Origin of the sequence: Actinopolymorpha sp. B9G3, from assembly GCF_040120725.1 — a bacterium.
In the GTDB taxonomy this organism is placed as follows: Bacteria; Actinomycetota; Actinomycetes; order Propionibacteriales; family Actinopolymorphaceae; genus Thermasporomyces.
This window is the reverse complement of record NZ_JBEEAB010000002.1, coordinates 402,643-459,001: the sequence shown is the minus strand read 5'-3', so window position 1 is coordinate 459,001 and position 56,359 is coordinate 402,643. Positions and strand designations below refer to the sequence as shown.

Here is a 56,359-nt window from a genome sequence, read left to right as displayed (position 1 = left end):
GGACCGGCCGGATCGCCTGCGGTGCAGATCGAGTAGTTGCGCCGGAGGTCGTCGCCGGCTTCGGGCGTCCGTACCGTCACGTGCTGACCGGGTAGGAAGCGGTAGGCGTCCGCGAGTTCGGCGGGCACCTCGAGGGTCACCACCACCGCGTCATCGGTCTCGCGCCGCACGTCCGCGACCCGCAGCGCATGGAAGACGGCGTGCCGGTGGCCGGTCAGCTCTGGCCCGCTCATGGTTCTGGCCCGCTCATGGTTCTGGCCCGCTCGTAGTTCTGGCCCGCTCACAGCGCCTTCACGTGTTCGAAGGGCTCGCGACAGGACCGGCACGACCGCAAGGCCATGCACGGCGTCGGCCCGAACCGCGACACCTCGCCAGTGTCCGGCGATCCGCAGCGCGGGCAGCGCACCGAAAGCTCCACCAGGACTGGGCTCCCGTCCGGCGTGTCTCTTCGCGGATGGGGAGGCGCGATGCCGTGGTCGGCGAGCTTGCGCCGACCTGCCGGCGTGATCAGGTCGGTGGTCCACGCCGGGCTGAGGACGGTACGCACGTGCACCTCGCGCGCTCCGGCCGCACGCAAGGCCGCCTTGACATCGGCCTGGATCGCTTCCAGGGCTGGGCATCCGGAGTAGGTGGGCGTGATGTCCACCTCAACGGCGCCAGCCTCGACACGTACGCCGCGCAGGATGCCGAGCTCGGCGATCGTCAGCACCGGCAGCTCGGGGTCGACCACCGACGCCGCGACGTCGTAGGCCTCTTCCGGCGTACGGATCCCACCCATGTCGCTCACCAGAGCGCTTCCGGATGCGTACGGACGAGATACTGCATCTCCGCCAGCAGGTAGCCCATCGCCTCGGTGTGGACGCCCCGCCGCCCGCCGCTCACCGGAGTGCCGCGCACGTCCGGCATCCGTAGAGTCGCCTCGGTCACGACCCCGGTGACATAGGCGTCAAAGCTCGGACGCATGGCCGCCCGGTCGACCGCCTGCCCGTCGGCCACGAGGCCGCGCTCGACAGCGTCGGACTCGAACAGCTCGTCCACGCAGGGCCACACCGTGTCGAGGCCGGCTTGCATACGCGTGTGGCTCTCCTGCGTACCGTCGCCAAGGCGGAGCACCCACTGGGTGGCATGGTCGCGGTGGTAGGCGACCTCCTTGACGGCCTTGGCGGCGATCGCGGCGAGTGTGTCATCGGTGGAGGTCGCGGCCAGTCGCTGGTAGAGCTCGTACTGGTAGGCCGAGAAGACCAGCAACCGCGCCATCGTCACCGCGAAGTCACCACGTGGTTGCTCGACGAGGACGACGTTGGTGAAGGCGCGCTCATCCCGCAGGTAGGCGAGCGCGTCCTCGTCACGCCCCTCCCCTTCGCGCGCCCCGGCGTAGGTCAGCAGCATCCGCGCCTGGCCGAGCAGGTCGAGGCCGATGTTGGCGAGTGCGACGTCCTCCTCGAGCTGCGGCGCTCTGGTGATCCACTCGCCGAGGCGTTGCGCGAGGATCAGTGCGTCATCGCCAAGCCGGCAGGCGTACACGGCGACGTCCGGCGACGTGACGGCTCCACTCGCCTCCGCCGTCGACGTGGACATCTCCGTGCGTGCGTTCACAGGTGCGGAGCCTCCTCGGGCACCTCGTAGAACGTCGGGTGCCGGTAGACCTTGTCCGCCGCCGGATCGAAGAACGCGTCCTTCTCCTCGGGGCTCGACGCCGTGATCGCCGTGGCCGGCACGACCCAGATCGACACGCCCTCGCTCCGGCGGGTGTAGATGTCGCGGGCATTGCGCAATGCCATCGTGGCGTCAGGTGCGTGCAGGCTGCCTGCGTGCACGTGGGACAGTCCCCGCCTGGCACGTACGAAGACTTCCCACAGCGGCCAGTCGTTGCGTACGTCGCTCATGCCACGGACCCTTCCCGCGGCCCCGCTCGCCGGGGCACCGGCTGGTCCGGCTGCTCCGGCCGCTCACGACGGGCGGCCCGCTTGGCGGAATAGGCGAGAGCCGCTTCGCGCACCCAGGCGCCCTCCTCGTGCGCGCGGATCCGGTGCTCCATGCGTTGGGTGTTGCAGGGACCGTCGCCCTTGATCACGCGGAACAGTTCGTCGTAGTCGGGCTCGGTGAAGTCGTAGTGAGCCCGCTCGGGGTTCCACGCCAGGGCGTCGTCGGGGATCCGCAGCCCGAGTACGTCCGCCTGCGGCACGGTCATGTCGACGAAGCGTTGCCGGAGTTCGTCGTTGGAGAACCGCTTGATCCCCCAGACCGCCGACTGGGTGCCGTGCGTCGACTCGGCGTCCGGCGGCCCGAACATCGCGAGGCTCGGATACCACCACCGGTCGAGCGCGTCCTGCGCCATCGCCTGTTGCCGCTGGGTTCCTCGCGACAGTGCGAGCAGGATCTCGAACCCCTGCCGCTGGTGGAAGGACTCCTCCTTGCAGATGCGGACCATCGCCCGTGCGTACGGGCCGTAGGAGCATCGGCACAACGGCACCTGGTTGGTGATGGCCGCGCCGTCGACGAGCCAGCCGATCGCGCCGATGTCCGCCCAGGTGAGGGTCGGGTAGTTGAAGATCGAGGAATACTTCTGCGTCCCCGCATGCAGCTTGTCGAGCAGCTCGTCACGGCCGACGCCGAGGGTCTCAGCCGCGCCGTAGAGGTAGAGCCCGTGGCCGGCCTCGTCCTGGACCTTCGCCATCAGGATCGCCTTACGGCGCAGGCTGGGCGCCCTGCTGATCCAGTTGCCCTCCGGCTGCATGCCGATGATCTCCGAGTGCGCATGCTGCGCGATCTGCCGGATCAGCGTCCTGCGGTAGCCGTCCGGCATCTCGTCGCGCGGCTCGATCCGCTCGTCGGCGGCGAGCAGTTCCTCGAACCCGCTCGTGGAGCCGGCTGGTTCGGCGGACTGATCCGCCCGTGCTGCGCGCGCACTCACGTAGTCAGGGTAGCAGCGCTTGTGACAGTCATGTGCAAAATGTGCAGCTTACTGTCATACCTCGGCCCGACACGCGGGTGACACCGCTTCGACCTTGCCACGCACCTTCCGGTGCCCGGCCGACCGAGGGTCCAGTCGATCCGCAGCCCACGCGAGTCCCACAGACGCGCCTCGGAGCACCAGAGCCGCCAGTCGCTGCACGACCTCGCCCAGTCGGGCCGCCGCCTCCACGCGGACCGCCGCATCCGCCCACACCGCCTGCTCCAGCAGGGGCGTCCGCCTGGCGCGACGCCACGCCTCAGCCTCGGCGATGCGGTCCTGCGTCCACTGCCTGGCGATCGATTCCATGATCCAGCCGTTCATCTCTACCTCCTCATCGACACCAGTAAACATACTACGGTGGTGTCGAACCACTGGCAACCGCCTTTCGAGGTATGGTGGTGTCGAGAGGTGATCTGTTGACGACGACCGCAGCTGCTGACCGTGACCGGGGGGTCCCACCGGTCGCTGAGCTGCTGTGTGCGTTCGCCAACACGCTCGACGTCGACGCCGGAACCGACGACCTCGGCGACCCGGCCGCTCTGACCGGCTGGCTCACCGCTCGCGGACTGGTGGACGGCGACGTCCGGGCGTCGGCGTCCGACCTCGCACTCGCCACCGCCATCCGGTCCGGCCTGCGGCAGGCGATGGTCCAGCACCACGACCGATCCGACGCTGCCCTTGCCGGACTCGACGAAGTCGCCGCACGACTTCCGCTGCGGCTCGGGTTCGTGGGCACCCGCCCGCGACTCGTTCCCGCCGTCGAAGGCGGTTCCGCCGGCGTCGCTCGGCTCCTCGTAGCCGTCGCGAACGCGGAGGCCGACGGCATCTGGGCGCGGCTGAAGGTCTGCGCGGCATCCGACTGTGCATGGGCCTTCTACGACACTTCGAAGAACAGGTCCCGGCACTGGTGCTCGATGGGCGTCTGCGGCAACCGGCAGAAGACGCGTGCCTACCGCGCCCGGCAGCGGGCGAAGGACTGACCGGCTGTCAGGATGGGCCAGTGAGCGAACCGACCGCCGACCGCAGCGTCCGCATCGCCTGGGCGGCTGACGCCCCCGATGTCGCCCGCGTCCAGGTACGCGCCTGGCAGTCCGGATACGCGCGCATCTTCCCGGCGGGGGTACTGGACGCCCTCGACGAGGGTGCGATCGCCGAACAGTGGCAGCGGTCCCTCACCAGCCCGCCCGACGCGCGTCACCGGCTCCTCGTCGCGCTGGAGGCGGGCGTTCTCGTCGGCTTCGCCGCCACCGGGCCCGCAGACGATCCCGACTCCGATCTGCTCACCGAGGGCGCGATCACCACGTTCCACGTCGACCCCGACCACACCCGCGCCGGCCACGGGTCACGGCTGCTCCAGGCGTGTGCCGACACGCTGGTCGCGGACGGGTTCACCCGCGCGGTCAGCTGGGTGTTCACCGCCGACGACATCCTTCGCCAGTTCCTCGCAGCTGCCGGCTGGGCGCCCGATGGTGCGCACCGGGAGCTGGACCTCACCGGCGACGGGACCGTACGCATGAAGCAGGTACGCCTGCACTGCGCTCTCGCCTGAGCTCACCACGACCCTCTCCAGGGGTTGGCCCTCGCCCTGACCTACAGTCCTGGCATGCGAGAGCGCGGGACGACGAGACGGGAGGTCATTCGCGACGCGGCGGCGATCGGAATCGCGACCGGTGCGTACGGGATCTCCTTCGGCGCGATCGGTGTGGCCAGCGGACTCTCGGTCGTCCAGACCAGCGCCCTGTCGTTGTTCACGTTCACGGGGGCCTCCCAGTTCGCGTTCGTGGGAATCGTCGGAGGCGGCGGGACCCTCGTGTCGGCGACGCTGACGGCCCTCCTGCTGGGCACCCGCAACGCGTTCTACGGCCTGCGCCTGGCAGACCTGCTCCGGTTCCGCGGCGTCCGCCGCCTGGTCGGCGCCCACTTCGTCATCGACGAGACGACGGCGATGTCGGTGACCCGGTCCAGTCCGAAGCTCGCTCGGGTGGGCTTCTGGTCCACGGCGATCATCCTGTTCACGCTGTGGAACGCCGGCACCCTGATCGGTGCACTCGCCGGGGTCGCGCTGGGTGACCCGCGGACGTTCGGCCTGGACGCGGCGGCGCCGGCCGCGTTCATCGCCCTGCTCTGGCCGCAGCTCACCGACCGGCGCACCCGGGCGGTCGCCGCAGGTGCCGCACTCGTGGCGGTCGCGCTGGTGCCCGTCGTACCCGTCGGGGTGCCCGTTCTCATCTCCGGTGCGGTCGCGATCGCTGTGGGCCTCCGGCGTACGGCCCGGCCCGACGGCACCCGCGAGCCCGACGACACCCGCGAGCCAGACGACACCCGCGAGCCCGGCGACACCCACGAGCCGGGCCTCGATGACGCCGAGCACACCCTCGAAGGGCGGGACAACTCGCGATGATGTGGCTCGCAGTCCTTCTGACCTCCGCCGGCAGCTATCTCACGAAGCTGGTCGGCCTGTCCGTGCCACGTCGGGTTCTCGACCGCCCTGCCGTTCACCGCATCACCGCGCTGCTTCCGGTCGCGCTCCTCGCCGCGCTCGTCGGCGTCCAGACCCTCAGCACCGGTGAACGCCTCGTGGTCGACGCGCGCCTGGCCGGGGTGGCCGTGGCAGTGGTCGCCCTGATCCTGCGGGCACCGTTCATCGTGGTCGTCGCCCTGGCGGCCCTCACTGCCGCCCTCGTTCGCCTGCTCGGCTGAGTCACCAGCCGCTCACGAGGTGCCGGCTAGCCTCGGCGGAGGGACCTGAGCCGGCTACGCAGCCACGGCGCCAGCCGACTGCGGCGGAGCCAACTCCCGAGCGGGACTCTTCCGAGCACCCGGACGAGCCGTTGCTCCAGTGGCACCGGTCGCCCGGCTCCGGACACGGTGGCTGCCTCCGCTTCCGCGGCCGGTGCCTGGTCTCCTGGCGGCGCAGACGCGTCCGACTCGAGTGCCTGGCGAGGCACCGTGGCTACGACCGTCGCCGCCACCGCCTCAGCCGCGGCGCTGACCGGCAACACTGCGTCGGCCGCGGTGAGGTGGTCGTCGACAGGTGCCTTCGGTGCGGCGCCCAGCAGGGAGATGTCGCCGACGACGCGTACGCCGAGCGCGGAGATCTTCTCCCCAGCCGCTGCACCGATGTGAGCGGCGCGCTCCAGTGCCCAGGCGGGAGTGATGATGCGCAACTCGTCCGGTCCAGGCGTCCGCTCCATCTGCATGTGCTGGATGACACCGGTGCGAACGACGTTCTTGTAGAGCGTGTCCGGCCAGCCTCGACTTTTGAACTCGATGTTCAGATGGCGGATCAGCTCGGCCTCGCCCCACGTGAGCGACCGGTTCGTCCACCCTTCCTCCGGCTCCAGCAGGCCGGTCGGAAGCCCGACCAGTTCCTCGACCCGACGCATCAGGCCGAGCCGGTCCGCATCGTCCACGACGACGACGGTGACGTTGTCCGGACCGACGATCGATGCCCAGCGCTCGACGAGAACCTCGTGGTGGTGACGTTTCCAGAACGATGGAGTCGGCCGCTTGTACGGCGGCTTGTTGAGCATGCCGTCCAGCCACTCGTCGTACGACGCCCGCTGGCCGTTGCGTACGTACTGCTGCCATGACGACGGCAGGAGCTTCGTGAGCGGGCGCAACGTCACCAGGATGTGTACCCGCTCACCACCCAGGGCATCGACGACCTTCCTGGCGAGCTCTGGACTGGACTCGCAGAAGAACTCGCTGCTGACGATGACGCGCTTGTCGCTGGCGGCCTTCACCTGCCTGACGAGACGGTTCCAGTGCGAGATCGGCGGCGGCGGATCGCCGGGCAGTCCTTTCGATCCCCTCACGGATAGCGCCGCCCCCATGTGCTGACGCTCCCGCCCGGCATAGACCACTCCATGCTCTGCCATGGCCGCCCGCGCCTGCTTCAACGCTCCCTGCAGGGCTGTGGTTCCTGTCTTGTACGGACCGATGTGCAGCAGAACAGTCCGTTCCGCAAGCAGCAGGTCACTCACCGTTTGCCCTCCCGGCCTCGAAGATGGACAACGAGTAAATACGGCTTGAACCGCTCGTTGGCGGGCATCCGGTGGCCGATACCGGCCGCGGCAGCGTGGAAGGACTGCCGGTCGCGTCCACTCCCGGGCTGACCAGCGGTGGACACCCGTCTCGAAGACAGAGACCTCATACGGAAAACATGCGGCGTCGGGCGGATCGTGCGCATAGCGTCGAGGCACGACCCCCGTGAGCCGTCGGCGCTTTCGGAGAAAGGTGAGCCACGTGGCTTCCGGATACCAGGTCCTCACCGAGGAACAGGCCGAACACTTCCTGGCCAAGGGGTTCGTCGTCATCCCCGAGTGCTTCTCGGTCCAGGCCGCCGCGGAGCTGACCGAAACGGTCTGGACGAGGCTGGGCTACGACCCCGACGACGGGACGACCTGGGCGGAGCCGTCGGTGCACATGCCCACCCATCGGCACCTGGACGTGAAGGAGTTCGCACCCAAGGCGTGGCTCGCCGCGTGCGACCTGCTCGGAGGGGAGGAGCGGATCAGGCCGCCGTTCGCCTGGGGCGACGGGTTCATCGTGAACCTCTGGCAGGGCGCGGACCGACCGTGGGAGCCGGCGTCTCCCACCTCGCCGGGCTGGCACAAGGACGGTGACTTCTTCCGGCACTTCCTCGACTCACCCGAACAGGGCCTCCTGACCCTGGTGCTCTGGTCGGACGTACGCCATCAGGGCGGAGCGACGTTCGCGGCAGCGGACTCGGTGGGGCCGGTCGCGCGTTACCTCGCCCAGCGGCCGGCTGGAGTGCTCCCGCTGGACTTCGACATCGCGCATCTGATCGGGCAGTGCTCGGAGTTCGTGGAGGCGACGGGCTCGGTCGGTGACGTCTACCTGCTCCATCCGTTCATCCTGCACGCGAAGGCGCAGAACATCCTTCGCGTACCACGACTGATCACCAACCCTCCGGTGCATCTGGCCGAGCCGATGCGCTTCGACCGGGAACGGTACGACGACCATTCCCTGGTGGAGAAGGCGATCCTGCGAGGGCTCGGCGTGGAGCGCTACGAGTTCACCCCGACCGCACCACGGGAGAAGGTCGTTCCGGAACGCGTCCGCCGGCAGGAACGCATGAAGGCCGACGAAGCGCGCCGGCTGGCCACGCGTTCCTGACCGGCACTCAGCCGAGACCGACGAGCTCGGCGCTCACGTCCCAGAGTCGGGCCGCGACGACGGGATCCTGGGCGAGCGGTGCGGGTGGCACAGCCGTGCGCCTCTCGAAGTAGCAGCCGGTCACGCCCTCGAGGTCAGGGCTCTCGGCGAGCTGGACGACCGTACCGGAACCTTCCTCGATGCTGATGAACTCGCGTCGCATGAAGAGCCTGATCACCGGTCGCAGCAACGCTGGCGCCGCCGACCAGATGTTGGTGTCGATGGCGCCCGGATGGACGCTGTTGACGGTGACGCCCGTCCCGGCGAGGCGGCGCGCCAGCTCCGTCGCGAAGAGCACGTTGGCGAGCTTCGACCGGCCGTACGCCTTCATCGCGCTGTAGCCCCGCGCGAAACCCAGATCGTCGAAGTCGAGCGTTCCCGAGCGGTGGTTGATGGAGGCGACCACGACCACCCGCGCCGGCGTACTGGCCACGATGAGGTCGAGCAGCAGGTTGGTGAGCAGGAAATAGCCGAGGTGGTTCACCGCGAACGTCGTCTCGATCCCGTCCTCGGTCAGCCGACGCCGCAGGTTCACGGCGCCGGCGTTGTCGACCAGGACGTCGAGCCGGTCGAAGCGATCGGCGTACGCCTTGGCCAGCGCCCGGATCGACGCCTGCCGGGAGAAGTCACACAGCAGGTGCACCGGCTCGACCCCCGCCCGGGCACGGACGGTCTCGACGGCTGCCTGCGTACGCTCCGGGTCGCGGCCGACGAGCACCACCCGCGCGCCATGGCGCGCCAGCTCGACGCTCGTCTCCAGACCGATGCCACTCGTCGCCCCGGTCACCAGCACCGTCTTGTCCCGCACAGTCCAGGTCATGGAAGATCACCGTACCGACCGGAGCTGTCCGACCACGACCACGTGCACGGAACAGTGCGTTCGCTCGGAGTTCACCGGCGGTTCGGCGGTGTCGGCGGCGCTCCGGCGGCTGACTTGTTAGCGTTTCCGGCTGTGTCTGTCGAATCGCCGAGTGCAACCATCGAGCGTCCCCAGACCCAGCCGTCGCGGTGGTCCCTGACAAACCGGTCCCTGACAAACTGGGCCCTGACAAACTGGGCCCTGACAAACCGGGCGAATGTCCTGGGTTGGATCGGAGTCGCCGGGATCACCGCGGTCGTCGCGGCGACGTGGGCGACGACCCTCACGGCCGCCTACGGCGACAATCATGAGGGCAGGGTCTTCTCCCGCTTCGCCCTCCAGGTGCGCAACCTCGCCGAACACGGTCTGGTCGGCTCGCAGTTCGCCACGGACATGGCGCCCTACGGCCGGTCGTACGCCCACCACCCGCCGCTGGCCACGATCCTCGACGCGCTCTTCTCAGCATTGCCGGGCGAGGGTGAGTACCAGATGCGGCTGGCGCCCTACCTGCTCGGTCTGCTGGCCATCCCGGCAGCGGCGGCCCTGCTTCGTGCGTTCGATCTGCGGTGGCCACCGGTGCTGGCGGCGCTCGGCCTGATGGTCGTGACCGGCTTCTTCTGGGTGTACGCCCGGATCGTCTTCGACCTCGGACTGCTGATGGCGATGGCGGCGGCGATAGCCCACGTCCGCCTACAGGCTCAGCCCTCGCGCCGGCTGCTGGTGGTCGCCTGCGTGACGAGCTTCCTCGCCACCCTCGGCTCGTGGCCGGGCATCGCGCTCGCGGCGCTGCTCGGACTCTGGCTCCTGTCCGGGCGCCGGCGGGTCGACCGGGTGACCGTGGCGGTCGCGGTGAGCATGGTGGCGGGCCTCCTCGGCAGCCTGGCGTTCATGCTGGGGGTCGCGGGGGTGAGCAACCTGTCCGCGCAGACCCGGTTCCGTACCGAAGGGGGCGACTTCACGGTCCGCGAGTTCGTCGTCCAGCAGTGGCTGTGGTTCCGCCAGCTCCTGCCGGTGTGGTATCTCGCGCTGCTCCCCGTTGGTGTCGTCGTCGGCCTGCTGCGCCGGAGGACCCGCGCCTTCACCGCGCTCGCGACGGCACTCGCCGTCGGCTGGGTGGTGCTGTTGCCGAACGGTTCGTTCATCCACGACTACTGGCCCTACATCGTGCTCATCCCTGGCGTCGTGGGGATGGCGGCGCTTCTCGATGCGGTGTGGGCGCGGGTTCCAGCGGGGCTCGGCACCCTGCGCGGCTGTGTCGCCGGGCTCGTCGCGCTCGGTCTGGTGGTGGCGTTCGCCGCGATGGTGCGGGGACCGATGGCACGTGACTACATCGTTCGGCCCCTCGACGGGGGCACTCTCGTCGCCGACCACGGTCCCGCGCCGGGGCAGGTACGCGCCTGGCACATCTCGTTCGGTGCCGTCCGATGGCTCGCCTACTACTGGGACCTCGCCCCGGCCAAGGTGCTGCCGGAGAACGCGTCCATGGCCCGCCCCGACGACCTCGCACTCATGCATCTCGACCGGATCCCCGAGTGGCTTCCCGCGTCCGTCGCCGACCAGCCGGTGGCCCGCGAAGGGCGCTACGTCCTCGTCCGGATGGCCGACGTCCAGGCTGCCCTCCGCCACCGGGCTCCCGGAGAATGATCACGTTCCCCGGCGGGCCGGTCAGGTCGTACGCAGGAAGTGCTCGAGGCCGACTGTCAGGCCAGGGTTGACGACCACCTCGCGCACCCCCAGAAGGACGCCTGGCATGAACGACGTCCGCGCCATGGAGTCGTGCCGGATGGTGAGCGTCTCGTCATGGCCGCCGAAGAGGACCTCCTGGTGCGCGACCAGGCCGGCAAGCCGGACGCTGTGCACCCGGACGCCTCCCACCCGGGCACCGCGCGCACCGTCGACCTCCTGGGATGTCGCGTCGGGGACCTCGCCCAGCCCGGCCGCCGCTCGGGCGGCGCTGACGAGCTCGGCGGTCCGCCCGGCGGTGCCTGACGGCGCGTCCGCCTTGCCGGGATGGTGCAGCTCGATGATCTCCACCGAGTCGAAATGGGCCGCCGCCTCCTGGGCGAACCGCATCATGAGGACGGCGCCGATCGAGAAGTTCGGCGCGACCAGAACGCCCACGCCGGTTGGCGCGTCGGCGATCCACCCGCGCAGCGACTCCAACCGTTCGCCGGTGAAGCCGGTGGTCCCCACGACGGAGTGGATGCCCTGACTGACGCAGAAGCGGAGGTTGTCCATCACCGCGTCCGGATGGGTGAAGTCGACGACTACCTCCGCGCCCTTGTCCACCAGGAGATCGAGAGAGTCGCCGAGGTCGACCTCGGCGACAAGTTCGAGGTCGTCGGCCGCGGCGACCGCCCGGGACACCTCGGCACCCATCCGCCCCCTGGCTCCCAGTACACCGACCCTGATCGTCACCGGTCATCCCTCACTTCCTGCCCGAGTCGGGTGGTCCGCCCCTTCCGACAGCGTCTCTACCCAAGCGCCAGCCCGTCGTCGGCTACCGGACGACTGGCGCGAACCGGTCAGGGTCGGCGAACGGGCCGACGACCGCGAGCGTCGGGGCCGCCTCCAGCAGCTCCCCCGCAACCGCGCGGATCTCGTCGAGGGTCACCGCGTCGATCCGGCGGAGGATCTCGTCCATGCTCAACAGCTCACCGTAGACGAGCTCCGCCTTGGCCAGCCGGCCCATCCGCGAACCGGTGTCCTCGAGGCCGAGCACCAGCGAGCCGCGCAACTGGCCCTTGCCACGCTGGAGTTCCTCGTCGGTGATGCCGTAGGTGGCGACTTTGGCCAGCTCGCCCCGACAGATGTCGAGCACGTCGTCGATCTTTTCCGGCAGGCACCCCGCGTAGACGCCGACCATGCCGGCGTCGGCGTAGTTGGACGCGAACGAATAGACGGAGTACGCCAGCCCCCGCTTCTCCCGGACCTCCTGGAACAGCCGGCTCGACATGCCACCGCCCAGGGCGGCGTTGAGCACCCCGAGCACGAACCGCCGGTCGTCGGTCCGCGTCAGCCCGGGAACGCCCAGCACGAGGTTGGCCTGCTCGGTCGTGCGTTCGACGACCCGGACAGCGCCCTTGGCCGGCTCCGGGCCCTCCCCGCCGATCCGCGGCGGCGTCGGGGGCGCGTCTGCGTCGAGAAACCCCGCCTGCCGGAATGCCTTCGTCACCAGGCGTACGACCGTGCGGTGCTCCACGTTGCCAGCGACCGCGACCACCATGGAGTTCGGGCGATAGCGGCGCCGGTAGTAGCCGGCGACCTGACGCCGGGTCAGCGCCTGGATCGACTCGAGTGTGCCGAGGACGGGCCGACCGAGCGGCGAGTCACCCCACATCTGTTGGGCGAACACGTCGTGGACGGAGTCGGTCGGATCGTCGTCGTGCATGGCGATCTCTTCGCAGATGACGCCGCGCTCACTGTCCACGTCGGCCGCCGTGATCAGCGAGGACGACACCATGTCGCACACCACGTCGACGGCCAGCGGCAGGTCGATGTCGAGGACACGCGCGTAGTAGCAGGTGTACTCCTTGGTGGTGAAGGCGTTCATCTCGCCGCCCACCGCATCGAGCGCGGAGGAGATCTCCAACGCTCCCCTACGCTTCGTTCCCTTGAACAGCAGGTGTTCGAGGTAGTGGCTGGCGCCGGCGAGGGACGGCGTTTCGTCCCTCGACCCGACACCGACCCACACGCCGAACGTCACCGAACGCACCTGCGGCATCGCCTCGGTGACGATCCGCAGGCCGCCAGGGGCGACGGTACGCCGGACAACTCCGCCGTCGCCTTCCTTCAGCAGGGTCCGGGTGGATCCGGACGGCTGCGTCAGGGTCGCGGACAGCATCGCGCGCCCGTTCACTTCTGGGCAGCTGACTTCTCGGCTTCCTCGATGACCGGCACGAGCGAGAGCTTGCCGCGGTCGTCGATCTCGCCGATCTCCACCTGCACCTTGTCGCCGACCTTGACGACGTCCTCGACGTTCTCGACCCGCTTGCCGCCGGCCAGCGCCCGCAGCTTCGAGATGTGCAGCAGGCCGTCGCGGCCGGGCACCAGCGACACGAACGCACCGAAGTTGGTGGTCTTGACCACCGTGCCGAGGTAGCGCTCGCCCACCTCGGGCATGGTCGGTGTCGCGATGCTAGCGATCACGCTGCGCGCCGCCTCCGCGGACGGACCGTCGACCGCACCGATGAAGATCGTGCCGTCGTCCTCGATGTTGATGTCGGCACCGGTGTCGTCCTGGATCTGGTTGATGACCTTGCCCTTGGGCCCGATCACCTCGCCGATCTTGTCGACCGGGATCTTCATCGTGATGATCCGCGGTGCGTAGGGCGACATGTCCGCAGGCGTGGAGATGGCCTTCTCCATGACGGAGAGGATGGTGAGCCGGGCCTCCCTCGCCTGCTGGAGTGCGGAACCGAGCACCGACGCAGGAATGCCGTCGAGCTTGGTGTCGAGCTGCAGCGCGGTGACGAACTCCCGGGTGCCGGCGACCTTGAAGTCCATGTCGCCGAACGCGTCCTCCGCGCCCAGGATGTCGGTGAGCGTGACGTACTCGGTCTTGCCGTCCTTCTGTTCGCTGATCAGGCCCATCGCGATGCCCGCGACCGGGGCCCGCAGGGGTACGCCCGCGCTGAGCAACGCCAGTGTCGACGCACACACCGAACCCATCGACGTCGAACCGTTGGAGCTGATCGCCTCCGATACCTGACGGATGGCGTAGGGGAACTCCTCGCGGCTCGGCAGCACCGGCGCGACGGCCCGCTCGGCGAGCGCACCGTGCCCGATCTCGCGCCGCTTCGGCGAACCGACCCGACCGGTCTCACCGGTGGAGTACGGCGGGAAGTTGTAGTTGTGCATGTAGCGCTTCGTCGTGTCCTCGGCGAGGGTGAGGCCGATCCGCCGCTCCAGCGCCAACATGTTGAGCGTGGTGACACCGAGGATCTGCGTCTCGCCACGCTCGAAGATCGCCGAACCGTGCACGCGGGGTACGACACCGATCTCGGCCGTCAGCGGTCGGATGTCGGTGAGCCCACGCCCGTCGATGCGTACCTTGTCGGCGATCACGCGCTCACGGACCAGCGTCTTGGTGAGCGAACGGAAGGCGGCGCTGATCTCCTTCTCGCGGCCTTCGAAGTCGGCCCCGATCCGCTCGACGGCGAGTGCCTTGATCTCTTCGAGGCGCGCCTCGCGCTCGGACTTGTGGGCGATCGTGAGGGCTTCGGCGAGCTCGGTGCGGACGGCTCCGGAGAGCGCCTCGAGCACGTCGTCCTCGTAGTCGCGGAAGACCGGGAACTGACCTGTCGGCTTGGCAGCGACGTCGGCCAGCCTGGACTGGGCGGTGCACAGGGTCTTGATGAAACCTTTCGCGGCTTCGAGGCCCTCCGCGACGACATCCTCGGTCGGTGCCGGGGTGCCGTTCTGGACCAGACCCCAGGTCTGATCGGTCGACTCCGCCTCGACCATCATGATCGCGACGTCCCCGTCCTCGAGGACCCGTCCGGCGACCACCATGTCGAAGACGGCGTTCTCGAGTTCGCTCACGCGTGGGAACGCCACCCACTGGCCGTTGATCAACGCGACCCGTACGCCGCCGATCGGGCCGGAGAAGGGCAGGCCGGCGATCTGGGTGGACGCGGACGCGGCGTTGATCGCGAGCACGTCGTAGATCGTGTCGGGATCGAGCGCGAGCACGGTGATGACGACCTGGACCTCGTTGCGGAGGCCCTTGACGAACGTCGGCCGCAGCGGACGGTCGATCAGCCGGCAGGTGAGGATCGCGTCCTCGCTCGGCCGGCCCTCGCGGCGGAACACCGAGCCGGGGATCTTCCCCGCGGCGTACGCACGCTCCTCGACGTCGACGGTCAACGGGAAGAAGTCGAACTGTTCCCTGGGCTGTTTGCTCGCCGATGTCGCCGACAGGACCATCGTGTCGTCATCGAGATGGGCGACCACCGAACCGGCGGCCTGGCGGGCGAGACGTCCGGTCTCGAACCGGATCTTGCGGGTTCCGAAGCTGCCGTTGTCGAGAACTGCTTCGGCGGTGTGAATACCGGGACCCTCCACTGGGGCTCCCTCCTTGTGAGGCCAGGGAGCGGTGCTCGGAACGAGGTCGCGGGCGCGGAGTGCCGGTCTTCGATCGAGGCTCCCGGGTCATCCATCCCTGGTGTGGGAGTCCCGGGGGCCACTACCGAGGACCGGCGACCTTTGCCGCCGGATCTCGTGGACCGCTCCGATTGCTGTGTTGTGCGTAGGGAGCGGCCGGGCCTGGCCGGGCCGCTCCCGCCTGTCACGTTACCGTCGCAGGCCGAGCCGCTCGATCAGGGAGCGGTAACGCGAGATGTCTTCCTTCATGACGTAGTTGAGCAACCGGCGCCGCTGCCCCACGAGGAGCAACAGGCCCCGCCGGCTGTGGTGGTCGTGCTTGTGGGTCTTGAAGTGCTCGGTCAGGTGGTTGATCCGATGAGTGAGAATCGCGACCTGGACCTCGGGCGAGCCGGTGTCGCCCTCTTTGGTTGCGTACTCGGTGATGATCTGCTTCTTCGTCGCAGCGTCGAGCGACACGATGCTCCTTCCGGGATTCCGTTGCGCGGCGCGCCAGGGCGGGTTCACCTGGGCACTCTTGATCCGCGGCCGGTCTACGGCACCGGTCAGGTTACCAGCCGTAACCTGACCGACTGGAATCGGTGCGGCTCCACGCGTTCCGAGGAATGATCACGCACGCGTGATCATTCCCACCGATGCGCGGTAAATGGCCGTGCATCGTTGGTATTTGCCATGCGTGCGTGATCATTCCGGGGGCTCGGCGGCGAGGATCTCGCGCACCATTTCGACGTCGCGGGTCATCTGCTCCACCAGGGCGTCGACGGAGCCGAAGCGGGCCTGACCGCGTACGCGGTCGACGAAGGACACCGCGACCGTGCGGCCGTAGAGCTCCAGATCGTCACGATCCAGTACGTAGGACTCAACCCGGCGCGGCTCCTCGCCGAACTGCGGATTCGTGCCCACCGAGATCGCGGCCGGCAGAGGCTCGTGCCATCCCGCGTCGTCATCGGTCCGCACCCGCAGCCAGCCGGCGTAGACCCCGTCGGACGGTAGTGCCATCCCCCCGGCGGCCGGGACGTTCGCCGTCGGGAAGCCGAGCTCACGCCCCCGGTGCGCGCCCTCGACGACCGTGCCGTCGACCCGGAACGCGTGGCCGAGCAGGGCGCGCGCCTGGGCGACGTCGCCGTGCTCGAGGCAGCGCCGGACGCTGGTGGACGAGACCGCCCTGGTGTCGATCGGCCGGCCACCGTCGCTTTCCTCGCAAGCGCCGGGATCCTGCCGGATGAGGCCTTCGACCTCGAAGCCCAGCTCTGCGCCGAGCCGGCGCAGGAGCGCGACATCTCCGGCGGCCTTGAACCCGAACCGGAAGTCGTCGCCGACGACGATCGCCACCGGGCGTAGCGCGCCGACGATCTCGCGGACGAACTCCTCGGCGGGCTGGTGGGACCGCTGCTGGTCGAACGGGACGACGAGCACGGCGTCGGTGGAGTACTCCTCGAACAGCTCGGTCCGGCGTTCGATCGTCGCCAGCAACGGGGGTACGGCGTCGGGACGGACCACCGCCATCGGGTGCGGGTCGAAGGTCACCACGACGGCCAGCGCACCCAGCTCGCGGGCCCGCTCGACGGTGCGCCCGATCACGCGCTGGTGACCCCGGTGTACGCCGTCGAAGACACCGATGGTGACCACCGTCGGTCCGGTGTCCTGCGGCACGTCGGTGAGGTCTCGCCAGCGCTGCATGCACGTCTCCATCGTTGTCGCCCGGATCATCGTCGGGTGCCGGACACCAGGAGCGTCTGCCCCCCGGGTCAAGGGTGCCAGATGGCATGTGCGACCACTCGGGCGAACCGGACCACTGCCCACAGGCTGTCGCGAGGTCACGCCCTGCCTGATACGTCCGGGCAGCCTTGTCCGGGATCGCGGAGGTACTTAGTCGGCGGTGGCGGTGACGTGGTAGACGCGGCCGCCCCAGCCGTCATCGGGATACGAGTCCGACACCCGCAGGTAGGTCGCCTTGTCTGGACCGAGGTACGGCGTCAGGTCGATCACCTGATCGGCCTTGTTGCTGCCGTCGGTGATACGCCGTTCCTCCCTCAGCACGGTGGTCCAATGCTCGCCGTCCGGGCTGACGTCGACGACGTACTCGTTGTCGATGGTGACAGTGGCCCGAGCCGTGGTGGTGTCGTTCGGGAAGGGGAACTTGTAGACAAAGTAGCGGTTGCCGTCGGCGAAGCGGTTCTGGACGCCGTTGCTCTGGGAGCCGTCGGCATCCCACAGCCACGGCCGTTCGTCGACCGTGCCGGTGTCGAAGTCGACCTGGTGCGCGACCAGCACGTCCGACCGAGTGCTGAAGGACAGCCCAGGCGCGGCGGTGACCGTCGCCGACACGTCGTGGTGACCGTTCTCGGCGGTCGCCGGGACCGTCACCTCGACCGGGAACGTGCCACTCACCGGGTGCGCGCTGCCCCGCGGGTTCAGGGTGATTTCCCCACTACTGGGCGAGACGGTCCAGCCGTCCGGCGCCTCGACCGTCACCCGGGCGGTCACCGGTTCCGACGCCGGTCCGGTGACCGACACCCCGATGGTGGCCTGGACCTTGGTGGTGCCGGTGCTGGCGGGCATCACGACCGGCTGCGCGGGCGAGGTGGTCGCGCCGAGGGAGTGCTTCGGTGCCGGCACCGGAATGTCGGCGATCAAGGCGCTCAGTGCGCTGGCCTGGGTACGCCAGTCGAACGCGTTGGGATGCTCGGTGGTGGTGCCACCGGCCCAGCGGGCCCCGAGTCGATCGGCGGCGTCGCGATCGCGCTCCCAGATGGTCGCCGCCTGCGTGGCCACGAACGCTCGGTAACGTGCCTCACCTGTGGTGTCGGCGAGATCCATCAGGTAGCGCAGGAAGATTCCCTTGAACTGCTTGGAGTTGTCGCTGCAGCTCCGATCGGGCGCGTCACAGACCTCGGTCAGTACGCCGTCGACGGTCAGCCCGCCATCGATCGCGGCATCGGCGAGCCGGCGCGCCGTGCTCAGCAGCTCCGGGTCACCGGTCGCCCGCCAAAGCTCGAGCGCCGCACCGATGGCCAAGCCCTGGTTGTACGTGTAGACGTTCTGCCCGTTGTTCCGGCAGTCGTTGTTCAAGCCGTCGTTGACGAGGTTCGAGGAGTTGATCATGCCGCTGCCGACGAACCAGTCCCACGCGGACTGAGACCGGGCCAGCCAGAGCTTGTCCCCTGGGATGCGGTTGTGCAGTTCGGCGGTCAGGCGGATGAACTGCCCGTTGGTCACGGCGTTCTTGTACGTCCTCTCCCCATCCCACCAGACACCGCCGCCACAGGTCGAATCCCAGTACTCGTAGGTGAACTCGGCGATCGTGACCGCCATCCGAAGGTACTTGCGGTCACCGGTGAGGTCATAGGCCTGGATCCAGTTCAGAGCCCACCATTCGCCGTCGTCGATGGCGCGACTGGTGAAGTTGCCCCACAGCTCGTCGCTGGACAACTCGCCGGCCGGGAATGTGCCCTTGTTCTGCTCGAACGTCCTGTCCAGCTGCGGCAGGAAGCGCCGGTCACCGGTGCGCTGCATGTAGTCGCCGATTGTCTGGAGGGAAACGGCGGAGTTCCACCAGCTGGAGGGGAACCACGCCTTCACCGGGTCGTACGACGACATCAAGACGTCGGCCGCGACGCGTGCTCGCGCCACCGCGGTCGACCCGTCGGCAACTGTCGCCTCGGCCGGCCTGGTGTCGGCGGCAGCGGCGGGCGCCATGCCGATGAGCATGCCGATGAGTCCGATGAGGACGGTTCGGACCCGGCGACGAAGGGGCACTGTGGGCACGACGCAACCTGCCTTCTCGAGGTACGCAGTGATCACCGTGAAACCTACGGGACGGGTCGCAGGCTGTGACATGCGTGCAGGAGTCGGACAGTAGCGGGCCAGAACAGGACAGTGAGCCGACGTTCGTTGCCGACCACAGGGGCCGGGAACCGGCCCATGGCCCCGGCGATCAAAGGGCTCGCGGGATCAAGGCGATCGAGGTGATGAACGGATGCGGCGGCGTGCTCAACCGGCGAACACGGCGACCGGCTTGGCGCCTTCGTCGGTGTCCTCGTACAACGCGAGGAAGGTACCGTCCGCCGCGAAGATCGCCACCGGCCCGCCACCGACCTGGACACCCGGCAGCTTCTGCCCGAACGTCACCAGCCGGGCGGTGGCGTCGTCGACGTCGAAGCGGGGAAATGTCTGGGCCGCCACCTCGCCGATCGGGACGATCGCGAAGGCGCGTTCCAGCTCGTCGAGAGTCCGAGCCATGTCCAGGCCGTACACACCGACGCGGGTACGCCTGAGGGCGGTCAAATGCCCTCCCACACCCAGTGCAGCTCCGAGGTCACGGGCCAGCGCCCGGATGTAGGTGCCGCTGGAGCACTCAACCGTCACGTCGAGATCGACCACGTCGCCGACGTGGCGCACGTCGTGGACGTCGAAGCGTCGGACGACGACGCTGCGCGCGGGAAGGTCGACCGATTCGCCCATCTGTACCTTTCGGTACGCCCGCTCTCCCGCGACCTTCACCGCCGACACCGACGATGGCACCTGGAGGATCTCGCCGGTCAGATCGCCGATCGCCTGCTCGATCCGCTCTCGGGTGAGGTCCCCGGCCGGCGCTCCGCCCACGACCGTCCCCTCGGCGTCGTCGGTGTGGGTCGTCTGGCCCAGCCGGATGGTCGCGTCGTACGTCTTCTCCGTGAGCGCGAGGTGGCCAAGCAGGCGGGTGGCGCGTTCGATACCGAGGACCAGCACACCGGTCGCCATCGGGTCGAGCGTGCCCGCGTGGCCCACCCGTCGGGTGTGGGCAAGCCGGCGAAGCTTCCCCACCACGTCGTGGGAGGTCCAGCCTGCCGGCTTGTCCACCACGACGATCCCATCGACCGCCGCTGTCACTGCTCCGTCACTCCCCTGTCACTCCTCGTCCTCCTCGGGCGGCGAGCGGTACGGATCGGCATCCCCGGCGTACATCGCCCCGGCCGCCCGGCGCGCCACCTCGGCGTCAGACTCTCTGGCCTGTTGGAGCAGGTCCTCGATGTGCGAGGCGGTCTCCGGCACTGCATCAGGAACGAATGTCAGGCTCGGAGTGTGCCGGAGCCCGAGCTGGCGCCCCACCTCCGAGCGGATCAGCCCCGTCGCGCTGGCGAGGGCCGCAGCCGTGCCGGCCCGGTCCTGGTCGCCGCCGAACACCGTGTAGAACACGGTCGCGTCGCGAAGGTCGCCGGTGAGACGGGCTTCGGTCACCGTCACGAAACCGAGCCGCGGATCCTTGACCCGGCGCTCGAGCATTGCCGCGACAATGACATGGATCCTGTCGGCGAGCTGGTTCACCCGCGTCTGGTTCATGACCATCCTCTCCTCGGCGGTCTGTCAGTGGATGTCACGAAACGTCCCGATCGTCGCCAGCGGCGAACAGCTGCCGGTGGGCCACCAGCAGCTCAACCTCTGGACGTGCGGCCAACGCACGCTCGATCGAGTCCAGGACGTCCCGACACCGGCTGCCGTCCCCGCTCACCACGGCGACGCCTATCTCCGCCCGACGATAGAGGTCGTGATGTGCGGTCTCGGCGACCGAGACCTGAAACCGTCGCTGGACCTCGGCGATGATCGGCCGTACGACCGACCGCTTCTGCTTCAGCGACCGCACGTCCCCCAGCCGCAGATCCACCCGCAAAGTCCCAGTGAACACCTCAGACCTCACCCATCAGAAGAACCCCCACCCGCGCGGCACACAGAACCCGCACCTACCGCCCCTGGGCCCGTCACCTGCCGGCAGCCGAGCACGGCAGGGTCCGGCCAGCCCGGAGGTGTTCCGGTGGTTCGTCCGTGTCGAGACGTCAAGCGCGGGCGGCATTCCCACGTTCGTACGGGACGAACATCCGCGAGCTTGCGAGCGCCCAGTTCCGTACGAACCCGGCACCGTCCGTGTCAGTCCGACACGGACGAACCATCGGAACACCGACCCCCAGCCAGGCGGCCGGACCCTGCCGGGCCCGGCCTACCCAGCCGTCAGTTGCGAGGCTTCTCCCGCATCTCGAACGTCTCCACCACATCGCCGACCTTCACGTCGTTGAAGTTGTGCAGGGTGAGACCGCACTCGAAGCCCTCGCGGACCTCGGTGGCGTCGTCTTTGAACCTGCGCAGCGACGCGATGTCGGTGCTCTCGAGGACGACCGTCCCGTCGCGGACCAGCCGGGCCTTGGAGTTGCGCCGGATCGTTCCACTCTGGACGAGACAGCCGGCGATCGTGCCGAACTTGCTCGACCGGAAGACCTCGCGCACCTCGGCCGTGCCGAGCTGGACCTCTTCGTAGATCGGCTTGAGCATGCCCTTGAGGGCCGCCTCCACCTCGTCGATGGCCTGGTAGATCACGGAGTAGAACCTGATCTCCACGCCTTCGCGCTCGGCGAGACGCTCGACCGACCGACCCTGCGCCCGGACGTTGAACCCGATGATGATCGCGTTGTCGATCGTCGCCAGGTTGATGTCGTTCTCCGTCACCGCACCAACGCCGCGGTGCAGGATCCGAAGGTCGATCTCCTCGCCCACGTCGATCTTGGCGAGGGCATCCTCCAACGCCTCGACCGAACCGGACACGTCGCCCTTGATGATGAGGTTGAGTGCCTGACGCTCCTCGAGCAGCTTGCCGATGTCATCGAGGCTGACCCGCTTGGTGCGCTGGGCGAACGACGCGTTGCGTACGGCCGCCTCCCGCTTCTCCGCGATCTGGCGAGCTACCCGGTCGTCGGAGACGACCAGGAAGTTGTCGCCGGCGCGCGGAACAGCGGACAGACCGAGCACCATCACCGGTCGCGACGGCCTGGCCTTGTCGACCGACTCGCCGTGCTCGTCGAGCATCGCCCGCACCCGGCCGTACGCCGGGCCGCACACGATCGAGTCGCCGACCGAGAGCGTGCCCCGCTGGACCAGGACGGTGACGACGGGACCGCGGCCCTTGTCGAGGTGCGCCTCGATCGCGATGCCCTGCGCGTCCTGCACGGGGTTGGCGCGCAGATCGAGTGCCGCGTCGGCGGTGAGGACGATCGCCTCGAGCAGCCCGTCGATGTTGGTCCGGGCCCGCGCGGAGATGTCGACGAACATCGTGTCGCCGCCGTACTCCTCTGGCACCAGGCCGTATTCGGTGAGCTGCCCACGTACCTTCGCCGGATCGGCGTCCGGCACGTCGATCTTGTTGACCGCCACGACGACCGGGACTCCGGCCGCCTTGGCGTGGTTCAACGCCTCGATGGTCTGCGGCATCACACCGTCGTCGGCCGCCACCACCAGGACGGCGATGTCGGTCGACTGGGCGCCACGGGCACGCATCGCCGTGAACGCCTCGTGACCAGGCGTGTCGATGAAGGTGATCTTGCGTTCGATGTCATCGACCTCGGTCGAGACCTGGTAGGCGCCGATGTGCTGGGTGATGCCGCCCGCCTCGCCTGCCACGACGTCCTCGTTGCGGATCGCGTCGAGCAGCTTGGTCTTTCCGTGGTCGACGTGACCCATCACCGAGACCACCGGCGGTCGCGCCTGCATGTCGACGTCTTCGCCCTCGTCCTCACCGAACTCGATGGAGAACGACTCGAGCAGCTCGCGGTCCTCGTCCTCGGGCGAGACCACCTGGATGTCGTACTGAAGCTCGGCACCCAGGAGTTGCAGGGTCTCGTCGCTCACCGACTGGGTAGCCGTGACCATCTCGCCGAGATGGAACATCACCTGGACGAGCGACGCGGCGTCGGCGCCGATCTTCTCGGCGAAGTCGGTGAGGCTCGCACCACGGGGCAGGCGTACGGACTGACCGTTGCCGTGCGGAACCCGCACGCCACCGATCGCCGGCGCCTGCATGTTGTCGAATTCCTGGCGCTTCTGGCGCTTGGACTTGCGGCCCCTGCGGACCGGACCTCCGGGACGCCCGAAGGCTCCCGCCGTGCCGCCACGTCCACGGGCACCCGGACGGCCACCGCCGAAACCACCGCGGGGGGGTGCGCCCGCCGGCGCTCCTGGCCGACCGCCACCGCCGCCGGGCCCACCACGACCGCCGCCGGGGCCACCACGACCGCCGCCGGGGCCACCACCAGGTCCGCCACGGCCGCCGCCTGGCGCACCGGTCCTGCCACCCGGGCCACCGGTCCGCGCACCCGGGCCACCGCGACCGCCAGGTCCTCCGGGACCACCGCCCGGGCCACCGCGGCCGCCGGAGCGACCCGCCGGAGCCGGCCGGGACGGCATCATGCCCGGGTTGGGGCGAGGACCGCCTGGCCGGTCAGCGCCACGCTCGGGACGCTCCGGCGTCGCCGCGGGACTGGATCCCGCGCCTGTGCCGGCGCCACCGTCCTCGCGGCGCGGACCACCCGGGCCCGGGCGCTCCGCGCCAGGACCGCGCATACCGGTCGTCGAGGTGAAGGGGTTGTTGCCTGGACGCGGACCCGTGCCATGGCGTGGTCCGGACGGCCTGGGCCGTGCCTGGTCGCTGCCCTGGCCCGGCCCACGGGTACGGCCGCCGGCCGGTCCGCCGCCCTGACCGGGGCGGGGTGGGCGGGAGGGAGCAGGGCCCGGACGGGGTGTCGGGGCGGGGCGTGGCGCCGGGCGTCCTGGTTCACGGAAGCCGGGTTCGGCCGGCCGCGGGGGCGCTGGCCTGGTCTCGTTCGGCTGCTCCGCCGCGGGTTGCGGCACCGCAGGGCGTGGCGCCGGTGTCTGCGGTACCTCCGGCGTCACCGGCTCAACAGGCGCGGCGACAGCCGGCCTGGAGGGCGGTGCCGGCCGCGGCGGTGCCGGCTTCGCACCCTCGATCGGGGACTCCTGGCGAGCGGCGACCTCAGCCGCCGGGGACTCAGCCGCCGGGGACTCAGCCGCCGGGGACTGGGCGGCGGGCTTCGCCGTCGTTGACTTCTTCGTGGACTTCTTCGCTGACGCCTTGCCGTCGGCCCTCGCTCCACCGGCGCCCTCGGTCGCGAACGACTCCTTGAGTCTGCGTACGACCGGCGCCTCGACCGTCGACGATGCCGATCGGACGAATTCACCGAGCTCCTGGAGCTTGGCCATGACGGCCTTGCTTTCGATTCCGAACTCCTTGGCGAGTTCGTAGACCCGGACCTTTGCCACTGCTCTCCTTTGCCGGCCCGGGCCCTCTTCTCGGGTCCAGGCGCTAGTTCCTGCGCGTGCTCATCGCTCGGTTCTCATCGAGTGCTCATGAGCCGCTCGACCCACTTTCTTTTCTTCGGGCGGGGCCCCGGTTGAGACCCTGCCTCTGTTCGCGTGTGTTGCTGTTCTCGGTCTGCGCCTCGACGTGACGGCGGAGCTTCTCGATGTCGATCGGCCCCTGGATGCGCAGTGCACGCGGAAACGCATGTCTCCGCGCAGCCAGCCCGACGCACTCCGGTGTGGGATGTACATGTGCTCCACGACCCGGTGCGTGCCCGGAAACGTCTGGAACGAGCCAGGCCGTTTCGGTGTCACGCTCGAGAACGACTCGGAGGAGTTCGGACTTCGCCGTACGAAGCCGACACCCGACACACGTTCGCACCACGTGCGGACGCGTTTTCGGTTCCCGACCCGTACGACCCACCTTGGGAGAGTGTACCCAGACGCTCCGCGCGGACAGTCCCGACCACCGCGCTCGACCGCTGCGTAGCGCCTACTCCCCGGTGTCCGGGGCGCCGGATCCGCCAGGATTGGTAACCGCTTGTCCGGCATCGGGCGCCGCCACCTCGGTGTCGGGCCGGATGTCGATCCGCCAGCCGGTCAGCCTGGCTGCCAGGCGGGCGTTCTGGCCCTCGCGGCCGATCGCCAGCGACAGCTGGTAGTCGGGCACGATCACCCGCGCCGCCTTCGCTGCCGCGTCGACGACCTTCACCTCGGTGACCCGGGCCGGAGACAACGCCTGCTTGACGTAGTCGGCGGGGTCCTCGGACCAGTCGACGATGTCGATCTTCTCGCCGTGCAGTTCGTTCATCACGTTTCGGACCCGCGCACCGACTGGGCCGATGCAGGCCCCCTTCGCGTTGACCGACGGGTTGTGAGAACGCACGGCCACCTTGGTTCTATGCCCGGCCTCGCGCGCGATCCCGGCGATCTCCACGGTCCCGTCGGCGATTTCGGGCACTTCGAGAGCGAAAAGCTTCTTGACCAGGTTGGGGTGAGTACGCGAGAGCGTGATCTGCGGGCCACGGAACCCCTTGCGGACGGCGACGACGTAGCACCGGAGCCGCTGGCCGTGGTCGTAGCGCTCGCCGGGAACCTGCTCCTGTGGTGGCAGGACACCTTCGACCTTGCCAAGGCTGACGTGCACCAGGCGGGCGTCCTTGCCCTGCTGGATCACCCCGGAGACGATGTCGCCCTCGCGACCGGCGAACTCACCGAACATGTGGTCTTCCTCAGCATCGCGAAGACGCTGGAGGATGACCTGCTTGGCCGTGGTGGCGGCGATCCGTCCGAAGCCGGTGGGCGTGTCATCCCATTCGCGCGGGGACTCGCCGGCCTCCCCCTCGCTGTCCGCGTCAGGGCTGGCCTCTTTCGCCCAGACCGTGACATGACCGGTACGCCGGTCGAGTTCGACCCGGGCGTGCGGCTGAGCGCCTTCGGTGCGGTGATAGGCGATGAGCAGCGCCTGCTCGATCGCTTCGACCACCGCATCGAGCGGAATGTCCTTCTCACGTTCAAGGGCGCGTAGGACCGCCATGTCGATGTCCATCGCTCACCCCTCCCCGTCCACATCGGTCCCGTCGTCGCTGCCACCAGCGGTGGAACGGGAGAACTCGACCTCTACCCGCGCCTTGGCGACGTCGGCGTATTCGACGCGGTGCGTCCGGCCGTCGGTGGCGAGGTGTGCTCCGGTGTCGTCGGCGGCCTCGACCCGGCCGGTGAGCTGGCTTCCGTCGAAGTGGACGACCTTGACCAGCCGCCCGGTGTTGCGCCGCCAGTGTCGCGGCGCCGTCAGCGGGCGGTCGACACCCCGCGAGGTCACCTCGAGGGTGTAGGAACGCTCGCCCATGACGTCGTGTGCGTCCAGGACCTTTCCCACCGTTCTGGACAGGTCGGCGAGCTGGTCGAGCCCGACCCCTCCGTCGGCGTCGACCACGAGCCGTACGACAGTGCGGCGCCCGGCCGGGATCAACTCGACAGCCTCGAGGTCGACGGCGGCGTCAGCGAGGACAGGCGTGAGGAGGTTGGCCACCCGGTCGCGAGCTGCAGAGCCGTGCACGGCGGTCGCCTCCCCTCTCCAGTTATCAGCCCCCATTGCGCTGTGCCGTGGGGCCATGACGGCCAACTCCGGCGAAGTCAGCGTACCCGTCGGTCGAAATGCCGATCAAACCACGTCCAGCTCGGGTTGACAGGAGCCGAGCGGCCACGTGACAAGGCCCTGTCGACGGGGACGAACCGGCGTAAGGGCCAGAGGCCTCCGGTAACGTCACGCGGGTGACAGCGCACATCGAGGGGCCCTCTGGCGGGGGTGTCGAGGGGCACCTCGACCGTCCCCAGGTCCGTTCCCTCACGCCTGGCCCCACGGGAGGCGACACGACCCGCCGGCGGGTCCTCCGGATGGCGACGACCGGTGTCCTGGGAGTACCCGTCGGCCTCGCAACCGGACTGCTGGCCGGTTGTACCGAAGAGGGCTCACGCGCCGGCGGGCCGCTCGCCGGCACGCGGTCGGCGCGGCCGAGCCCGTCCCGCGATCCCGACGTCCCGATCCTGCGAGCGGCAGTGGACGCCGAGGAACGCCTTCTCGAGACGTACGCCGCCGTCGTCGCGCGCCACGGCGGCCTGGCGGAACGGCTCGCGCCCTTCGTCCAGCGGCATGAGCAGCATCTGGCCGCCCTGCGGACTGCGGCCAGTCCCACCGCCGCACCCGCGGCGCCCGCCGGGTCCACCCGCCCGAATGGCGACGCCGGCAAGGCCGCACCGGCCACGCCGGGCGCCGCACTCGCCGCTCTGATCGACGCCGAGCAGGGCGCCGCAGCTGACCGAAACACCGACCTCCGGGCCTCCCGGGGTGGGGAGCACGCCCGGCTCCTGGCGTCGATCGCCGCCTGCGAGGCCACCCACGCCGGTCAACTCGCCGGAGCGGACGCATGAAGCCGGACGAACAGGAGATCGCGGCTCTGCAGCAGGCGCTGGCCGGAGTCCACGCCGCCGTGTGGGGCTACGGCGTCCTCGGTCCACGGCTCGGCGCCGAGGACGCGCGGGGGCGCGCTGCCTACGCCGAGTACCGGTCCCTGCGTGATCAGGTGGCCGCCCTCATCCGGGACCGGTCCTCGGTTCCGGTGGCGGCGCAGGCGGCGTACGCGCTGCCGTTCGAGGTCTCCGGGGTGTCGGCAGCGAAACGGCTCGCTGTGCATCTGGAGGAAGGGTGCGCCGCGGTGTTCGCCGACCTCGTGGCCGACGCCGACCTCCCGGCAGTCAAGGCGTTCGCCGCGCGCATCCTGCACGAGTGCGCCGAACGCCGGCTGGCCTGGGGAGGCACGCCGGTGGCGTTCCCCGGCCTTCCGGAGAAGCGGTAGGACGGCTGAGCCAGACCTTCAGGCCGAACCGGTCGCGCCGGACCGTCATCCCCGCCAGCGGTCGACCAGCGGCAGCAGGTCGGCCAACCGCTGCACGACCGCGTGCGGCTCGCCGTCGACATGGCCACGCTGGACGTCCGGGATGACGCTGTGCGGCACGTGGACGGCACGCATCCCCACCTCGCGGGCGCCGTGGATGTCGTCGAAGAGCCGGTCGCCCACGAACACGCACCTCTCAGGTGAGCTGACCCCCACGGCCCGCATCGCCGCGAGGAATGCCTCCCGGTGCGGCTTGGTCCAGGCGATCTCACTGGTGTAGACCGCCCCGTCGATCAGGTCCAGCACGGCGTCGCGGCGGAACACCAGCTCGTGATAGTCCCGTGGCCACACGGTGTTGGAGAGCACGCCGACCGCCACGCCACGCTCGCGGAGCGCGGTGAACAGGGGCACGACGTCGGGATCGGTGTAGGTGTGGGGATCCCAGTACGCCTGGTAGGCCGCGACCCCTCGCTCGTGCGCCGGTCCGGACGGCACCAGCCCCGCCGCACCGACGATGGCGTCGAAGTCGGTCGCCTTGTGCTCCTCGCGGGCGAGCCGCCAGGCCTCCCCCTCCGCGTCGGTGAGCGCCGCGACGATGGCCTCGTCGTGGTGCGGGTCATAGGCATGGGCGTACGCCCGCCACTGGTCGCCCCACTCGATCGGGTGCCATGGGGTCAGGGTGCCGCCCCAGTCGAAGATCACCGCATCCACCGTCATATCGACCATCTTGCCAACGGCCTCCGACACCCGCTCGCCCGCATGGCCACATCCGGAAGGTCGGAGCGGGTCTCCCGACGGCCGGCTCGCCCTTCACGCCCGGCCGGATGTATCGGTCCGGTGAAGTTTCGAACCGGTTGGTAAGAACTACCGTTCCACCACTTGTCAGACAGTTGCACCGACCTGTCCAATGGCGCGGTGTCTGCCGACCTTGGGTGGGTTTCTCCGCGCAGCATCACCAACGAAGGGGATCGGGGTGGCCGGAATGTCATCGGTGAAGCACTTCTCAGGCAGGCGTCCCAAGTCGCGGGAACGGTTGCTGACCCGCGTCCTCGGAGTGGTCGCTGTCGGAGTGGTTGCTGTCGGAGTGCTCGCCGCCGCGGCCTGCTCGCCGGTCGGGCAGGAGACCGACTCGGGCGCTGGCGACAACTCCGCCAAGCCCGACGAGACCGGCGCGGCCCGGACCACGAACGTCGGTGAGCCGGCAGACCCGGCCGCGGTCAAGGAAGGCGGCGAACTCACCCTCGCCCTCTCGGCCGACCCCGACCTGCTGGACCCGAGCCTCGCGCGCTCGCTCTACAGCCGGTACATCTTCAACGCCACGTGCGAAAAGCTCTATGACACCGACGCAGAGGCCAAGGTCGTCCCGCAACTCGCCACGGACCTTCCGGAGGTCAGTGCCGACGGCAAGACCGTGACCATCAAGGTGCGTACGGGCATCAAGTTCGGCGACGGCACGCCGTTCAACGCCGCTGCGGTGAAGACGTCCCTCGACCGCAACCTCACCCTGCCCGAATCGGCCCGAGTGAGCGAGCTTGGCCCGATCACGAAGGTCGAGGCGCCTGACGACGAGACTGTCGTCATCCACCTGTCGGCCCCCTTCGCGCCCCTCACCGCGGCGCTCGCCGACCGTGCGGGCATGGTGATGAGCCCGGCGCAGCTGGACAAGCTGGGCGACAAGTTCGCCACCGCACCGATCTGTGTCGGCGCGTTCAAGGTCGTGAAGCGGGTGCCGCAGAACTCCATCGAGCTGGAGAAGGACCCGAACTACTACGACGCCGAGGAGGTCTACCTCGACCGGATCGTCTACCGCGTCATCACCGACGCGAGCATCCGCTCGGCCAACCTGCGTTCCGGTGACGCGCAGGTCGCCGACAGCGTCTCGACGCAGGACGTCGCCGCGCTCGAGAAGGAGCAGGCCATCACGCTGCTCGAGTCCGAAAGCCTCGGCTACCAGGGCGTGACGTTCAACATCGGCAACACCGACGGGGTCACCGAGCCGGCGAAGCAAATCGACAAACCGCACGCGAAGGACGCGAAGGTACGCCAGGCGTTCGACCACGCGATCGACCGCGAAGCGCTCGTCAAGACGGTCTTCGCCGACCTCTACTCGGTGGCCTGCTCACCGATCTCCCCGGCGACGGAGTTCACCAGCGACGCCGCTCAGGAATGTCGCGCCCACGACCCTGCCAAGGCCAAGGAACTGCTGGAGGAGGCGGGTGTGAAGACGCCGTACAAGATCGAGATGCTGGCCACCAACACACCGGATGCGTTGCGGATCGCTCAAGCACTGCAGGCGATGGTGAAGTCGAGCGGCTTCGAGATCGTCATCACGCCCACGGAGTTCTCCACTCTGCTCGACCAGCAGGACCGCGGCGACTTCGAACTGCTGCAGCTCGGATGGTCCGGCCGGGTGGACCCGGACGCCAACATCACGAACTTCGTGGGTACGCAGGCCAGCCAGAACGTCTCGGGCTTCTCCGACCCCGAGCTGGACGACCTGCTGACGCGGGCGCGGCAGTCCCAGGACACCGCCGAGCGGGCGGAGCTCTACGGCCAGGTGGCCACCACACTGCGCGAGCAGGAACCGCTCATCTACCTCTACCGCGCGCGCAACCTGACCGGCGTCTCCGACGACGTGAAGGGGGTCCAGGTGTTTCCTGACGGCGTGATCCGGGTCGCCAGGGCGGGACTCACGAAGTAGAAGCCAACGAGGCGACGAGGACGAGCGGACCGATCCGCACCGGCAGCCGGGAAGGGAGCGACGTCAGGAACCGATGGGCGCCTATCTCCTGCACCGGTTGTGGCAGTCGGTGGTGACGCTGGTACTCGCCACGGTCGTGGTGTTCGTCGGGATGCGTGCTCTGCCTGGGGATCCGGCCCTCGCCCTCGCCGGCGAGGAACGCGATCCCGCTTCCCTGGCGGCGATCCGGGCGAAGTACGGCCTCGACGACGCGCTTCCCGTGCAGTACTGGCGGTTCGTCGCCAACAGTGTCCGGGGTGATCTCGGTACGTCCATTCGTACCGACACTCCGGTCACCGACATGCTCGCCACGGCGTTGCCGGTCACGCTGGAGCTGTCGATCTTCGCTCTCGCGATCGCGGCCCTGGTGGGCATCGCCGCCGGGGTCGCGGCCGCGGTCCGCCGGGGGAGGTTCACCGAGTGGGTCGCGAACGGCGCGGCCCTTGCCGGGCTGTCGATCCCGAACTTCTGGCTCGGGCTGATCGCGATCCTGTATCTCGCGGTGGCCGTCCGGCTGTTCCCCGCCTCGGGATTCGTTCCCTTCACCGAGGATCCGGTGGCGAACCTCCACCATCTCGTGCTGCCGGCGTTCGTCATCGGCACCGGTCTGGCGGCGGTCATCATGCGACAGACGCGGTCGTCGATGCTGGAGGCGTTGTCGACCGACTACGTACGCACCGCACGGGCGAAGGGGTTGCCCACCCACACGGTCATCATCCGGCACGCGCTGCGGAACAGCCTGATCGTGGTCGTCACGATCGTCGGCCTCCAGTTGGGCGCCCTCATCTCCGGCGCCGTCGTCACCGAACGGATCTTCGGACTGCCGGGCTTCGGCAAGCTCACCATCGACGCCGTGTTCCAGCGCGACTATCCCGTCATCCAGGCGGTCGTGCTGGTCACCGCGACGGCGTACATCGTGATCAACCTCCTGGTCGACCTGCTCTACTCGGTGATCGACCCGCGGATCCGGGTCCGGGGGCGGGAAGGATGAGCGGCGGCGACGTGGCGCTCACCCCGGACGTCCAGCAGGCGGGACCTCGGCCGCCGCGCGGGCGGCGCCTGGTGCGGCGACTAATGCGCAACCCACTGGCGCTCACCGGGTTCGCCGTGCTCACGGTGGCTCTGCTGGGTGCGTTGCTCGCCGGGCTGCTCGCGCCCTACGCCCCGGACGAGACGCACTTCGACGCGGCGTTCACTCCACCTGGCTCGGCCGGGTACCTGCTCGGGACCGACGACCTCGGCCGGGACATCTTCTCCCGCATCCTCTTCGGCCTTCAGTCCTCGCTGCAGGCGAGCGTGCTCGCCGTCGCCGTCGCGCTCGCGGCCGGGGTGCCGTTCGGCCTGGCCGCCGGGTACTCCCCCACCCTCGACGCGGTCATCTCGCGGTTCACCGACCTCGTGCTGGCGTTCCCGTTCCTCATCCTCGCGGTCGGCCTGGCGGCCATTCGCGGGCCGAGTCTCACGAACGCCGCCGTGTCCATCGGGATCGCGCAGATTCCTGGCATGGTGAGAGTCGTGCGCAGCGAGACGCTCCGGCTCAAGTCGCTCGACTTCGTGGCGGCGGCGGTGGTGTCGTCGGCGAGCGACGCGTGGGTGCTGGTCCGGCACATCCTGCCCAACGCGACCTCGGCGATCATCGTGCAGGCGACCGTCGCGATCCCGGTCGCGATCCTCGGCGAGGCGGTGCTGTCCTTCCTCGGCCTGGGCATCCGGCCGCCGCAGCCGAGCCTGGGGACGATGCTGGCCGACGCCCAGCAGTACGCCGCGCGGGCACCGTGGACGGCCATCATCCCCGGGGTGGCGATCATGGTCGTGGCGCTGGCGTTCAACCTCTTCGGAGACGGTCTTCGCGACGCCCTCGACCCGCAGACGTCTGCCAGGAGGGCGAACCGCCGGTGACCGCGTTGCCATCCGTTCCCCCGCCGCCGCCCGCCTCGCCGGCCGACGCGACGAAGGTGCTGACCGTCCGCGACTTCTCCGTCCGCTTCAGCACCGAGGACAGTGTGGTGTCGGCCGTCGACCGGGTGGACCTCGACGTCGGCGCGGGCGAGATCGTCGCCGTGGTGGGTGAGTCGGGCTGCGGCAAGAGCGTCACCGCGCTGGGCCTTGCCGGCCTGCTGCCCTGCACCGCCGAGATCGAGGGGTCGGTCCGGCTCCGCGACCAGGAGCTGGTGGGCGCGCCCGAGCGGGTGCTACGCCCGCTGCGGGGGCGCGACATCGCCTACGTCTTCCAGGAGCCGATGACCTCGCTCAACCCGGTGCTCACCGTCGGCCGGCAGATCACCGAGGTCCTGCACGTGCATCAGAAGCTCAGCCGCGCCGCAGCGCGGGCGCGGGCGGTCGAACTCCTCGCCCTGGTGGGGATTCCTTCCCCCGAACGCCGGGTCGACGAGTATCCACACCAGCTCTCCGGCGGCATGCGGCAGCGGGTGGTGATCGCGATGGCGGTGGCCTGCGACCCGACCCTGCTGGTCGCCGATGAGCCAACGACCGCACTCGACGTGACCGTCCAGGCCGGGATCCTCGACGTGATCCGCGACCTGCGCGACCGGCTCGGCACCTCCGTCCTGCTCATCACCCACGACCTCGGGGTGGTGGCCGACATCGCTGACCGCGTGGTCGTGATGTACGCCGGACGAGTCGTCGAACAGGCGCGGGTCGAGGAACTCTTCGCCCGGCCACGACACCACTACACGACGGCGCTGCTCGGTGCGATCCCGACCGCCCGCCGGGGCGAGGGAGACCATCGGCTCCAGGAGATCCCCGGGCTCGTCCCGGTCCTGGAGGCGCCGCCCGACCGGTGTACGTTCGCCGACCGGTGCCCAGGTGCCGACGACCTCTGCCGGTCCAGCCAGCCCACGCTCGCGGAGTCACCCGGCGCCCGGCACGATCACCAGGTCGCCTGCTGGCATCCCGTTCCTGTGACGGTCCCCGGCCACGAGCAGGCGGAGGCGACGACATGAACCGGGCCACGAGCGAGAAGGGCCAAGTGGGCAACGCGATTCCAGCCGGCAGTGCCGGTTCGGCCGACGGCGCGTTCGTCCTCGAACTCGAGGACCTGGTCATGCACTTCGGCCCGGTCCGTGCCGTCGACGGCGTGTCCCTCACCATCCGCCGCGGCTCGGTCGTCGCCCTCGTCGGTGAGTCCGGGTCGGGCAAGTCCACCGTCGGGCGGTGCGTCGTACGCCTGCTCGAACCCACCTCCGGCACGGTCCGGCTGCACGGGACCGACATCACCGGTCTCAGCCGGCGTGGTCTGCGCCCCCACCGGCGCGACGTCGCGATCGTCTTCCAGGATCCCGCCAGCTCCCTGGACCCACGGCTGTCGGTGGGCGCCATCGTGGGTGAACCGTTGCGTCTCCTGCGGCTCGCGCGGTCGAAAGCCGAGCGTGAGGAGATCACCGCCGAGGCGCTCCGCCGGGTCGGGCTGCGGCCGGAGCTGGCACACCGTTATCCACACGAGTTGTCCGGCGGCCAGCGGCAACGCGTGAGCATCGCCAGGGCTCTGGCGTCCTCACCGTCGCTGCTCGTCGCCGACGAACCCACGAGTGCACTCGACGTGTCGGTCCAGGCGTCCGTGCTCAACCTGCTCACGGACCTGCAACGCGACCTCGGGTTCGCGTGCCTGTTCATCACCCACAACCTCGCAGCCGTTGAGTACCTCGCTGACGACGTGGCCGTGATGTACCTCGGCCAGCTCGTCGAACACGGTCCGAGTGCGGCGATCTTCGCCGCGCCCAGACATCCGTACACCCAGGCGTTGCTCTCGGCGGCGCCCGTGCCAGACCCGGGGCGCCAACGCAGCCGTACCCGCGTCGTCCTGTCCGGTGACATCCCGTCCGCGGTGGATCCGCCGCCGGGGTGCAGGTTCCACACGCGGTGCCCGGTCGCCGTCGCGCGGTGCTCGGTGGAGGTGCCGCCGCTCCGCGAGGTCACGGGGCGCCGGGTCGCCTGCCATCTGGTCGGCGACGACGGGAGCGGCCCGGACATCCGCGACGCCGCGGGCACCGGCACCGGCTCCAGCACCGGCTCCAGCGCCGGATCCGAGAACGCCGCATCCCTACGCCAGGAGGAGTCCCCATGACGTTCACGACCCGACCGACGCTGCGCGGCACGTTCGGCATGGTGGCCGCGACGCACTGGCTCGCCTCCCAGTCGGCGATGGGCGTACTCGAACGTGGCGGCAACGCCTTCGACGCGGCGACCTGTGCCGGTTTCGTGCTCCATGTCGTCGAGCCGCACCTCAACGGTCCCGGCGGCGAGGTGCCGGCCATCGTCGCGACCGCGGACGACCACATTCCGAAAGTGTTGTGCGGGCAGGGTGTCGCCCCCGGCGGTGCGACGATTGCGCACTTCCACGACCTCGGGCTCGACCTGGTGCCGGGTTCCGGGCCGCTGGCGGCGACGATCCCGGGCGCTGTCGACGCGTGGCTGCTACTCCTGCGCGACCACGGCACCTGGCCGCTGCGCGACGTCCTGGAGCCAGCGATCGGCTACGCGAAGGCTGGACATCCGCTCGCCGCCGGGGCCGCCGCGACGGTCGGGTCCGTCGAGGAACTGTTCCGCGAGCACTGGCACACGTCGGCGGAGCTGTGGCTCCAGGGCGGCGAGCTGCCGCAGGCGCATGCGTTGTTCGCCAATCCGGCGTACGCCTCCACTCTCGAACGCCTGGTCGACGAAGCGGAGGCGGCGGGTACGAACCGGGAGGCGCAGATCGAGGGCGCCCGCGACGCGTGGCGGCAGGGCTTCGTGGCGGAGGCGATCGACGTGTTCTCACAGCGGCCGTTCCGGGACTCCAGCGGACGTGACCACAGCGGCCTCGTGACCGGCCACGACCTCGCCACGTGGTCGGCCAACTGGGAGCTCGCCACCACCATGGAGTGGAATGACCTGACCGTCGCGAAGACGCCGGCCTGGGGCCAGGGGCCGGTTCTCCTCCAGGCGTTGGCGATTCTCGATGCGCTGGGTGAACCCGGCGAGCTCGACCTCGGTACCGAACGCGGCGTCCACTTCGTCACCGAGGTGATGAAGCTCGCGATGGCCGACCGGGAGGCGTGGTACGGCGACGTGCTCGACTCCGCGCTTCCTGCCCTGCTGACGAAGCCGTACGCCCGGCAGCGGGCGAGCCTGGTCGGGGCCCTCGCCTCCGACGAGCTCCGCCCCGGCACGCCGCAGGGCCGCACGCCTCGCCTGCCGCAGGCGTACGCGGGACGACGTGGTTCTGGCCAGGACCTCAGCGGCACCATTGGCGAACCGACCGTCGGTGCGACCGGACGTACCCGCGGTGACACCTGCCACGTCGATGTCGTCGACCGGTGGGGCAACATGATCTCGGCGACGCCGAGCGGTGGCTGGCTGCAGAGCTCGCCGACGATTCCCGAGCTCGGCTTCTGCCTTGGTACGCGCGCGCAGATGTTCTGGCTGGAAGAGGGGCTGCCGTCGTCGCTGGCGCCCGGCAAGCGCCCGCGGACCACGCTCTCCCCCACGCTGGTCATGCGGGAAGGTCGTCCGGTCCTCGCCTGCGGCTCACCCGGCGGTGACCAGCAGGACCAGTGGCAACTGCTGTTCCTGCTGCGCCACCTCGCGGGCGGGATGTCGTTGCAGGAGGCGATCGACGCGCCGGCGTGGCATACGGCGAGCTTCCTCGGTTCGTTCTACCCGCGCACGATGGAACCGCGGAGCCTCGTGGTCGAAGACCGGCTCGGCGACTCCGTGATCGCCGGACTCGAACGCCGCGGCCACGTGGTCACCCGCTCCGGCCCGTGGAGTCTCGGCAGGCTGTGCGCGGTGACGCGCGACCCGGACACGGGTGTGGTGGCGGCGGGCGCCAACCCGCGGTCGATGCAGAACTACGCCGTCGGCCGCTGACGCCCCGCCCGCACCACCGGCGCCAGTTGCCGGCGCCGGTTGCCGGCGCCGGTTGCCGGCGCCAGTTGCCGGCGCCAGTTGCCGGTTCACCTGCGGAGGCGGTACTTCAGGTGGGTGACGTCGGCGGTGTCGACGACTCGTACTTTCTCGAGCTCCACCAGGCTGGGTTGCAGCCGGTCGAACAGTCGGACACCCTGGCCGAACAGCACCGGCACCACGTGCACCTGCAGCTCGTCAAGCAGGCCGGCCTCGAGGAACTGCTGCACGGTGGCGGCGCCACCGGCGATGTCCACGTTGCGGTTACCGGCAGCGGTACGGGCCTGATCGAGGGCACTCTCGATGCCGTCCGTGACGAAGGTGAAGGTCGTACCCCCTTGTCTGACGAGGACGGGGCGCGGCCGGTGCGTGAGGACGAACACCGGTGCCTTGAACACCGGGTCCTCACCCCACGGCACCTCACCCGTGTCGAACATCGTCCGGCCCATGACCACCGCGCCCGTCGCGTCGAACCACTCGCCGATGATCTCCGAGCCTCGATTGTGGGCGCCGCCGGCGAGACCCTGCCGCTCCCGCCAGCTCGCCAGTCCGGCGAACCACGCGTGCAGCCATTCGCCGCTGTCGCCCGCCGGGTTGCCCACCCCGGCGTTCGGTCCGGCGATGAACCCGTCCAGCGACATCGCCAGGTCCGCCGTGACTGTGGTCATCGTCTCCTCCTCTGTGCGGTGAACCAGTGTGCGGTGAATCAACGAGCGGCAATCCCGGTGTGGTGAACCCAGGCTCGCTCGGTGCGGACCAGGTGGTCCATCACCAAGAGGTCGGTTCCGCGGCCCGACCCTCGACATCGCCCGGCGGACGAGTGACGGACGAATGAGGTCGTACGCCCGAGGATCCCTCGCGCGACTTCGTCTATGCTGACCTCTGGCGAGCCACCCACGCCGAACCTCCTCAGATCCTCCCCAGCGGGATCGCCTCAGGGGGCAAAGGGGAACCGACCTCGGTGTGGATCATGGTCACCTGTCACCGCGACCATGCCCGACTTCGCTGGGGGAAGCTCGGTGCAGGGTCATCGGAGGAGACAGGCGACATGACCAGAGAATCTGCCTTCAAACAACGCGTTCGCGCCCGGATGGCGAAGACCGGCGAGAGTTACGCCACCGCCCGGGCCCACCTCCACACTCACCAAGCGCAAGCCCAGGTTGACAACCGCTCGGGCGTCCTGCACGTCACCAACGGCGACGCCACGGTGGCGCCCCTGCGCGCTGCCGGGATCGTGGAACCGATCCTGCCGTGGCGCGACGTCCTCCACGAAGGCCCGGTGCCGAGCGGGCTCGCCGACGCCGAACTGCGCAGGGTACGGGCGGAGTTCATCGCCGGCGAGGACTGGGGCGACCTCCCGGACATCCTCCGTGGCTTCGAGGACCGCGACCAGCAGCTCGCCGACCATGCAAACGATCAGCTGGTGTTGTGGTTCGAGGCCGATCTGTACGACCAGCTGCAGCTCATCGAGGTCCTCGCCCGGCTGCGCCGGCTCGGCGTCGCACCTGAGCGGATCTCACTCGTATCAGCGGGCGAGTTTCCCGGAATCGCGCATTTCGGGGGTCTCGGGCAGCTTCAGGCCGCCGATCTTCTTCGGCTCCGCGAGGACGAGATCACCGTCACGCAGGAGGCGCTGGACATCGCCGCCACGGCGTGGGATGCGTTCACCTCACCGAATCCGTCAGGGCTTGCGCGCGTCGCGCGCATCGAGTCGCCGGTCCTGCGCTACCTGGGTGAGGCGTTCGGCCGACTCATGCAGGAGTACCCGGCTCTTACGGATGGGCTTTCCCTTACGCAGCGGCGGATCCTGCTCGCCGTCGAGGACGGCGCCGAGAACGCCGGCGCCGCATTCGCCGAGGTGGGGCGCCGGGAACGCCGACCGTACCTCGGCGACTGGCCCTGTTTCGCGATCATGCGCGGCCTCGCATCGGGGCGTCAACCTCTCCTTGCGCTTGGTGAGGGTGCGGACTTTGCCAGGCGTACGGTCGAGTTGACCGACGCCGGGCACGAGGTCCTCGCCGGGCGTGCCGACCAGCTTGCGTACAACGGCATCGACCGCTGGATCGGTGGCGTCCACCTGACCGACGCCGAGACCGCCTGGCGCTACGACGAACGCCGGGAGATCATCCTGGCCCAGCCTTGACTCGAGGATGGCGCGCTGCTCCACCGGCCACTCGAAACGGGTCGATCACGTCACTGGACAGACCTCAGTCGCTCCGACAGAAACTCGCGCTCGGCGTTGTTCTCGGTCAGTTCCAGCGCCCGTTGGTATGCCTCAGCGGCCTGTGGGAGACGACCGAGTCGTACGAGCAGGTCTGCCTTGACCGCTGGTAGGTACTGGTATCCGGCGAGTTGCCCGGCGCTCTCCAACGCTTCCACCTCTGCCAGCGCAGCCTCCGGACCGGAGACCTTGGACAGGGGGACGGCCCGATTCAACCCGACAACGGGTGACGGCCACACGTCGAGCAGCTTGTCGTAGAGGGCAACGATCTGCGACCAGTCGGTTTCGTCGTACGACGGCGCCTCGGCGTAGAGGGAGGCAATCGCGGCCTGCAGGACATAGCGCCCCGGCTGGCCGCTACGTAGTGCACCGACGATCAGATCGTGGGCTTCGGCGATAGCCGCTCGATCCCACAGCGATCGGTCCTGCTCCTCCAACCGCAACAGCCGTCCGTTCCCGGAAACCCGGGTGAAGCGTCGTGCGTCGATGACCAACAACAGCGCGAGCAGTCCTCGCACCTCCGGCTCGTCGGGCATCAGCTCGCGCAGCATCCGGGTCAGGTGCAGCGCGAGGTCAACCAGATCGGCCTTCACCAACGCCGCTCCGGACGGCGCGGTGTGCCCGGTCGTGAACAGCAGATGGATCACGCCGAGCACCGCCCCCAATCTGTCAGGCAGCTCGGCTGACCGCGGCACGCGATAAGGAATTCGGGCTCCACTGATCTTCTTCTTGGCTCGGGTGATTCGAGCGGCCATCGTCGGCTCGGAAACGAGAAATGCGCGCGCGATTTCCGGCGTCGTCACCCCGCACACCAATCGCAGGGTGAGGGCAACCTGTGCCTCCTGCGCAAGTGCCGGATGGCAACACGTGAAGATCAGGCGCAGCCGTTCATCCGGAACGACGTCTTCTGGATCTTCGCTTTCCCTTTGCAGCTCGTCCATGGCAGTGTCCTCGACCGAGACGTCGGGTTCGACCAGCAACGGCAACTTCGAGCGGAACGTCTGATCCCGCCGGAGGGCGTCCATCGCACGCCGTTTCGCCGCAGTCGTGAGCCAGGCCGCCGGGTTGTTCGGAATGCCCTCGCGAGTCCAGCTCTCCAACGCGGCCGCGTACGCCTCCTGCACGCACTCCTCGGCGAGGTCCAACTCTCGTGCAACGCGCACCGTCGCGGCGACCACAAGGGCCCACTCACGACGGTGCGCGTCGACGATCGCCGATTCGACCGCTGCACGGTCCGTCATTCGGTCGTACGCTCCACGACGCCACCACTGTGAACGGGCCGCACCTCCACTCCGCCACCCTCGCGAATCGCTGGGTTGGTGCCGGCGATTGCCAGGGCCGCGTCCAGATCCGGCGCCTCGATGATGTAGAAGCCGGCAACGATTTCCTTGGAATCGATGAACGGGCCATCGGTGATCGAGTCGGCACGAATCGACGTCGCCATGTCCCGAGGGGTCAAGGCGTAGGCCATCACCATCGAGTTCGCGGCCACCAACTCCTGTGCGTGCTGGTCACAGGACCCGGTGTCAGCAGGCGTGGCCTCCGGAGCGTGGGCGGAGTCGTTCGCGTAGATCAGAACCGCGTACTGAGCCATGGCGGCTCTCCTTCCAGCAGGTGCGCTTGGTCCGTACGCCTCTACGTCGGACGACTGACGTGGATTCGACAAACTGTAGGAGAATACGTCGAGAGTCACGTTGCGTTGCCACCGGATCGCGAGTGGTTACGGAGCCTGCGCGGTGATGGCATCGGTGAGCAGGTCGAGATGGCCCGTGTGGCACGCAGTCTCCTCGAGCATGTGCACCATGACCCAGCGAAGTGTCACGGGGCCCTTACCGAACGAGGGGCGGGGCGCGGTGGTGTCGAGTGTGGGAAGTCGGCTGGCGACCTGACGACTACGGGCGCAGGCCGCCCGGTACAGCGCGGAAAGCTCCTCGACTGTGTCGCTTTCCGCCGACTCGAAGGCCCACCGCGGCTGGGTGTCAATCGGCGCAGACGCCCACGGCTCAGGAAGTTCGCCTCCTCCGATCCGTGCAATGAACCAGTGATCCTCCATGTGCGCGAGATGCTTCACGACCCCACCGGGCGTCAGGTCTGTAGCCGGCAAACTCTTCGTTCGCGCCTGCGCGTCCGAGAGCCGTTCGAGTCGCGAGAGTGCCCGGCGACGATACTGATCGAGGAACTGGCCGAGCGTCGTGCGCTCATCGGCGTCGAGCTCTGGGTACATAAGCAGGGCTCCGCGTGGCGTTCAGGGGTGGGGTTTGCTGGCGATCACCCACTGGTAGGTCACATGGCCGCCATGCCAGGTGACGATCTCGTCGGTCAGGAGGGTGAGTCCGGTGTCGAGGAGCATGCGACGGTTGGTTGCGGCCCCGTAGCTGCTGCTGACCATCGGTGCACCAAGCATGTCATGGATGACGTCATGGTCTCGGTGGCCGAGGCTGGCGAGGAGGTGGCCGCCGGGTCGCAGCCACTCCGCGATGCGCTGGAGCAGGTCTGCGTGCTGGGTACGCGGGACGTGGGGAATCGAGTAGAAGGCGGTCACCAGGTCGAAGCTGGCGGGCGCGAATGTGACCGTGGACATGCTGGACTTGATGAACCGGGCCTTGGGAACGTTGCGGCGGGCCAGTTCGAGCTGGGCGGCGGATATGTCGACTCCTACTGCGTCACCGCGTTCGGCGAGCAAGGCCGTGCAGGGCACACCGGCTCCGCAACCGAGATCGAGAGCGGCAGGCCGAGTCGGAAAGAGCGTCAGGACATCGTTGAGGTAACGCAGGCGCGGGTCGTCCTCGACCTGGTTGATCCAGTCCAGATACCGCGCAGCGATCTCGTCATAGCCGGCTTCGACGACTTCCTCGGAGTTGGGTCCCATCGGCCCGACGCTAACCGGGATCGCACCGATCGCCGATGGATTTTCCGTCCGGTTGCAGAGGATCAGGACTCTGCGCAGACCTCGACCAGGTGGTCGACCACATCGTCGATCGGCAGGTCGATCCGCTCGCTGGTTCGCCGGTCCTTGATCTCGACCTTGCCGTCGACGATCCTGCGACCGCAGGTCACGATCGTGGGTATGCCGATCAGGTCGGCGTCGTTGAACTTCTCTCCCGGGCTGGCCGCGCGCCGGTCGTCGAGCAGCACCCGGATGCCCTTCGCATCCAGGTCGGCGGCAAGTCGTTCGGCCACCTCGAACGGTGCGTCGGTCTTGCCGGTCGCCACGATGTGCACGTCGGCCGGGCTGATCTCGCGCGGCCAGATGAGCCCCTTGGCATCGTGGTTGTTCTCCGCGATCGCCGCGAGCGCCCGGCTGACGCCGAGGCCGTAGCACCCCATCGTGACGACGACCTGCTTGCCGTGCTCGTCGAGGACTTTGAGGTCGAGCGCCTCGGCGTACTTGGTCCCGAGCGCGAAGATGTGCCCGATCTCGATCCCGCGGGCCATCGCCAGCGGCCTGCCGCACCGTGGACACGGATCGCCCGCGCGGACCTCGGCGGCGAGGACGGTGCCGTCGCCGTCGAAGTCGCGACCGGCAACGAGATCGACCACGTGCTTGTCGGGTTCGTTGGCGCCGGTGACCCAGCGGGTGCCCGGGACCACGCGTGGGTCGAGCAGGTAACGCACCTTGGCGGTCTTGGTCTCGCCCAGCGCCTCCGGTCCGATGTAGCCCCGGACCAGCCCAGGGTAGGCGGCGAAGTCCTCGTCCGTCGCCGCGGCGAGGGCGGACGGATAGACCTGGGCGCCGAGCCGCTTCTCGTCGACGTCGCGGTCGCCCGGGACGCCGACCGCGAGCAGCTCGGAGTCACCGCCGGGGTGGACGACCTTGACGATGACGTTCTTCAACGTGTCGGACGCCTGCCACGGCCGGTCCTCCCGCCGCAGGTGCGGCTGGGAGTTGAGGTAGTCGACGAGCGAGTCGATCGTCGGCGTGTCGGGAGTGTCCTCGACGTGGGCGGCGGGCGCGTCGGCGTAGGCGAGGGCCTCAGGCACCGGGACGCCGACGGCCTCTGTGTTGCTCGCGTAGTCGCACGAGGTGCACCGGACGTAGGTGTCCTCGCCCACCTCGCACGGCGACAGGAACTCCTCGCTGAGCGAGCCACCCATCGCCCCCGACATGGCCGAGACGATGACGTAGTCGAGGCCGAGCCGGTCGAAGGTCTGCTGGTAGGCCACACGATGCTTGTCGTACGACGTCTGCAGCCCCGCGTCGTCGATGTCGAACGAATAGGAGTCCTTCATCGAGAACTCCCGCCCGCGCAGGATCCCGGCCCGGGGCCGCGCCTCGTCGCGGAACTTCCACTGGATCTGGTAGATCGACAGCGGAAGGTCTTTGTAGGACGAGTAGAGGTCCTTCACCAGCAGGGTGAAGATCTCCTCATGGGTCGGGCCGAGCAGCATGTCGTTGCCCTTGCGGTCGCGCAGCCGAAAGAGGAGATCGCCGTACTCGGTCCAGCGGCCGGTCCGTTCGTACGGCTCCCGTGGCAGCAGCGCCGGCAGGTGGATCTCCTGAAAGCCAGCGGCGTCCATCTCCTCCCGCACGATCCGCTCGACGTTGAGGTAGGTACGCCAGCCGAGCGGCAGCCAGGAGTAGATGCCCGGCGCAGTCCGGCGGATGTAGCCTGCGCGCACCAGCAGTCGGTGGCTCGGTACCTCGGCGTCCGCCGGATCCTCGCGTAGCGTGCGAAGGAACAGCGTCGACATCCGCAGGATCACGGCATTTTCCCCTCAGTGGGCTCATGGCGTCATCGCCATGTGACAGATCCTGCCGAGGATACCGACACCATGGCGGCAGCACGCCACGGGTTTCCCTCGTGCCGCACCCAGAGGACTGCGCTGGGAGCTCGCTGACACCGGGTTAGGGCGTGTCGGCGGGTCTCGGCATCCAGGCTGGGATGAGCTCCCGATCACGGGGGTACTTCTCGAGATCCTCCAGATAGTCCTCATCGAGGACACCGGTGAGGTTGGGCTTGGAGTCGTAGTCGAAGTCGACGCCGAACTTCCCGCTGCTGTCCATCTGGAACCGGGCCTTGTACCAAGCTCCCTTGCCGGGTTCGTACATCTCGCCGCGAAGCTCCGTGAAGAGGGGATAGAGCTCGTCGGGCACCTCGAAGGCAACCAAGTCCCCACCCGCTGCCGTGTAGGCGCAGGCGAAGCGGGACGAGAAGTCGATCATCTCGCACTCGACGTCCACAGACTCCCACTCGTCCGGGAGTTCATCGACGAGCGCCTGGCCGATTGCCTGAAAGAGCTCGCCGTGACCGTTGTGGTCCGCCACCAACCCTCATCCTCTCAGCGGTTCGCGAACACTTGCGTCACCGTACGCGAACCTCCGTTTGGCTCGGTGACGGTATGGGTCACTTTGAACCAATCAGGCCGTTCCCCGTCGCCCTGGTACTTCGGGACGATCTTAACGTCCACCTGGTTGCCGGCGAGCAGCTCGCGTTCCCATTGGTCCTCCATAGCCTGCCAGCGACCGCCACTGTTGAGTCGTCCGGTCATCGGGACCATGTTGATGCCTTCACCGGCGCCACCGAACCGGGTTCCGAACAGGTGACCACCGTGGTCACCAGGGCGCCCCACGCCGGTTCCCGCCATCTGCTGCTGGCGCCGGTGCCGCGAGCCCTTGTTCAAGACCAACCGCCCTTCGGCACGGCTGACTCGCCCGCGCCCGTCGGTCATGTAGACGTAGTTGCTGCCCGCACGCGGGTTGTAGACGTGATGGATCTCGTTGGGCTTCCACCGGTTGTGGATTCTCCTGTGCTGCCGGTAGCGCATGATGTTCGGATTCCAGTTGCGGGAGCGCCCCGCGCCCTCCACATGCACTCTGGGCCGATGCCCAGACATCTTCTCCAGCTTCCGCACGATCGCGCGTGCGATCTTGGTAGATCCGCGCGCCCCGCCTCGCACCCGTGCCACAACAGGCCCTCCCGTCATCGGGTCTGCGGACAATTTATGCTAAGAAGGCGATCACGTGAAACTTGTTCACAGGGTTGCGGTACCGAAACGATCACGCCTTGGTTACCCTCGTAGAAGCCATGACGAGGCCGGCATGGCTGGTGTCGCACACGATCGGGGGTACTGCGATGGCGGACGTCAGCGCGAGCGATTTCGACCGGCTCTTCAGCGAGTCACTCGCCGCCCTGCGACCGATCGTCGAGCAGGACGACGAGAGTGACGAACGTACAGAACAGGTCCGCGGAGTCGGTGAAGCGCTCGACGGCCACGTCCGGGTCACCGCGAAGCCCGGCGGGCGGCTCGAGTCGGTCGAGCTGAACCCGCGGGCGCTGCGCTCGGACTCCGCATCGCTTGCCGAGGCATTCCTGACCGCCGCGAACGCCGCGCTGGAAGATCTCCAACAGCGCCTTTCCGCCGCACTGCCTGACGTACCCGACCAGCAACAGCTGATGGAACGCCTGCAGGAGTTCCAGAACCAGTCAGTGGCCCAGATGCAGCGTTACCTGACCGCCATCGCCGACGTGCAGGACCGGCTCGACCGGGATGACAGGGGCTAGCCATGGCAGGAGAAAAGGTCGACGTCGGCTGGACGCAACTCAACCGTGCGGCTGGCGACGTCGACGAGGTGGCACAGCGACTCGGCCGCGAACTACGGGCGACCCAGGATGAGATCGCCGGCTACGGCCAACCCTGGGGCGGCGACGAGCTCGGCATGCTGATCGGTGCGACGCACGACGCGGTGTCGGAGCTCGCGTTCGAGAAGCTCGGCGAGCTCCAGGAGGACCTCGTTTCGCACGCCGAGGCGCTCGACGGTGTGGCGGCCACCTACCGCGACAACGAGACGGCCGGGCAGGAGATGTTCAACCAGGTGGGCAACGGCCTGGACGCCGTCTGATCGGGCGCCCGGCGATTTGACAAGGGGGTAGGCACAAGTGGGACTCCAGCTTCCGGGTGAGCTGGTCGGCGTGCTGGGCATGATCGGCATCAACTGGCCCGAGGCCGATGAGGAGAAGCTGTTCAAGATGGGCCAGACCTGGCTCGAGTTCTCCGGCAACCTCGGGGGCATCTCCACCGACGCCGAGAAGGCCGCGCTCCAGGTGTGGACGGGTCACGAGGGTCCAGCGGTCGAAGCGTTCAAGCAGATGTGGGACGAGCACGGTGGCACCAGGAATCTCGACATCGCGTCGAACGCCGGCATGGGGTTCGGTCTCGGGCTCTTCCTCTACGCAGCGATCGTGCTGGTGCTGAAGATCAACGCCATGATCCAGCTGGTGATCCTCGCCATCGCGATCGCCCAGGCGATCGCCACCGCCGTGGCGACATTCGGCGCCTCACTTGTGCAGATCCCGATCTTCCGCCAGATCACCAAGACGATCATCGAGACCCTGCTCGAGTCGGCGATCTGGCAGGTCATCGGCTGAGTCCGGTCAGCTGGTCGGGCGGCGAGCAGCGACCAGCCGGCGCACCCTCCGCCCTCCGTGCTTCTGCACAAGCAGGGTGAGAACACCGGCCAGCACGATGGCGCTCATGTTGATCGCCAGCTGGCTCGCCGAGCCGGCCATCTCCGCGCCGTCGGCGAACGCCAGCGCCAGCGCGAAGTTGCCGACCGCGGGCACCGTCGTGACCGAGATGAAGACGCCGACCAGCGCACCGGACTTCGCCGACGTGAGCGACAGGATGCCCGCGGTGCCGGCGATGAACGCCACGACGAACGACCACCGGTCAGGCGTCCAGATGAACCCGGTGAACGGGCGTGGCTGGGCGAGGACCGAGCTGTCGATCCACCCGAACCACGCCGCGAGCAGACAGGCAGAAGCCGTGACGAGGACGGCCGTGACGAGGCCAACGACGAGCGTGACCAGGGACGTACGGATCAGCGCGAACCGCCGATGGACGATGCCCACGGCGACACCGGCGAGCGGCCCGAACTCCGGCCCGACGACCATCGCGCCCACGACGAGGATGGCCGAGTCGAGGATGACCGCGATCGCCGCGAGGGTCGCCGCGATGGAGAGGAACCACACGAAGGTCTTCGACAGAGCGGCGTCGGACTCGGTGCGTTCGACCACCTCCTCCCAGATCACCGCGTCGGCGCCTTCGCCGGGTGCGGCCCGTTCGGCACGGTCGGCGGCAACGGACACGATGGTGTCGATGGGTTCGAGGGCGATCGCGCCGGAGACGTCGATGCCGATGCCCCGAAGCGCCTGGAGGACCTCCTCGACCGACTCACGCGCCAGGTCGGCGGCGATCAGGTCGCCCTCCGGCCGCAGCGAGGCCGCGGGAACCACGGACAGGCTCGCGACACCGGCGCAGCTGTCCAGCAACCCCACGACCTCAGTGGTGAGCGCCGGCGGTGACGTCACCCGCAGATGTAGCACGCGGGCCATCGTAGGGCGACGATCCCAACCTCAGCGGGCCGCCTTGCCGCCGTCCGGTGCCGAGGATGCCAGAGGATGCCAGCCCAGCAAGCTAATTACCGATCGGCGGCCCGTAGCCCCCACCGGCGGGGGTCTCGACGACGAGAACGTCGCCTGGGCCCGCGTCGACGGAGTCCGCTCCGGCCATCTCCACCACGGTCCCGTCCGCCCGCTCGAGCCGGTTGCGTCCGAGGGCGCCTGGCTCTCCGCCCTTCAGACCGTACGGAGCAACCCGACGGTGGCTCGACAAGGTGCTCACCGTGACCGCCTCGGTGAACCGCAGTCGCCTGACCGCCCCGTCGCCGCCGCGCCAGCGACCGGCACCGCCGCTTCCCCGGCGGATCGCGAAGCTCTCCACCAGCACGGGGAACCGCCACTCGAGCACCTCGGGATCGGTCAGGCGCGAATTGGTCATGTGCGTCTGCACGACCGGCGCCCCGTCGAAGCCGTCGCCCGCGCCCGACCCGGACGCGACCGTCTCGTAGTACTGGTGCCGCTCGTTGCCGAAGGTCACGTTGTTCATCGTTCCCGAGCCCTCCGCCTGGATGCCGAGCGCTGCGTAGAGCGCGCCGGTGACCGCCTGGGACGTCTCGACATTGCCGGCGACGACCGCGGCCGGGAACTCCGGAGCGAGCATCGAACCGTCCGGCACGACGATGCGCAGCGGCCGCAGGCAGCCGTCGTTGAGCGGGATGTCGTCGTCGACGAGAGTACGGAAGACGTAGAGGACCGCCGCCTTCGCCACCGACGCGGGCGCGTTGAAGTTCGTGTCGAGTTGGGCCGTCGTCCCGGTGAAGTCGATGGTCGCCTCCCGGTTCGACCGGTCGACGGAGACCTTCACCCTGATCAGAGCGCCCGAGTCCATCTCGTAGGCGTACTCGCCGCCGTCGAGGGTGTCGATGACCTTCCGGACCGACTCCTCCGCGTTGTCCTGCACGTGTCGCATGTACGCCTGTACGACGTCCAGTCCCACGTGGTCGATCATCGCGCGCACCTCCTGGACACCCTTCTCGCTGGCGGCGATCTGGGCACGGAGGTCGGCGATGTTGGTGTCGGGACTACGCGAGGGATAGGGCGCCTCGGTGAGCAGCCGGCGCGTCTCCTCCTCACGGAACCGCGGCCGTCCGTTGTCACCCTCACCGTCGACCAGCAGCCAGTTGTCGAAGAGCACACCCTCCTCGTCGACCGTCCGGCTCAATGCGGGCATCGAACCTGGAGTCAGCCCACCGATCTCGGCGTGGTGGCCGCGTGAGGCGACGTAGAACAGCACGCGACTGCCCCCAGGAGAGGCCGCCGTGTCGTAGACCGGCGTCACGACCGTGACGTCGGGCAGGTGCGTGCCGCCGTGGTACGGATCGTTGACGGCGTAGATGTCGCCCGGCTTCATCTTCTCGCCACGACGGGCGATGACCTCCTGCACGCTCGCGCCCATCGAGCCCAGGTGGACCGGCATGTGCGGCGCGTTGGCGATGAGGTTGCCGTCGGGGTCGAAGAGTGCGCAGGAGAAGTCCAGGCGTTCCTTGATGTTGACCGACTGCGCGGTCGACTCCAGGCGGGCGCCCATCTGTTCGGCGATGTTCATGAAGAGGTTGTTGAAGATCTCCAGCAGCACCGGGTCGACGGCGGTGTCGAGTTCCTCGTCCTCGACCGGCGCCCGGACGCGTTCCACCTTCAGATGGCCGTGGTCGGTGACGGTGGCGGCCCAGCCTTCGTCGACCACCGTGGTCGCGTTGGCCTCGGCGATGATCGCGGGCCCGGTCACCGTGTCGGTCGTACGAAGATGCTCCCTGCGGTGCAGCGGAGCGTCGAGCCAGCGGTCGCCTGCGTACATCCGGATGGTGTCAACCTGGTCTTGCACGGGCCCGGAGTCGTCGTCGCGCACGTGCGAGAGATCGGGCTGCTCGGTGAGACCGACGGCCTCGACCGACACCGCCTCCACGGTGAGCGGTTGGTCCATGAGATAGGTGTAGGTACGCCGGTAGCTGGCTTCGAACTCCGCCACCATCTCGTCCACGTTGGCGAGCGTCACCGGTAGTGCGGTGTCGGTGCCCTCGTAGCGCAGGTGGGCCCGGCGGAGGAGCCGCAGCCGGTCCGGTCGTACGCCTTCGTCCAGCAGTTCGTCGCTGGCGGCGTCGGCCAAACTGTCGGCGACTTCCGCAAGGCGCGGCAGCACGGCGTGGTCGAGCCGAGACTCGACCGACTGTTCCCGCATCGTCGTCGTGTCGGCAAGGCCGATCCCCAACGCCGACAGGACTCCCGCCATCGGAGGTACGAGCACCGTGTGGATGCCGAGTGAGTCCGCTACCGCGCACGCGTGCTGCGCGCCCGCCCCGCCGAACGTCGTCAGCACGTACTCGGTGACGTCGTGGCCCTTCTGGACCGAGATCTTCTTGACCGCGTTGGCCATGTTGGCGACGGCGATCCGCAGGTAGCCCTCGGCGACCTGCTCGGGGCTGCGGTCGTCGCCGGTCTGGGTCGAGATCTGCTTGGCGAGTTCGGCGAACCGCTGCTGCACGACGGCCACGTCGAGCGGCTGGTCGCCGTTCGGGCCGAAGACCTGTGGGAAGTACGCCGGCTGGATCCGGCCGAGCATGACGTTGGCGTCGGTGACGGTGAGCGGGCCACCGGCGCGGTAGGACGCCGGACCGGGATCGGCGCCGGCAGAGTCGGGCCCCACCCGGTAACGGGCGCCGTCGAAGTGCAGGATCGACCCACCGCCGGCCGCGACAGTGTGGATGTCGAGCATCGGCGAACGCAGCCGGACACCGGCGATCATCGTGGTGGAGACGCGTTCGTAGGTGCCGGCGTAGTGCGACACGTCGGTCGACGTGCCGCCCATGTCGAAGCCGATCACCTTCTCGTAGCCGGCGAGCCGCGACATCCGCACCATGCCGACGATGCCGCCTGCCGGGCCGGACAGGATCGCGTCCTTGCCGCGGAAATGCCCCGCCTCTGCCAGGCCGCCGTTGGACTGCATGAACATCAGGCGTACGCCCGCGAGCTGGCGTGCGGTCTCGTCGACGTAGGTCCGCAGCCCTGGCGAGAGGTACGCGTCGACCACAGTCGTGTCACCGCGCGGCACCACCCGCATCAGCGGGCTCACCTCGGCCGACGACGACACCTGACCGAAGCCGATCCGCTCGGCCAGCTTGGCGATCTCCTGCTCGTGCTGGGGGTAGAGATGGCTGTGCAGGCAGACGATCGCGACGGCGCCGATGCCATCGTCGTACGCCTGTCGCAGCGGTCCAGCGAGATCGTCAAGGTCAGGTTGACGCAGGACGGCTCCGTCGGCGGCGATCCGCTCGTCGACCTCGATCACGCGTTCGTAGAGCAGGTCGGGCAGCTCGATGTGCCGGTCGAAGATGCGCGGGCGGTTCTGGTAGCCGATCCGCAGCGCGTCGGCGAATCCCTTGGTGATGACGAGAACGGTGCGCTCTCCGGTGCGCTCGAGCAGGGAGTTCGTCGCGACCGTCGTCCCCATCCGGACCGACTCGACCAGCTCCGCGGGCACCTGTTCGCCCGGGCCCAGGTCCAGCAGCCGGCGAACCCCCTCCACCGCGGCGTCGGCATAGCGCGCCGGGTTGTCCGAAAGGAGTTTGTGGGTACGCAACGAACCGTCCGGACGGCGTGCGACCACGTCGGTGAACGTGCCGCCCCGGTCGATCCAGAACTGCCAGGCGCCGCGCTCCATGTCAGGCCCCCTTCGTGCGTTCGGAGTAAGCGTCGAGCAGCTGGGCCAGCGCGTCGTCGAGATAGCGCCCGAGCAGCCGTTCGGCCACCTTGCCCTTGCCGGCTTCCAGAGCGCCGAGGATCTCGACGTTGCGGGCGAGGTACGGCTCGTGGAACCGGCGCGGGTCGGCCATCGCGTGGAAGACGAGACGAAGCTCGGCAAGGAGGCCGCGCATGATCTCGTCGATGCGGGCGCTGCCGGCAAGAGCGCCGACCGCCTGGTGGAAGCGGATGTTCGCCGTCCCGAGGTCCTGCCATCCGCGACGGCGCGCGGCCGCACGTCCCGCCTTGACCGCGTCCCGCAACGCGCCGAGGTCCGGCGATGGCGAGCCGACCGTGCGGACCGCCGCGCACTCCAACAGCCGGCGTAGCTGGAACAGGTCGACCACGTCCTCGACCGACAGCTGACGGACGAACACGCCTCGGTTCATCTCGTGCACCAGCAGGCGTTCGTGCGTCAGCAGCCTGAACGCCTCGCGCAGGGTGTTGCGGGAGACGCCGAGCGCGCGGCCGATCTCGTCTTCGGGCAGACGGTCGCCGGGCGGGAAGAAGCCCTCCGCAATCCGGTCGCGGAGGATGTCGGCAACCCGGCCCGCGGTGCTGGTCCGTCCCAGCAGAGCCCGATCGCCTTCGAGTCCGGACCCGACCGCGACCCTCGCCGCCATGAACATCCTCCGCCATGGATCTTGTGGAATCGTTCAACAATCCTTACGGTGAACCATAGCATCGAGCGATACGTCACGCAGCAATCCACCTCGCGCCGGCGTCGCAACGTGGCCCACCGACGCGGGGACTCCTGCTCACCTCATCCTCATTGTGAGGTCACCCATGACGTCGCCATCAGCACAGACTCTCGTTCCCGAAGACGACCGCGCCTTCGCGTGGTTCCGCACACTCGGCCCGCGCGGACGGCGCGCGTTCGTCGGCGCGTTCGGCGGCTGGGGACTCGACTCCTACGACTTCCAGATCCTCCCGCTCGCGCTCGCCGCCATGACCGCCGCGCTGGGACTGACCACCGGACAGGCGGGTCTGCTCGCCACGGTCACCCTCGTCGTGTCGGCCGTGGGCGGCGCGGTGGCCGGCGTTCTCGCCGACCGCATCGGGCGCACCCGCATGCTCGTCATCACCGTCGCGACGTACGCCTTCTTCACCGTCGCGTGCGGGTTCGCACCGAACTACGAGACCCTGTTGGTGTTCCGCGCCCTGCAGGGGTTCGGCTTCGGGGGTGAATGGGCGACCGGTGCCATCCTGGTCGCGGAGTACGCCCGGTCCCCTCACCGCGGCCAGGTCCTGGGCTGGATCCAGAGTGCCTGGGCGGTCGGCTGGGGCCTCGCCGTCATCGCCTACACCGTGGTGTTCTCCCTGGTGTCAGAAGACCTCGCCTGGCGGGTGCTCTTCTGGACCGGCGCGATGCCGGCGCTGCTGATCCTCTATCTCCGGCGCAGCGTCACCGACGCACCTGTCGCCACAGAGCGGCGGCGCGGCACGACCGCCGGTTCGTTCTCCGCGATCTTCCGCGGCAGGTTGGCCTCCACGACGTTCTTCGCAGCTCTCCTCGCCACCGGTGTGCAGGGCGGCTACTACACGCTCGCCACCTGGCTGCCGACCTACCTGAAGAACGAGCGGGAGCTCACGGTGGTCGGCACCGGCGGCTACATGGCGTTCCTCATCTCCGGCGCGTTCGCCGGTTATCTCACCGGCGGATACCTCACCGACCGGCTCGGCCGGAAGCGCACGTTCACGTTGTTCGCGGCGCTGTCCGGTGTGCTGCTGCTGGCCTACACCCAGATCCCGACTGGCGCGAACACTCTCGTGCTGGTCCTCGGATTCCCGTTGGGGTTCAGTGCGTCAGCCATCTTCAGCGGGTTCGGTGCGTTCCTCGCAGAGCTCTACCCCACGCAACTCCGCGGCACCGGACAGGGCTTCACCTACAACTTCGGCCGCGCGATGGGCGCGTTCTTCCCGGCGGCGGTCGGGTTCCTGGCGGCGAGCGTCGGCCTCGGAGGCGCGATGACCTTCGGGGCGGCGGCGTACGCCATCGCCGTGCTCGCGCTGCTCGGGCTGCCCGAAACCCGTGGCCGCGAACTCACCTGACGGGCCGGGGTCAGCTGACAGGCCAACCTCCTCTGACAGGCCCACCTTCTCCAACAGATCGGAAAGGGACCGCCATGTCCACCATGGCTTCCACACCGGCGAGCGCCCGAAACGCCCCTGTCGCGGGCGCCGCCCTCGCCGAGCTCAGCCCCGACACGACGGGGATGGCCTACATCCCGCCGGCCCGGGCGAGAGCGCTGTTCCGGAAGGGGACCGTCGCGCCGACCGCAGGATGGTCGGCCGGCTTCGCCCAGGCCAACCTGATCGCGGTGCCGTCGGACTGGGCGTACGACGTCCTCCTCTTCGCGCAGCGCAACGAGCGAGCATGCCCCGTGCTCGACGTCACCGATCCGGGGTTGGCCCGGACCGAGCTGGCGCCTGGCGCGGACCTGCGTACCGACCTTCCGGCGTACCGCATCTGGCGTGACGGCTCCCTCGTCGACGAACCAGGCGAGGTGGGGCGCTACTGGCGACCGGATCTCGTGGCCTTCCTCATCGGCTCGAGCTTCACCTTCGAGGCGGCGCTACGCACGGCAGGACTGCCCCTGCGCCACGTCGAGGAGGGTCGCAACGTCCCGATGTACGTCACGACTCACCCCTGCCGGCCGGCCGGTCAGCTGCGTGGGCCGCTTGTCGTGACCATGCGGCCGATCCCGTCGGATCTGGTCGCCACCGCGGTGCGGGTCACGGCCGCGATGCCGGATGCTCACGGCGCGCCGGTCGCGGTCGGCAATCCGGAGGCACTCGGCATCGCCGACCTCGGACGGCCGGACTTCGGTGACGCCGTGACGATCCGGGAGGACGAGGTGCCGGTGTTCTGGGCCTGCGGAACGACACCCCAGGCGGCAGTCATGTCCTCGTGTCCGCCGTTCGCGATCACCCATGCACCGGGCCACATGTTCGTGACCGACATTCCCGACACCGCCTACCGCTACACCTGACCGCCGACGCATCCGCCGCCCGTGGGCCGCTATGTAGTACATGTTCGTACTACACTTGGCCCATGAGCGAGGTGCCGGTGCGAGCCCTCAACCAGGACACTGCCAGCGTCCTGGCCAGGGTCAAACGGGGCGAGGAGATCGACATCACCGAGCGGGGCGTGGTCATTGCCCGCGTGGTGCCGGCCGCCGCCGAACCACTGCGCCGACTCGCCGCAACCGGGAAGCTCCGGTTGCCGACCGCGACCGGGCCGATACCCCGCCCGCGAGGACCAGTCAGGACCGATCATGAGGGTGGCCGGCTGGTCAGCGAGCTACGCGACGACGAACGTTACTGATGATCTACCTCGACACCGCGGCGCTGATCAAACTCATCAGGCCAGAGCAGGAAAGCGATGCCCTGGTGGACTGGCTGGAACAACGGCGACCTGAACCTCTCGTGGCATCGGCTCTTGTCGAGGTCGAGGTGCCGAGAGCCTTACGCCGGAGCGAGCCGGAGCTCCTCAGCGCGGCACCGGCCGTGCTTTCGCGCATCGCGCTGTACGACCTCGACGACCTCGTACGCGCCACCGCGGCGGCGTACCAGGACTCCACCCTCCGGTCACTCGACGCCATCCATCTGGCGACCGCCTCCGCCGTCTTCGGCGACGAGCTGACAGCTTTCGTCACCTACGACAAGCGGCTGCTCGCCGCGGCCAAGTCCATCGGACTCCCCATCGCGCATCCCGGCGCCTGACGGCGGTCCGGATCGTCACCCGGCCGGTCGCGACGGCCTCGGCGACCACCTCGAACCGGGGACCGGGAACCGGGGATCAGTCTGCGACTATCAGAACAGCACGGTCATGAAGGTGCTGGCCTGAGTGAAGCCGACCCGCGCGTAGGCGCGACGGGCCGCGAGGTTGAAGTCGTTGACGTACAACGTCGCCACCGGCGCGACATCGCGCAGCCCCGCCGCGACCACCGCGGCGACTCCCGGTGCCGCCAGCCCTTCCCCGCGCCGCTCGGGCCGCACCCACACCCCCTGGACCTGGAACGTACGCCGAGTGGCGACCCCGATCTCGGCCTTGAAGACGACCTCTCCGTCCTCGATCCGGGCGTAGGCCCGGCCCTGCCGCACCAACTCGGCGACCCGGGACCGGTAGTAGGCCCCACCGTCCCTCGCCTCGGGAGAAACCCCCAACTCCTCACGGAAGAACGCCACGCTCGCGTCGTAGACGAGCCCCAGGTCTGCGATCGTGACCCGGCGTACCAACGGATCCGGGCGGACGGCAGGCTCCCGCCGCAACGTGAGGAACGGCTGGTCGGCGCGGACGCCGCGGGCGGCACCCCAGGAGGGTTCCAGCACCTCCCACAGGGCCGCGACGGCGTCACGGGGGCCCCACACCGACGAGCAGTGGCGCCCGACGCGCAGCGCGCGTTCGGCGAAGGCGGAAGCGGCGGCCGACGTGGCCGCCACAGGGACGAGGTTGGCCCCGGAGTAGCACAACGACACGAGCCGGCCGCGGTGGGCGAATCCCCACAACTGGCCACCCATCCGGCGAAGATCGGATCCCGCGGCCTCGACCCGCGCGTCGACGAAGACATTCGTCACCGGGTCGGCGTCGAGCACCCGGCGGACGGCACGCAGGTCCCCCGCATGCAGAAGTCGGACCCGCTCGGTGGTCTCGAGCATCCGCCCTCCTTCCGCGGCACCGGGCCTCAGCGCACTTCGACCTCAGGTGATCCCGACGGTACCCCGGATCGGGTAATCTCCTCCGAGATCCGCATCGCCTCGTCGATCAACGTCTCGACGATCTCGCTCTCCGGCACAGTCTTCACGACCTCGCCCTTGACGAAGATCTGGCCCTTGCCATTGCCCGAGGCGACACCGAGATCGGCTTCGCGCGCCTCCCCCGGCCCGTTGACGACACAGCCCATGACGGCCACCCGCAGGGGAACCTCCATACCCTCCAGGCCGGCCGTCACCTCCTCGGCGAGTTTGTAGACGTCGACCTGGGCACGACCGCACGACGGGCAGGACACGATCTCGAGCTTGCGCGGACGCAGGTTGAGCGACTCGAGGATCTTGATGCCGACCTTGACCTCTTCGACCGGTGGCGCGGACAGGGACACCCGGATGGTGTCGCCGATCCCCTTGGCCAGCAGGGCGCCGAACGCCACCGCCGACTTGATCGTCCCCTGGAACGCCGGACCGGCTTCTGTCACGCCGAGGTGCAGGGGGTAGTCGCACTGCTCGGACAGCAGTTCGTACGCCTTGACCATGACCACCGGGTCGTGGTGCTTGACGGAGATCTTGAAGTCGCCGTAACCGTGCTCCTCGAACAGGCTCGCCTCCCACAGCGCCGACTCGACCAGCGCCTCCGCACTCGGCTTGCCGTACTTCTCCAACAGGCGCGGGTCGAGCGAACCGGCGTTGACACCGATCCGGATCGACACGCCCGCGTCGGTGGCCGCCCTGGCGATCTCGGCCACCTTGTCGTCGAACTTCCTGATGTTGCCGGGGTTGACGCGAACCGCGGCGCATCCTGCGTCGATCGCGGCGAAGACGTACTTCGGCTGGAAGTGGATGTCGGCGATCACCGGGATCTGCGACTTCCGCGCGATGGCCGGCAACGCCTCGGCGTCGTCCTGGCTTGGCACGGCGACCCGCACGATGTCACAACCACTCGCGGTGAGTTCCGCGATCTGCTGCAGCGTGGCGTTGATGTCGGTCGTGGGGGTCGTCGTCATCGACTGCACCGACACCGGCGCGTC

At 69.0% G+C, this 56,359-nt stretch carries 57 protein-coding genes (2 of these 57 running past the window's edge); 22 read left to right on the top strand and 35 right to left on the bottom strand.

Annotation, left to right across the window (positions count from 1 at the left end; genetic code table 11):
* The 6 genes in view from ABNF93_RS05265 to ABNF93_RS05240 are tightly spaced (at most 54 nt apart) and all read right to left on the bottom strand, a layout consistent with a single transcriptional unit that may run on beyond the window.
* A protein-coding gene (locus ABNF93_RS05265; RefSeq protein WP_349326383.1) for a 2Fe-2S iron-sulfur cluster-binding protein crosses the window boundary here: on the bottom strand, positions 1-233 show its 5' end (the start). It extends 976 nt beyond the left edge of the window; the window shows 233 of its 1,209 coding nt (coding positions 1-233); the start codon lies at positions 231-233; the stop codon falls past the left edge of the window.
* Between the two features lie 47 nt (positions 234-280).
* The gene (gene paaD / locus ABNF93_RS05260) at positions 281-778 is read right to left on the bottom strand and encodes a 1,2-phenylacetyl-CoA epoxidase subunit PaaD (protein ID WP_349326382.1); all 498 of its coding nucleotides are present in this window, start codon (positions 776-778) and stop codon (positions 281-283) included.
* 5 nt (positions 779-783) lie between these two features.
* Positions 784-1,596 (bottom strand): 1,2-phenylacetyl-CoA epoxidase subunit PaaC, encoded by an 813-nt coding sequence (gene paaC, locus ABNF93_RS05255; protein ID WP_349326381.1) that lies wholly within the window; start codon positions 1,594-1,596, stop codon positions 784-786.
* The gene (gene paaB / locus ABNF93_RS05250; RefSeq protein WP_349326380.1) at positions 1,593-1,886 is read right to left on the bottom strand and encodes a 1,2-phenylacetyl-CoA epoxidase subunit PaaB; all 294 of its coding nucleotides are present in this window, start codon (positions 1,884-1,886) and stop codon (positions 1,593-1,595) included. Before paaB ends, paaC begins: the two co-directional genes overlap by 4 nt.
* Positions 1,883-2,914: a 1,2-phenylacetyl-CoA epoxidase subunit PaaA gene (paaA, locus tag ABNF93_RS05245; RefSeq protein WP_349326379.1), complete on the bottom strand. Its 1,032-nt coding sequence runs from the start codon at positions 2,912-2,914 to the stop codon at positions 1,883-1,885. Before paaA ends, paaB begins: the two co-directional genes overlap by 4 nt.
* A gap of 54 nt (positions 2,915-2,968) precedes the next feature.
* Complete coding sequence (locus tag ABNF93_RS05240; RefSeq protein WP_349326378.1) at positions 2,969-3,277, bottom strand: hypothetical protein; 309 nt, start codon at positions 3,275-3,277, stop codon at positions 2,969-2,971.
* 95 nt (positions 3,278-3,372) lie between these two features.
* Between ABNF93_RS05240 and ABNF93_RS05235 the strand changes: the two genes are divergently transcribed.
* Genes ABNF93_RS05235 through ABNF93_RS05220 form a run of 4 tightly spaced genes read left to right on the top strand, consistent with a single transcriptional unit; the run spans position 3,373 to position 5,656 of the window.
* Positions 3,373-3,936: a CGNR zinc finger domain-containing protein gene (locus tag ABNF93_RS05235; protein ID WP_349326377.1), complete on the top strand. Its 564-nt coding sequence runs from the start codon at positions 3,373-3,375 to the stop codon at positions 3,934-3,936.
* Positions 3,937-3,956: 20 nt separating this feature from the next.
* Positions 3,957-4,505 carry a GNAT family N-acetyltransferase gene (locus ABNF93_RS05230; protein ID WP_349326376.1) on the top strand — a complete coding sequence of 183 codons (549 nt, stop codon included), beginning with the start codon at positions 3,957-3,959 and terminating at the stop codon, positions 4,503-4,505.
* Between the two features lie 54 nt (positions 4,506-4,559).
* The gene (locus ABNF93_RS05225) at positions 4,560-5,357 is read left to right on the top strand and encodes an AzlC family ABC transporter permease (protein ID WP_349326375.1); all 798 of its coding nucleotides are present in this window, start codon (positions 4,560-4,562) and stop codon (positions 5,355-5,357) included.
* Positions 5,354-5,656, top strand: coding sequence for an AzlD domain-containing protein (locus tag ABNF93_RS05220; protein WP_349326374.1), 303 nt, complete (start codon positions 5,354-5,356; stop codon positions 5,654-5,656). Before ABNF93_RS05225 ends, ABNF93_RS05220 begins: the two co-directional genes overlap by 4 nt.
* 26 nt (positions 5,657-5,682) lie before the next feature.
* Here ABNF93_RS05220 and ABNF93_RS05215 read toward each other — a convergent pair whose 3' ends face one another.
* Positions 5,683-6,942 (bottom strand): hypothetical protein, encoded by a 1,260-nt coding sequence (locus ABNF93_RS05215; RefSeq protein WP_349326373.1) that lies wholly within the window; start codon positions 6,940-6,942, stop codon positions 5,683-5,685.
* A 262-nt stretch (positions 6,943-7,204) separates the two neighbouring features.
* On the opposite strand from ABNF93_RS05215, the gene ABNF93_RS05210 reads away from it, so the two are divergent.
* Positions 7,205-8,098 (top strand): phytanoyl-CoA dioxygenase family protein, encoded by an 894-nt coding sequence (locus tag ABNF93_RS05210; RefSeq protein WP_349326372.1) that lies wholly within the window; start codon positions 7,205-7,207, stop codon positions 8,096-8,098.
* Positions 8,099-8,105: 7 nt separating this feature from the next.
* Here ABNF93_RS05210 and ABNF93_RS05205 read toward each other — a convergent pair whose 3' ends face one another.
* The gene (locus ABNF93_RS05205) at positions 8,106-8,957 is read right to left on the bottom strand and encodes an SDR family oxidoreductase (protein ID WP_349326371.1); all 852 of its coding nucleotides are present in this window, start codon (positions 8,955-8,957) and stop codon (positions 8,106-8,108) included.
* A gap of 132 nt (positions 8,958-9,089) precedes the next feature.
* Here ABNF93_RS05205 and ABNF93_RS05200 point away from each other — a divergent pair, with 132 nt between their 5' ends.
* Positions 9,090-10,640 (top strand): hypothetical protein, encoded by a 1,551-nt coding sequence (locus ABNF93_RS05200; RefSeq protein ID WP_349326370.1) that lies wholly within the window; start codon positions 9,090-9,092, stop codon positions 10,638-10,640.
* A gap of 21 nt (positions 10,641-10,661) precedes the next feature.
* On the opposite strand, the gene dapB is transcribed toward ABNF93_RS05200, so the two are convergent.
* The 13 genes from dapB to rimP all read right to left on the bottom strand — a co-directional run bounded on the left by dapB (position 10,662) and on the right by rimP (position 26,280).
* Positions 10,662-11,414, bottom strand: coding sequence for a 4-hydroxy-tetrahydrodipicolinate reductase (dapB, locus tag ABNF93_RS05195; RefSeq protein ID WP_349326369.1), 753 nt, complete (start codon positions 11,412-11,414; stop codon positions 10,662-10,664).
* Between the two features lie 82 nt (positions 11,415-11,496).
* Complete coding sequence (locus tag ABNF93_RS05190) at positions 11,497-12,855, bottom strand: M16 family metallopeptidase (protein WP_349326368.1); 1,359 nt, start codon at positions 12,853-12,855, stop codon at positions 11,497-11,499.
* Positions 12,852-15,062 (bottom strand): polyribonucleotide nucleotidyltransferase, encoded by a 2,211-nt coding sequence (locus tag ABNF93_RS05185; protein WP_349326367.1) that lies wholly within the window; start codon positions 15,060-15,062, stop codon positions 12,852-12,854. Before ABNF93_RS05185 ends, ABNF93_RS05190 begins: the two co-directional genes overlap by 4 nt.
* Before the next feature lie 228 nt (positions 15,063-15,290).
* Complete coding sequence (gene rpsO, locus ABNF93_RS05180) at positions 15,291-15,560, bottom strand: 30S ribosomal protein S15 (RefSeq protein ID WP_349326366.1); 270 nt, start codon at positions 15,558-15,560, stop codon at positions 15,291-15,293.
* 225 nt (positions 15,561-15,785) lie between these two features.
* The gene (locus ABNF93_RS05175; protein ID WP_349326365.1) at positions 15,786-16,781 is read right to left on the bottom strand and encodes a bifunctional riboflavin kinase/FAD synthetase; all 996 of its coding nucleotides are present in this window, start codon (positions 16,779-16,781) and stop codon (positions 15,786-15,788) included.
* Positions 16,782-16,970: 189 nt separating this feature from the next.
* A complete protein-coding gene (locus ABNF93_RS05170; RefSeq protein ID WP_349326364.1) occupies positions 16,971-18,905 on the bottom strand; it encodes a glycoside hydrolase family 76 protein in 1,935 nt (644 codons plus the stop codon).
* A gap of 189 nt (positions 18,906-19,094) precedes the next feature.
* Complete coding sequence (truB, locus tag ABNF93_RS05165) at positions 19,095-19,973, bottom strand: tRNA pseudouridine(55) synthase TruB (RefSeq protein WP_349326363.1); 879 nt, start codon at positions 19,971-19,973, stop codon at positions 19,095-19,097.
* 18 nt (positions 19,974-19,991) lie between these two features.
* Positions 19,992-20,429, bottom strand: coding sequence for a 30S ribosome-binding factor RbfA (gene rbfA, locus ABNF93_RS05160; protein WP_349326362.1), 438 nt, complete (start codon positions 20,427-20,429; stop codon positions 19,992-19,994).
* A gap of 28 nt (positions 20,430-20,457) precedes the next feature.
* On the bottom strand, positions 20,458-20,766 hold the full coding sequence (locus ABNF93_RS05155) for a DUF503 domain-containing protein (RefSeq protein WP_349326361.1): 309 nt from the start codon (positions 20,764-20,766) through the stop codon (positions 20,458-20,460).
* Between the two features lie 320 nt (positions 20,767-21,086).
* Positions 21,087-24,182: a translation initiation factor IF-2 gene (infB, locus tag ABNF93_RS05150; protein ID WP_349326360.1), complete on the bottom strand. Its 3,096-nt coding sequence runs from the start codon at positions 24,180-24,182 to the stop codon at positions 21,087-21,089.
* A gap of 85 nt (positions 24,183-24,267) precedes the next feature.
* Positions 24,268-24,603: a YlxR family protein gene (locus ABNF93_RS05145; RefSeq protein WP_349326641.1), complete on the bottom strand. Its 336-nt coding sequence runs from the start codon at positions 24,601-24,603 to the stop codon at positions 24,268-24,270.
* A 111-nt stretch (positions 24,604-24,714) separates the two neighbouring features.
* Positions 24,715-25,770 (bottom strand): transcription termination factor NusA, encoded by a 1,056-nt coding sequence (gene nusA / locus ABNF93_RS05140; protein WP_349326359.1) that lies wholly within the window; start codon positions 25,768-25,770, stop codon positions 24,715-24,717.
* 3 nt (positions 25,771-25,773) lie between these two features.
* On the bottom strand, positions 25,774-26,280 hold the full coding sequence (gene rimP, locus ABNF93_RS05135) for a ribosome maturation factor RimP (protein ID WP_349326358.1): 507 nt from the start codon (positions 26,278-26,280) through the stop codon (positions 25,774-25,776).
* A 215-nt stretch (positions 26,281-26,495) separates the two neighbouring features.
* On the opposite strand from rimP, the gene ABNF93_RS05130 reads away from it, so the two are divergent.
* Complete coding sequence (locus tag ABNF93_RS05130; protein ID WP_349326357.1) at positions 26,496-27,152, top strand: hypothetical protein; 657 nt, start codon at positions 26,496-26,498, stop codon at positions 27,150-27,152.
* Positions 27,149-27,577 carry a ferritin-like domain-containing protein gene (locus ABNF93_RS05125; RefSeq protein ID WP_349326356.1) on the top strand — a complete coding sequence of 143 codons (429 nt, stop codon included), beginning with the start codon at positions 27,149-27,151 and terminating at the stop codon, positions 27,575-27,577. The genes ABNF93_RS05130 and ABNF93_RS05125 overlap by 4 nt, the downstream gene beginning before the upstream one ends.
* Positions 27,578-27,622: 45 nt before the next feature.
* On the opposite strand, the gene ABNF93_RS05120 is transcribed toward ABNF93_RS05125, so the two are convergent.
* Positions 27,623-28,333: an HAD family hydrolase gene (locus ABNF93_RS05120; protein ID WP_349326355.1), complete on the bottom strand. Its 711-nt coding sequence runs from the start codon at positions 28,331-28,333 to the stop codon at positions 27,623-27,625.
* 274 nt (positions 28,334-28,607) lie between these two features.
* Here ABNF93_RS05120 and ABNF93_RS05115 point away from each other — a divergent pair, with 274 nt between their 5' ends.
* The 6 genes from ABNF93_RS05115 (at position 28,608) to ABNF93_RS05090 (ending at position 36,224) form a co-directional block, all read left to right on the top strand.
* Complete coding sequence (locus ABNF93_RS05115) at positions 28,608-30,317, top strand: ABC transporter substrate-binding protein (RefSeq protein WP_349326354.1); 1,710 nt, start codon at positions 28,608-28,610, stop codon at positions 30,315-30,317.
* A 73-nt stretch (positions 30,318-30,390) separates the two neighbouring features.
* A complete protein-coding gene (locus ABNF93_RS05110; RefSeq protein WP_349326353.1) occupies positions 30,391-31,347 on the top strand; it encodes an ABC transporter permease in 957 nt (318 codons plus the stop codon).
* Positions 31,344-32,255: an ABC transporter permease gene (locus tag ABNF93_RS05105; RefSeq protein WP_349326352.1), complete on the top strand. Its 912-nt coding sequence runs from the start codon at positions 31,344-31,346 to the stop codon at positions 32,253-32,255. The genes ABNF93_RS05110 and ABNF93_RS05105 overlap by 4 nt, the downstream gene beginning before the upstream one ends.
* Entirely contained in the window at positions 32,252-33,319 is a 1,068-nt protein-coding gene (locus tag ABNF93_RS05100; protein ID WP_349326351.1) for an ABC transporter ATP-binding protein, read from the top strand. The genes ABNF93_RS05105 and ABNF93_RS05100 overlap by 4 nt, the downstream gene beginning before the upstream one ends.
* Positions 33,316-34,440, top strand: coding sequence for an ABC transporter ATP-binding protein (locus tag ABNF93_RS05095; protein ID WP_349326350.1), 1,125 nt, complete (start codon positions 33,316-33,318; stop codon positions 34,438-34,440). Before ABNF93_RS05100 ends, ABNF93_RS05095 begins: the two co-directional genes overlap by 4 nt.
* Positions 34,437-36,224 carry a gamma-glutamyltransferase family protein gene (locus ABNF93_RS05090; protein WP_349326349.1) on the top strand — a complete coding sequence of 596 codons (1,788 nt, stop codon included), beginning with the start codon at positions 34,437-34,439 and terminating at the stop codon, positions 36,222-36,224. Before ABNF93_RS05095 ends, ABNF93_RS05090 begins: the two co-directional genes overlap by 4 nt.
* A gap of 86 nt (positions 36,225-36,310) precedes the next feature.
* Here ABNF93_RS05090 and ABNF93_RS05085 read toward each other — a convergent pair whose 3' ends face one another.
* Positions 36,311-36,928, bottom strand: coding sequence for a dihydrofolate reductase family protein (locus ABNF93_RS05085; protein ID WP_349326348.1), 618 nt, complete (start codon positions 36,926-36,928; stop codon positions 36,311-36,313).
* Between the two features lie 380 nt (positions 36,929-37,308).
* Between ABNF93_RS05085 and ABNF93_RS05080 the strand changes: the two genes are divergently transcribed.
* Positions 37,309-38,403 (top strand): DUF1835 domain-containing protein, encoded by a 1,095-nt coding sequence (locus tag ABNF93_RS05080; protein ID WP_349326347.1) that lies wholly within the window; start codon positions 37,309-37,311, stop codon positions 38,401-38,403.
* Positions 38,404-38,453: 50 nt separating this feature from the next.
* On the opposite strand, the gene ABNF93_RS05075 is transcribed toward ABNF93_RS05080, so the two are convergent.
* From ABNF93_RS05075 to ABNF93_RS05045, 7 genes are all read right to left on the bottom strand, one after another.
* Positions 38,454-39,722 (bottom strand): RNA polymerase sigma factor, encoded by a 1,269-nt coding sequence (locus ABNF93_RS05075; RefSeq protein WP_349326346.1) that lies wholly within the window; start codon positions 39,720-39,722, stop codon positions 38,454-38,456.
* Complete coding sequence (locus tag ABNF93_RS05070) at positions 39,719-40,075, bottom strand: YciI family protein (RefSeq protein ID WP_349326345.1); 357 nt, start codon at positions 40,073-40,075, stop codon at positions 39,719-39,721. The genes ABNF93_RS05075 and ABNF93_RS05070 overlap by 4 nt, the downstream gene beginning before the upstream one ends.
* Before the next feature lie 126 nt (positions 40,076-40,201).
* Positions 40,202-40,705, bottom strand: a complete 504-nt coding sequence (locus ABNF93_RS05065) for a DinB family protein (protein WP_349326344.1) — start codon at positions 40,703-40,705, stop codon at positions 40,202-40,204.
* Positions 40,706-40,726: 21 nt separating this feature from the next.
* Positions 40,727-41,350: a class I SAM-dependent methyltransferase gene (locus ABNF93_RS05060; protein WP_349326343.1), complete on the bottom strand. Its 624-nt coding sequence runs from the start codon at positions 41,348-41,350 to the stop codon at positions 40,727-40,729.
* A 62-nt stretch (positions 41,351-41,412) separates the two neighbouring features.
* On the bottom strand, positions 41,413-43,185 hold the full coding sequence (locus ABNF93_RS05055; protein ID WP_349326342.1) for a proline--tRNA ligase: 1,773 nt from the start codon (positions 43,183-43,185) through the stop codon (positions 41,413-41,415).
* Between the two features lie 142 nt (positions 43,186-43,327).
* A complete protein-coding gene (locus tag ABNF93_RS05050; protein ID WP_349326341.1) occupies positions 43,328-43,747 on the bottom strand; it encodes an immunity protein YezG family protein in 420 nt (139 codons plus the stop codon).
* Positions 43,748-43,761: 14 nt separating this feature from the next.
* Positions 43,762-44,334 (bottom strand): DNA/RNA non-specific endonuclease, encoded by a 573-nt coding sequence (locus ABNF93_RS05045; protein ID WP_349326340.1) that lies wholly within the window; start codon positions 44,332-44,334, stop codon positions 43,762-43,764.
* Positions 44,335-44,507: 173 nt separating this feature from the next.
* Between ABNF93_RS05045 and ABNF93_RS05040 the strand changes: the two genes are divergently transcribed.
* Genes ABNF93_RS05040 through ABNF93_RS05030 form a run of 3 tightly spaced genes read left to right on the top strand, consistent with a single transcriptional unit; the run spans position 44,508 to position 45,848 of the window.
* Positions 44,508-44,984 (top strand): YbaB/EbfC family nucleoid-associated protein, encoded by a 477-nt coding sequence (locus tag ABNF93_RS05040; protein WP_349326339.1) that lies wholly within the window; start codon positions 44,508-44,510, stop codon positions 44,982-44,984.
* Between the two features lie 2 nt (positions 44,985-44,986).
* Positions 44,987-45,322 (top strand): WXG100 family type VII secretion target, encoded by a 336-nt coding sequence (locus tag ABNF93_RS05035; RefSeq protein WP_349326338.1) that lies wholly within the window; start codon positions 44,987-44,989, stop codon positions 45,320-45,322.
* Positions 45,323-45,359: 37 nt separating this feature from the next.
* On the top strand, positions 45,360-45,848 hold the full coding sequence (locus tag ABNF93_RS05030; RefSeq protein ID WP_349326337.1) for a WXG100-like domain-containing protein: 489 nt from the start codon (positions 45,360-45,362) through the stop codon (positions 45,846-45,848).
* Between the two features lie 6 nt (positions 45,849-45,854).
* Here ABNF93_RS05030 and ABNF93_RS05025 read toward each other — a convergent pair whose 3' ends face one another.
* The 3 genes from ABNF93_RS05025 to ABNF93_RS05015 form a co-directional block, all read right to left on the bottom strand.
* The gene (locus ABNF93_RS05025; protein ID WP_349326336.1) at positions 45,855-46,805 is read right to left on the bottom strand and encodes a DUF389 domain-containing protein; all 951 of its coding nucleotides are present in this window, start codon (positions 46,803-46,805) and stop codon (positions 45,855-45,857) included.
* Between the two features lie 91 nt (positions 46,806-46,896).
* Positions 46,897-50,535, bottom strand: coding sequence for a hydantoinase B/oxoprolinase family protein (locus ABNF93_RS05020; protein ID WP_349326335.1), 3,639 nt, complete (start codon positions 50,533-50,535; stop codon positions 46,897-46,899).
* A 1-nt stretch (position 50,536) separates the two neighbouring features.
* A complete protein-coding gene (locus ABNF93_RS05015) occupies positions 50,537-51,238 on the bottom strand; it encodes a GntR family transcriptional regulator (RefSeq protein WP_349326334.1) in 702 nt (233 codons plus the stop codon).
* A 163-nt stretch (positions 51,239-51,401) separates the two neighbouring features.
* Between ABNF93_RS05015 and ABNF93_RS05010 the strand changes: the two genes are divergently transcribed.
* The 4 genes from ABNF93_RS05010 to ABNF93_RS04995 all read left to right on the top strand — a co-directional run bounded on the left by ABNF93_RS05010 (position 51,402) and on the right by ABNF93_RS04995 (position 54,341).
* Positions 51,402-52,667, top strand: a complete 1,266-nt coding sequence (locus ABNF93_RS05010) for an MFS transporter (RefSeq protein WP_349326333.1) — start codon at positions 51,402-51,404, stop codon at positions 52,665-52,667.
* Positions 52,668-52,750: 83 nt separating this feature from the next.
* Positions 52,751-53,608, top strand: a complete 858-nt coding sequence (locus ABNF93_RS05005) for a putative hydro-lyase (protein WP_349326332.1) — start codon at positions 52,751-52,753, stop codon at positions 53,606-53,608.
* Positions 53,609-53,670: 62 nt separating this feature from the next.
* Entirely contained in the window at positions 53,671-53,943 is a 273-nt protein-coding gene (locus tag ABNF93_RS05000; protein WP_349326331.1) for a type II toxin-antitoxin system Phd/YefM family antitoxin, read from the top strand.
* Entirely contained in the window at positions 53,943-54,341 is a 399-nt protein-coding gene (locus ABNF93_RS04995) for a type II toxin-antitoxin system VapC family toxin (RefSeq protein WP_349326330.1), read from the top strand. The genes ABNF93_RS05000 and ABNF93_RS04995 overlap by 1 nt, the downstream gene beginning before the upstream one ends.
* A 90-nt stretch (positions 54,342-54,431) precedes the next feature.
* On the opposite strand, the gene ABNF93_RS04990 is transcribed toward ABNF93_RS04995, so the two are convergent.
* Together ABNF93_RS04990 and ispG are read right to left on the bottom strand one after the other, a co-directional pair.
* Positions 54,432-55,277 carry a GNAT family N-acetyltransferase gene (locus ABNF93_RS04990; RefSeq protein ID WP_349326329.1) on the bottom strand — a complete coding sequence of 282 codons (846 nt, stop codon included), beginning with the start codon at positions 55,275-55,277 and terminating at the stop codon, positions 54,432-54,434.
* Between the two features lie 26 nt (positions 55,278-55,303).
* Positions 55,304-56,359, bottom strand: the 3' portion of a protein-coding gene (ispG, locus tag ABNF93_RS04985) for a flavodoxin-dependent (E)-4-hydroxy-3-methylbut-2-enyl-diphosphate synthase (protein WP_349326328.1). It continues 81 nt past the right edge of the window; 1,056 of the gene's 1,137 nt are visible here — the last part of the coding sequence; its start codon lies beyond the right edge, outside the window; the stop codon is at positions 55,304-55,306.

What these genes read in the sequence shown, in the direction of transcription:
- paaD (WP_349326382.1), bottom strand. Translation starts at nt 778, where the DNA reads ATGGGTGGGATCCGTACGCCGGAAGAGGCCTACGACGTCGCGGCGTCG.
- paaB (WP_349326380.1), bottom strand. Translation starts at nt 1,886, where the DNA reads ATGAGCGACGTACGCAACGACTGGCCGCTGTGGGAAGTCTTCGTACGT.
- ABNF93_RS05240 (WP_349326378.1), bottom strand. Translation starts at nt 3,277, where the DNA reads ATGAACGGCTGGATCATGGAATCGATCGCCAGGCAGTGGACGCAGGAC.
- ABNF93_RS05225 (WP_349326375.1), top strand. Translation starts at nt 4,560, where the DNA reads ATGCGAGAGCGCGGGACGACGAGACGGGAGGTCATTCGCGACGCGGCG.
- ABNF93_RS05220 (WP_349326374.1), top strand. Translation starts at nt 5,354, where the DNA reads ATGATGTGGCTCGCAGTCCTTCTGACCTCCGCCGGCAGCTATCTCACG.
- ABNF93_RS05205 (WP_349326371.1), bottom strand. Translation starts at nt 8,957, where the DNA reads ATGACCTGGACTGTGCGGGACAAGACGGTGCTGGTGACCGGGGCGACG.
- ABNF93_RS05175 (WP_349326365.1), bottom strand. Translation starts at nt 16,781, where the DNA reads ATGCAGCGCTGGCGAGACCTCACCGACGTGCCGCAGGACACCGGACCG.
- rbfA (WP_349326362.1), bottom strand. Translation starts at nt 20,429, where the DNA reads ATGGTCATGAACCAGACGCGGGTGAACCAGCTCGCCGACAGGATCCAT.
- nusA (WP_349326359.1), bottom strand. Translation starts at nt 25,770, where the DNA reads ATGGACATCGACATGGCGGTCCTACGCGCCCTTGAACGTGAGAAGGAC.
- ABNF93_RS05125 (WP_349326356.1), top strand. Translation starts at nt 27,149, where the DNA reads ATGAAGCCGGACGAACAGGAGATCGCGGCTCTGCAGCAGGCGCTGGCC.
- ABNF93_RS05120 (WP_349326355.1), bottom strand. Translation starts at nt 28,333, where the DNA reads ATGACGGTGGATGCGGTGATCTTCGACTGGGGCGGCACCCTGACCCCA.
- ABNF93_RS05110 (WP_349326353.1), top strand. Translation starts at nt 30,391, where the DNA reads ATGGGCGCCTATCTCCTGCACCGGTTGTGGCAGTCGGTGGTGACGCTG.
- ABNF93_RS05105 (WP_349326352.1), top strand. Translation starts at nt 31,344, where the DNA reads ATGAGCGGCGGCGACGTGGCGCTCACCCCGGACGTCCAGCAGGCGGGA.
- ABNF93_RS05095 (WP_349326350.1), top strand. Translation starts at nt 33,316, where the DNA reads ATGAACCGGGCCACGAGCGAGAAGGGCCAAGTGGGCAACGCGATTCCA.
- ABNF93_RS05090 (WP_349326349.1), top strand. Translation starts at nt 34,437, where the DNA reads ATGACGTTCACGACCCGACCGACGCTGCGCGGCACGTTCGGCATGGTG.
- ABNF93_RS05085 (WP_349326348.1), bottom strand. Translation starts at nt 36,928, where the DNA reads ATGACCACAGTCACGGCGGACCTGGCGATGTCGCTGGACGGGTTCATC.
- ABNF93_RS05080 (WP_349326347.1), top strand. Translation starts at nt 37,309, where the DNA reads ATGACCAGAGAATCTGCCTTCAAACAACGCGTTCGCGCCCGGATGGCG.
- ABNF93_RS05075 (WP_349326346.1), bottom strand. Translation starts at nt 39,722, where the DNA reads ATGACGGACCGTGCAGCGGTCGAATCGGCGATCGTCGACGCGCACCGT.
- ABNF93_RS05070 (WP_349326345.1), bottom strand. Translation starts at nt 40,075, where the DNA reads ATGGCTCAGTACGCGGTTCTGATCTACGCGAACGACTCCGCCCACGCT.
- ABNF93_RS05065 (WP_349326344.1), bottom strand. Translation starts at nt 40,705, where the DNA reads ATGTACCCAGAGCTCGACGCCGATGAGCGCACGACGCTCGGCCAGTTC.
- ABNF93_RS05060 (WP_349326343.1), bottom strand. Translation starts at nt 41,350, where the DNA reads ATGGGACCCAACTCCGAGGAAGTCGTCGAAGCCGGCTATGACGAGATC.
- ABNF93_RS05040 (WP_349326339.1), top strand. Translation starts at nt 44,508, where the DNA reads ATGACGAGGCCGGCATGGCTGGTGTCGCACACGATCGGGGGTACTGCG.
- ABNF93_RS05035 (WP_349326338.1), top strand. Translation starts at nt 44,987, where the DNA reads ATGGCAGGAGAAAAGGTCGACGTCGGCTGGACGCAACTCAACCGTGCG.
- ABNF93_RS05020 (WP_349326335.1), bottom strand. Translation starts at nt 50,535, where the DNA reads ATGGAGCGCGGCGCCTGGCAGTTCTGGATCGACCGGGGCGGCACGTTC.
- ABNF93_RS05015 (WP_349326334.1), bottom strand. Translation starts at nt 51,238, where the DNA reads ATGGCGGCGAGGGTCGCGGTCGGGTCCGGACTCGAAGGCGATCGGGCT.
- ABNF93_RS05010 (WP_349326333.1), top strand. Translation starts at nt 51,402, where the DNA reads ATGACGTCGCCATCAGCACAGACTCTCGTTCCCGAAGACGACCGCGCC.
- ABNF93_RS05005 (WP_349326332.1), top strand. Translation starts at nt 52,751, where the DNA reads ATGGCTTCCACACCGGCGAGCGCCCGAAACGCCCCTGTCGCGGGCGCC.
- ABNF93_RS05000 (WP_349326331.1), top strand. Translation starts at nt 53,671, where the DNA reads ATGAGCGAGGTGCCGGTGCGAGCCCTCAACCAGGACACTGCCAGCGTC.
- ABNF93_RS04995 (WP_349326330.1), top strand. Translation starts at nt 53,943, where the DNA reads ATGATCTACCTCGACACCGCGGCGCTGATCAAACTCATCAGGCCAGAG.
- ABNF93_RS04990 (WP_349326329.1), bottom strand. Translation starts at nt 55,277, where the DNA reads ATGCTCGAGACCACCGAGCGGGTCCGACTTCTGCATGCGGGGGACCTG.